This window comes from Mesorhizobium tamadayense (assembly GCF_003863365.1).
Lineage (GTDB): Bacteria > Pseudomonadota > Alphaproteobacteria > Rhizobiales > Rhizobiaceae > Mesorhizobium > Mesorhizobium tamadayense.
The window spans coordinates 1-57,671 of record NZ_RQXT01000045.1 but is presented as its reverse complement, the minus strand read 5'-3'; the positions used below and the strand labels follow the sequence as shown (position 1 = coordinate 57,671).

Sequence of the window (57,671 nt, the reverse complement as noted above, 5' to 3'; positions counted from 1 at the left end):
CGTGCCTGTCGATCCGGCTCGGCCGGACCAAGACGACACAGGCCGACAGTGACGCCTTCGTGCTGCTCGTCGGCCGGCCTGTTCTGGCCCTGAAAGGCTGGCTCGAACGCGCCGGGATCACCGAGGGCGCCGTGTTCCGCGGCATCGACCGCTGGGGCAATCTCGAAAAACGCGCGCTGACGCCGCAGGCGGTCAATCTGATCCTCAAGCGCCGCATCGCCAAGGCCGGGCTCGACCCGCAAGCCTTCTCCGCCCACGGCCTGCGCTCCGGCTATCTCACCGAAACCGCCCGCCGCGGCATTCCGCTGCCCGAGGCGATGCAGCAGTCGCAGCATCGCTCGGTGCAGCAAGCATCGAACTACTACAACGATGCCGAGCGGACGCTCGGCCGGGCGGCGCGGGTGATCATATAAATCCGGATGATGGTGCGGGTCGCTCGCGCGCGCATGCCGTTTCGCGCGGAACGCGCCGTGCAATAATCTCCCGCCCTTACGCTGCACGGAGATGTCGAGACCAAAGGCAGTGCCCGGCACAAAGTGCAAGATACCAAGGCAACTGACCGCGGGAAATCGAACCTCGGATCGCGACTCGGCAGATTGGTGATAAGCGCCTCGAGCCGTAGGATCGAATGGACCAGGACCGCCTTTGGAAACTGTCCGGACAAGCGGAGTTCCGCCAGTGCCGTTCGCGCCGCGATGCAGGTCCTTCAGCTTCATACCGACACCCTTGAGACCGTCCCCGTGCTCACCCCGCCATCCTCGCCGTGGCGCCGTTCGCCTTCAGCGCCGCCATCAGCATCGGTCCGACCGAAAACGCCCCTGCTCTGGCCTTGTCAGTCAGCACGCGCAGGTATCCGCCGGCGGAATTGATGTGCTGAGCGCGTTGCAGGATGCAGGCAATCACAATCGCGGCGGTTTCCTGGCCCATCGCATGGCAGGCCTCCTCATACGCCGACGGCGAGACGCCAAGGTAGCCCCGCACCTGGGCGGCGGTAATCATGAAATCGCGCCAATTTTCGATCCTATCGACGGCGTAGTCCGCAATTTCGGGGCAGGCCTTCAGCACAAGCCCCAGCGGATAGGTTTTCGGGGGCACTGCGGTCCTCGTGCTGGGCTCGGCCGTCGCCCCGCTTTTCTCTAAAGCAGGTTCAAATTCAAAAATAGAGTCGGTATTTGAATCAGATTGCTGCCGCTCGTTTTGAGAGTCATTGCCGCTCGGATTCGTGGATTTCATATGAGTTTCCAGCAGCTTACCCACATCATCACGCAAGGCGGCCATATCTGCAACGATAGGCTCTAGCTCGGCAATGCAGGCTCGGCGCGGAATAGCCTCCACAACCTCGCGGAAACGCTTCCACAGGCCTCCCCAGTCGCCCGGGACATCTTCGTTGACGGCCGCCTCGATCAGCTTGTGGATGTCACGGCGGTGCAAGGTGATCCGCTCGCGCATAAGCTTGAGCGCCCTGTTGTCGGAGCGAACACGCTCGGCCGCCGCCTCGAACTCGTAAGCACGGGCCAGCAGCGGCGCCAGGGAGAAGCCGAAGGCTTCCTCGATCTCCCCTCCCCTGCCCTTGCGGGCGTAACGCTTGCCGTTCGGGCTATCCCGGCGGGTGATCAGTCCGCAGTCCACAAGAGCCGCCAGGTGCCGCCTGACCGTGGGCTCGGGCATTCCGTGCGCCCTGAGCGACAGCTGTGCGTTCGAGGGAAAGACGATGAGGTCGTTGTCCTCGCTTAAGTCGCTGTCAGGATAGAAAGATAGCAACGCATTCAGCACGGCCAGGGCACGATCGCCGACGCCGGCGATGCGCTTGCCCTCGCAGAGGTTGCGGTAGATCTGCCACTTGTCGACGACCCTGCCCTTGGGGATCTCACGTGAATCGTTCTGCGCTGCCAGCATGGCAAGCGACATCGGCCGCCGCCCGAAGGGCGTCGTTGCAATACCCGTCTCCATTTCTTCCTTCACCTTCAATTAGGCAAAAGAAATCTGCTCGCCAAAACGGCGTCACGACTCTTGACAGTGATTCGGGGAAATGCGATTCTCAGCTTGCGACAGACGAGAAGGGCTTCCGCGACGGTGACGTTCGGGGGCCTTTTTCTTTTGCGGTTTCAGTCTCCTATTGATGTCTTCTCCGACTTTCTGAACGCCTCATAAAGATTGCCCAGATTATCGGAAATCCACGTCCCAAAGCGGCTGCCGTCCATCTCCTTCACGGCGATCGTGATGGCCTTGCCTGCCTTCTTGACGCTGACGCTAACTGATTTGTCCTCGGGGACCCAGGACTGTGCTTGGGACTTCACGGCTACCTTGCGAACGGGCTTACCCTTCGCATTCAAGGCTGCTAGCAATCTTTCGAAGCGTTCGTTGCTCTCCAGCTCACCGAATTCTGGTTCGGACAAGATTGCACTAACCACTTCGGATTTTTTGCCGGCGAGCAGAGACAGCTCAACCCACCGCTCGCGGCCTACAGACGTAGCTGATCCAATCTTACCGATCACAGATGCCGGAATTCTGGTGACAACCGATACCATCTTCGAGACCGCAGCGGCGTTCGAGGCCAATGCTGACGAGATCACATCTCTGTCGTATCCCAAATCCTCAAGGCGCTTTGCGAACATCGCCTTCTCGATGAAACTGAGATTTGCCCGAGCGGAATTCTCCTGACCCTGGGCAATTACATGGGTCTTGTCGTCGATCTCCTTGACGACCGCCCTCACCTTCCGTCCCAGTTCGCGGGCGACTCGGACTCTGCGATGGCCGAAGACGATCATATAGCGGCCGTCTGAGCTCGGATGCGGACGGACAAGTATGGGAGAATCCTGTCCTCTCTCCCTAATCGCTTCCAGCAGCTCTTGATATTGTTCCTCGTCGTCGCCCATGCGGTCGGAAACGAACGAGCCATCGACTGCGCTTGGGTCGAGTTCGACGACATGCTCGCCCTCAAGATACGCATCCGCTTGCTTTGCCAACTCGTTGACTGAGCGGATCATGGATTTTGACGCGCCGCGGATCGGATATGCAGCAGCAGAGGCTGATGACGCCCGGTCGTCGGTCTCCGCTTCTACCAGGCCTGCAAGAAGATTCTTACGTGCCATATTTTACCTCCAGATAGCGCGTAGTCCATTGAATACATTTGGCAAATGTCCGCTTTTGTCAGCAGACAAAGTCAACGTCCCCATGCTTCATGAATCAAAGCTACGATTTCGCCGTTTACGACGTCCAAGGCTTCCATCGCTCGCTCGTATGTGGAACGGGTCATCGCATTCTTTTCGACTTCGTAGAGGGTCTGCTTGGTAATCCCCGCATCGGAAATCGCCGTTGATTTCAGCATCTGGTTCTTGAGAATGAATTCGCCGAACAGCGTATGCAGGAACGCCACCATCTGCGCTTGCGGCTGATCCGTGGGTTCGAATCGAGTAACAAGATAGCGATACCACTCCAGATTCACCTCCGCACCGGCTGCCCTGATCGGCTCCAGGATGTTCCCGAGCATCAGCAGAAACTGGCCCATGCTCATAACATCGAGCATTTGCGGATGGATCGTGATCAACACTGAGGTCGCCGCGGTTAATGCGGTGATCGTCAGATAGCCAAGCTGCGGCGGACAATCGATAACTATGACATCGTAGCGATCGTCGACCTCCATCAATGCCTTCGAGATGCGCGTGAAAAACGCCCTGCCCACATTCGAAGACTTGTCCGTCATTGCCAGAGGGGTGTCGTATTCGAATTCCTGCAGCTCTAGGTTCGCTGGGACGATGTCCAAGCCCGGGAAATTCGTTGGCTTGATGATTTCCGAGAGAGGCACCCTCTCGTCGTCATAACGAATCGCGTCGTAAAGCGACTTCGTCTGGTCTAGTTCAGGTTGGAACCCATGCAACGAAGAAAGCGACGCCTGCGGATCGAGATCGACAGCTAGGACACGGTGCCCGGTAAGCGCAAGGTATTGGGCGAGGTGGGCAGCGGTAGTGGTCTTCCCGCTGCCCCCCTTGAAATTAACCACAGCCAAAATCTGAAGCTTCTCGCTCGGTCGCCGATGGGGAACATACATGCGGGCGTCGGATCGACCGTACTGGTCGAGATACTGGCGCAGCTCAAGCATCTGTTCAGCAGTGTACGAGCGTCTGCCCGACGTCGAGGTTTCAGGCACCGGTCCCTTTCCTTCCAGATGCAGTTTCTTCAGATGGCTCTGGGAAACCCCCAGATGCGTGGCAACCTCCGCCAGCGAGAACGAACGAAGATTTTTCTTTGCGTGGGGAGGGAAGCGCTGCATCGAAAGCAGGTGCAACTTCTTCGATATCTGGTCGCCCTGATCGAGGATACTTTTCTCGAACAGCAGTGGGATTTTCGTAGGAACGGGCGAACTCACGTTCATTCGATCGAGACTCTCTAAAAACGATTTTTGACGTAAAAGCGCCAAGCAACCGTCATTATGTCCGATTCGTTCGCCCGGGCAAGAAATTTAAAGTTAACAAAAGCTTAATGGTCTCAGGATAGGATCGTATCATGTGATTCATGCAACTGTGTTTGCTACACAATTCGGCGATTTTGTCTGCGGACAAAGCCTGCTTATCCCAAGCACAAATCCTGCTTGCCCAAGTGTCCCGCGCAAATTCTTATCGGCTTCCTTAGGCGACCCGCCCCGGTGCCTGGCAAGTGATCGCGACATTGACCTTCTGACGAATATCCGCAGATCAAACTCGACCGCGCGCTGACCCGACATTGCAAAGCGGCATGTCATCTTTCGTCTCTCTTGCAGAAGTTAAGCCAAGCGTTTCCAACCGATAGCTGGCCGGAGAAGAGGGCGCAGCGCTCATCAGCCCGTCGCCTACGATAATCGCCAAGTGTGAGGACGGAACAACGGTGCCGAGTTCGCTCACCAGACGAAAATGTGACAGCGCTCGTCGCCCAGACCCCTCGAAGATCGTTCCCGACAGATGCCAAATCGCGTCTCGGTGAGACCACTTCGACGAAAGGTCCACTCTAGCGAAGCCGGTGTCGCTTTTACTTCCCGATTCCAATCGAAACGCTAAGCTGCCGTCGCGCAGCCGCCTCAAACGGGGGAATGGCGCAGTGTCTTGACATCGTCGTCGGACAAGATGCAGACCAAAAACGCGCGACGATCGGAGGGGCAGCACCGAATCCCGCATGTTAAGCGCCTCGGCGCGCCACAGTTTTGCGTCTGATGCAGGTTCGGGAGCCGCAGTCCATGGTGCTCGCTCCAAATAGACACGGTTTAATCCGCCCAGGCGAGCAGAATGGCGGCGTCCTGATCGGGTTGCCGCACCCGGCCCGTGCGCAGGCCTTCGGCGATCGCGTGACCGACATTCGGATCGACCCAGTGGCCTTGGTGATCAGAAAGAACCAGGCGAAGGGCAGGGCGATTTCGGTGTCGATCGCCTCGATCCGCTCCATCAGGCGGTGCGCGGAGACGCCTTCGTCGGCGAGCAGCCGCTCAGCCGGCATTTTGAGGGGCCGCGGAATAAATCTGATCTCGCGCCGGCCGCGATCCTCGAGGTCGTGGATGTCGAAGGCCCGGTGCGCAAAGATGCAGTCGGCGGCGGCACTCGATCGCTCCCAGGCAACAAGAAAGCGGCACGAAATCGAACCAGTCGGGATTGGCGTCGAAAAACGCGATGTCGCGCGTGCCATCTGGCCCGACCTCACGGATGACACGGTTTTCCTGCTCGGGCCGCTGCGCCTCGCGCAGTTCGCGTTCGACTGAGGTCCGGCGGGCCAGAAAACTGTGGACGATGCCGCCGCCGGAACGGCCGCGCAGCCGGTAGACTGGGCCCTGCGAGCTGTTGTGCCTCGACCGCCGGCCCGCGCAAAATCCAGGCGATTCGAACAGATCGTCGACGTTCCGGGGGCGATAGTCGGTCGACCACCGGGCGGGCCAGAAACTCGATCTCGCGGCCGAGCGAGACCTGCACGAAGTCCGCAACGCCGGGCCCGGTCGGGGCAAAGGCGAAGGCGCTGGCGCCGCGCGATTCGGCGAATTTTTCCTCGCTCTGGCGATGCCGATACCAGAAGGCGTTGAGGTCATCGCCGACCTCGGCCAGTTCATGCTCGACCCAGGCGCGATGGTCGCCAGTCGGCAGCGACAACGTCGTGAGGGTTGCACCAGTATGGATCGTCGATGGTCGCGACGGTGAAGACGAGGCCCGGAAAGGCTTTGTTCCGGGCAGGGGAGAATTCGACGTCGGCTGACTGCGGCTCTAAACCCGCTAGCACGGTTTCGACGGAAGCGGAGGCAGGCGGACGGGTTTTTGCTCGGTCATTTTCGGGCTCTGGCCTTCCGGAAATTATCGCTAAGAAGGTATATTACCGGGGATCGGAAGCCAAACCGCGCGACATCTTCGACATCGCCGCCGCAGCCCGGTCGCAACTGGACGAGGTCGTCAACGCTCTGCGTGCGCTCCCAGAACAGGTCGCTCGCACCAGACAGCGGATGGAAACGCTCAACCCGGAATTCGTCGGCCGCGCGATCGCGCAGCTGATGATCATGCCTGAGTACGAAGCGTCGGCCGCCGACAGTCTGGACGTAGCGCTCGCTGTGCTCGACGAGGCGTTGTCATCACCTCAAAGAACCTGACCGCCTCACCAGCGATCAACCGGGGGAGGGGAGGGGGCTTTTCAGAGCACGGACGCCTTGGTGAGGTTGACCCGGAAGCGGTCACGCCGCCGCTGATACCTGCGGGTCATCTCGGCGCTGGTATGGCCGAGTTGCTTCTGCACATAGCGCTCATCGACTTCGGCCGAGGAGGCGAGGCCAGCGCGCAGCGAATGGCCAGCAAAGAGCTTTGCTCGTTCGCCTTCCGGCAGGTCGCCGCGTACGCCGGCCGCCAGCGCGGTCCGCTTGACCAGGCGGGCGACCTCCTGGTCGTTGAGCCGATCGGCGCCAACGCCTTGCCCTGGCCGGTGACGCGCCGGAACAACGGTCCGTGCGCGATGCGCGCGAGCTTGAGCCAGGTCTCCAGGGCCACGACCGGGCAGGTGGCATCGGACGAGCTGCGCCCGACTTCGACCTCCCGCCAGCCGGTCTTGCCGCGGAGGGAAACGAGCATGCCCTTGTCGAGGATCTCGACCCAGCCGCGGCCGTCCTCGGTCTGGTCGCGACTGACATCCAGCCCCACGATCTCGGAGCGGCGCAAGCCGCCGGCGAAGCCGAGCAGCAGCATGGCGCGGTCGCGCAGGCCGTGCAAGCTTGCGCGTTCAAGTGTTTCCAGCATGGCGATCAGATCCTCGGGAAGGATCGCTTCCTTCTGCCGCGGCGGGGCGGCGTGCTTGTTGCGGATGCCGGCCATCAGGGTGGCGATGTGCCGATCCTTGCGGTCCAGCGGCTGGCCGCGCTGAGCGTAGTTACAGGTCAGCGACGAGAGCCGGCGTTCGACCGTCGACACGGAGTTTGGCGTCTTGTCGCCGGTGGTCGTGCCGGATGCGCAAGCGGTGATGTACAGCCCGACGACTTGCGGATCGGGCGGAAACACCTCGACGCTTTGGCATCAGCGCCACGTCGTGGATGGTCTGGAACAAAAAACGCCGCGCCAACAGCTGTAGACCGTCTGCCAGGCCCGAAATGGATCGGCAGCATCCGCCAACCGCAACGAGAGCGGACCAGGTAGCGCACGGCGTTGACCACCTCCTGGAATTCCACCTCGCGCGGACGGCCACGACGCCCAGGTTTGGGCATCAGCGGTGCGAACTGCTCCCACTCCTCGTCCGTCAAATCAGACGGGTAGCGCTTGGTCTCTTTGGCAATCTGGGCCATCCGGCCACGGCTCTGCTCTGTCCACATCCACAGCTTGAATCATAACCCAGCCTCAGACAGAACCCATAGCAAGCCGATTTTCAAAACAGTCTCTAAGAGGACGAAAATTTCGGGAATGGTGTGATCGACCAACCGATTAAGCCGATGGCACGCTGAAGTATCGCCTCTGTCCGAGCGTGGCTGGCTGAAGCGGCGACGACATATCCGATGGAGTCTCGGTAGTCGCCTTTCCTGACGATCAGCGCCTTGGGTTTAAGATAGAGTTTGACCTCGGCGATACCTGGTATGGCAGCTGCCTGACTGTCGCCATCGACCCAATCGAAGATGCCATCGCGATCAGGAATCAGGAACCGCGCGGTCGCAACATCCGAATGCCTTTTGCGCACATCCCATTCGCTGCCGATCACGAGCTTGATGTGCTCGGTGACGAGATCGACACCGTAAGCCAGTTCGACGAGCTGAGGTGCGGGCGCGCCACCAAGACGCGGATTGACTTCGATGACGACTGGGCCACGTTTCGTCCACGAGAGGTCAATGTTCGTTGGCCCCCAGCCAAGGCCGAGAGCTTGCAAACAGCTCAGCGAAACATCGGCGATACGCCCATACTCGTCGTCAGTCAGCAGGGCCGGATAGGTCCACTCACGAGAGACAAAGTGCGGCGGGGAAGCGAAATCACAGGCCGAAATACCAATGACCTCATTTCCCATTATTGCAGCGCAATACTGGGGGCCTTGTGCGCATTCTTCGACCAGTATCCTCGGCGAAGACTGCCATTTGCGTTGCTTTAACGAAGACGGAGGCACGTGCTTTCCGCCCAACAGATAGGTCGTATGTTCGGCTAACTCATCGACGTTGCGACACAATCGGACACCGCTGCTGCCGCTGCCTACGGTTGGCTTAAGAACCACTGGCAAGCCGATCTCCGCAGCACAGCTTTCTATGTCCCTCGCATTCGCTGCCACGCGATAAGCAGGAATTGGAACGCCGGCCTGCGCGAGGAGTTGACGTTGAGCGAATTTATCGCAGCATCGTTCGATGGATGCGGGGTTCGGCCCAGGTAGATCGAAATGCCGGCAGAGCTTGCCGACTGTCGCATAGAAGTCCTCCAAGGCGCCCGTAATGCCGGCAATGTCATAGGTCGCACCCAGCCGGGAACATTCGCGGATCAGCGCATCGAGATTGTCTGTATCGACACGGATTGCCTCGTAGCTTTCCGCCGCAAGATAGTCGTACTGAGCTGGATCAGCCGACAGGATAATTGGATGAAGGCTAAGACGCTGAGCCGCTTGCAGGTATCGCAGCATATTGCTTGCACCTTCAACCAGGATGAGCGCTTGTCTTGCCATGCTGATACCCCGACTTTTCTGCCGCGCGGCGGTCCGAGCGTAAATCTGCATTACTGTTTCAGCCGTCCCTGAACTCAGACTTGCGGTGGCGCCGCCATTAAAGTTGCTGGAGAACGTACCATCGTTGGCGATCTTGCAATCGCAACGATTGTGTAAATTTATTGTAACCGGGACCTATCAATTTGCGGCACCGTCTCGGCTCGAATCGGAAAAACTGAGCCCGCAACAGTACAACCTGCCGCTTGAAGACGCGGGCCCCAGGGCGTGCTCGACGCCGCTCAGGAAAAGGCCGAGGCGATCATCAAGGGCCGGTCGGGCGGCCAGACGCGCCAACGCAACAGCAACCACAGCCACTTGCCCGCCCATCTGCCGCGCGTGGAGCGGGTCGTCGAGCCGGAGAGCACGCTGTGCCCGTGCGGCTCCGGTGAAATGGCGAAGATCGGCGAGGACGTCGCCGAGCGGCTCGACGTCATTCCGGCACAGTTCCGCGTGCTGGTCACCCGGCGTCCGAAATACGCCTGCCGGCGCTGCTCCCGTATCTCGGAAGCGGTTCAGCAAGCCCACGGGCATCGACAGCCAGAGAATGGTCGGTTCAAGCCGGCGGCATAGCAAGTGGTCAGGAGGGCGTGGTGTTTGACGTCGAGGACGCAACCGAGGAACCGCTGAACTTCTTCGAGACTGAGGACGATCGGCAGCCTCTGCGGCTTCTTGGGAAGCGGGAGGACCTCTTCAGGCGGCCAGTACCGCTCGAGCGTCACAGTGTAGAGAAAGTGCAGCGCCGCAATGGCGGTGTGAATCGAGCCGGGCGACAGCTTCTTCTCGTTGGCCAGATAGACCTGATAGGTCCGAATGTCCTCTCGCCCGAGCAAGTCCGGCGACTTGCCGAAGTGGCGGGCAAACAGCGAGACCTGTTGCAGATACGACAGCTGGGTGTTGAGCGCGAAGTTGCGCACCTGCATGTCCTCGCTCATGCGCTGGCGAAGGTGAGTCATGACAAGCTCCTTTGTCCGATGGAATGGGCTGCAAGCAGCCACTCCATGCTGACGCAGTCGGAGCTTGTTGTGGACACATGACCAGCGCGACAGACGACGACGCGATCAACACTACGCCGGCGGCACACACCCTCCTTGCCGCTCCGCAATCGCGGAGCGGGTTAGTCCTAACGGTAAGATGTTGCGCACGGAATTATGCTGCGGAGGCTCCGGTTCTCCCTGAGTTTCAGGCGATTCCAAGCAATCCCCGCAACATAACTTTCTGAGGCACATCCGATGTCATGATCCAAGCGCCAACAACAAGGAGACCTAGATTATGTTTGAGGTTCTTTTTAGCCGACCGCATGCGATCGCACGGTATCGTTCCGCTCCATTGCTCAGGAAGCGGCTCCTCTATCTTGCCCATTGCAAGCAATCGGCATCAAGCTTGAGACGCTGTGCAAGATCGCCGCCTGCCAGTTGGACCTGGTGCGCATTCTCGATTTGCACGACAACGACAGCTCTATTTGCGAAGTATGATGAGACGCTACGCGGCAAATCAGGGAATGTGTGCGGACCGCATAGCAGCGCCGATTCGCCGATTTGCAGTCCCCGGCTTTATCGACAGGAGTCGCGCTGCCGTATGCCCCAGATTGGCCCGACGTACAGCGCACGTTGGCCGATGTGGAGACAGACGAGCCTGGGATGCGCAGCAGCGAAGTGGTGGCATTTCGCTCGTTCGTCCCAGAATCCTGCAACGAGGCGTGCCTCAGGTCATCCTGAAGCGTGTCGGCAGCCGCAGATTTGCCCGTTAGTTTCCTCTGTGGCTGAGGCGGTTGCTCGCTACATCGATACCGTGCGGCCGCCGTCATTTATTCTTTATGCAAGCTGAAGGCAGGGAGCATCTATGATGTCGCCAATCGGAGATTTGCTGCGTTCGGAATCGACGCTTACACCGCGGCGGCCATGCGCGACGCCACGCCTGTGCGCCGTCCCAAGATCTCCTAGGGAGAAGCGCACTCGCTCAATTTCTGGATGCGCTCGCCATCGCTGTCTGCCGAATCCCCGTCAAGCGGCCATGCGACGCCTCTTGAAATCTCTAATGATCTCCCGTGCGGCGTTGTGGCCGGGCATGCCAGAAACGCCGCCTCCAGGATGAGTCCCGGAACCGCACATATAGAGGTTGGGTATGGGACCGCGATATTGAGCATAGCCCCCCACCGGTCGCATAGAATAAAGCTGATCCAGGTGCAGGGCGCCGTGGAAGATGTCGCCTCCGACTAGGCCGAACTCACGTTCCAAGTCCAACGGTGTCAGTACCTGCCGGCCGAGGATGCTCGATTTGAGATTTGGAGCGTATTTACCAATGGTCGCGATGATCAGGTCAGCCACTTCTGTCTTTACGTCGTCCCAGGTCTTACCGCCAGAAAGCTGAGGATGGAAGTGCTGGCAAAAGACGCTCATAACGTGACGCCCCTGAGGTGCGAGGCTTCCGTCGTAAAGGCTCGGAATGTTCATTGAGACTACCGGCTCCTTTGACCAGGAGCCGCGCTTGGCATCGTCATAGGCACGCTCGAGGTAGTCGAGCGACCATGCTATGTGAATTCCGCCGCTGAGGGCCGTTTTAGGATCGGTTGCTAGGTCTAATCCGTTAAAGCGCGGCATCTCCGATAGAGCGAGATTCATCCGAAAAGACCCGGAGCGGCAACGCCATCCCTGGATTTGGCGAAGGAACTCTGAGTCGAGTGCTGATTGGTCGATCAGTTTGAGATATAGCAATTTTGGGCCTACGTTGGCGGCGATAGCACGTGCTCGAATGACACTGCCATCTTCCAACACAACGCCTCGTGCAGCCCCTCTTTCCACGATTACTTCGCGTACCCCAGCACTTACGCGGACTTCAGCGCCCTTCGACTCCGCCGACCGTGCCATTGCTTGAGTGATTGAGCCCATGCCGCCAATGGCATGTCCCCACGCACCCTTTTTGCCGTTGAGTTCCCCCAGCGCGTGATGGATAAGGACATAGGCACTCCCCGGGTGATAGGGGCTGACCATGTTTCCGACGATCGATTCATACCCGAGATTTCCCTTGAGTGGATCGAATTCGAACCATTCGTTCAGGTAGTCGCCGATGCTCATCGTCATCAAGTCTATGAACTCTCGCTGCATGGCAGGTTTCAGCTTACGGAAACGATTGCCTGAGGTCAGGAGTGTGAGCAAGTCCCCGACTCCACCGCCGATGTTTGGAGGTGTTTCAAGCAATGTGCCTCGAATTACGTCAGCAATAATTTGCAATTGATCATCGAAGACGCGAAATCGTTCGGCATCGAGCCGTGAAAACTTGGCGATTTCTCGCACTGCTGCGTCAACGTCGCCAGGTACGACCATGGCGCCGCCATCGGGCAAAGGTAGGTAGCTCGAGCTAGGCCGTTCCACGATTTTCAAGCCGTGGGCTCCGAGCTCCAAATCGCGGATAACTTTCGGATGAAGTAGGCTCACAACATATGAGCAGACTGAGTTGCGGAAGCCCGGGTGGAACTCTTCAGTGACCGCCGCGCCTCCAATAACGCCGCGTCTTTCCAGTACAATCGTCTTGATGCCGGCGCGTGCGAGGTAACCGGCTGTTGTCAACCCGTTGTGCCCACCGCCAACGATTATAACGTCGTAATCTGGTTTGAGCGCCACTCTGGTTTCCTCGCCGGCCAATCTATAACGGTGTTCTTAGTGGAACACCATCCTTTCATGCTTGTCAACCGCGGCGTCGCAGGTTACTTTGCGAACGGCGTCACATGGCTGCGTCCCCGGCAGCTTGATCGCGTCGCGGCCTGGAGGTTATGATGACGGTGTTACGCACAGCACGCTTGGTGATGCGAGAATGGAAGGACGAAGATATCGAACCAATCGCCAGAATGGTCGAAGACCCGAGGGTTGGAAAATATCTCTCAAAGTTCCGCGACCGTGCTGAGGTCGAGGCCTGGATAGACGCCGAGCGCGAGCATTTCAGACGCAAAGGATACGGCCTTTTTACAATTGAGCGGCCGGATCCGGCCGAATTTGTCGGGTTTTGCGGCCTTACCGACGTTGACTATGAAGCACATTTCACACCGGCCGTTGAAATCGGTTGGAGGTTACAGCCAGACTGCTGGGGAAAAGGATATGCCAGCGAAGCTGCAGCGGCCGTTCTCGATTTCGGCTTCGAAACTTTGAAGCTTAATGAAATCGTCGCGAACTCGTCCGTGGATAACTTCGCGTCACGAACTGTCATGGAACGCATTGGGATGTCGCATGATCCCAAGGACGACTTCGATCATCCGCTGAAGGCTCCCGATGACGTTTTGCACCGTCAGGTTCTTTACAGAATTAAAATTCAAGATTGGCATCGAATACATCAGGCGCAGCTCGCGCCATATAGCCCGTAGCTTGGAAAACGCAGGAGGGCAAATTTTCGGGTAGTGATGTCGCCAAATTGCATCGATCGCATGCCGAGCAAAAAAGTCAGGGGAAGCTTGTGTCTGATGGTTCCGGCACGAATCCTCGATTACTCCTCAATAGATCCTAGAAATGCTGCAAGATTATCGCCTAGCTCAGAGCAAGGGTATCCACCCTCCTGCAGCAAGGCGATCGGTTTGTCGAATGCTTTCATGGCTTCGGCCGCGTAACGAAAACCGTCGGTCGTGACGCCAAACACGCTGAGGGGGTCGCCGCGATATGCGTCAAGACCGAGCGAAACGAGGAGGACATCGGGCCCGTAACCCTCTATTCTCCGCATTCCCGCCTCGATCGCGCTTACAAACGCCGCATTGTCGCTGCCATGATCAAGGGGAAGATTAAGGTTGAATCCCTCACCGGCTCCAGAGCCAATCTCATCTGCATAGCCGCTGAAGAAAACCGGGAACCCGTCGGGATCGGCGTGAACAGAGACGGTCAGAACGTCAGACCGGTCATAAAAGATCTGCTGGGTGCCGTTGCCATGGTGGATATCAATGTCGAGAATTGCGACACGGTCCACGCCTTTCATCCGTAGCGACTCGGCGAGCGTTGCTACATTGTTGAGATAACAAAATCCCCAAGCCATCTCGGTGCAAGCGTGATGGCCAGGTGGGCGACAAAGTCCATAAGAACGGCGCTCACCACGCGCAATTAAATCACTGACGTTAAGAGCGACATCGATACTAGATCGTGCTGCTGGCCAAGTTCCGCGTCCAATGGGACAGGCTGTGTCGGCCTGGTGGAATCCGGCTCGTGCAACGATATGGCTAGCGTAGTGTGACGCGAAGCGGTTCGGATGCGTATTAGGTACCATTTCTGACCCGGCATGCGGCAGGGCCAGCCATTCGTCGATGCCATTTTCCAAAAAGTCGAGGTACCGCGCCGTATGCACGCGCGACAGGATGGAGGCGTCGCTTGGGCTGGCCTCGAGGGCTTCGTGCCCGGCACCAATTGCCGACGAGAGAAGCATGTCGGCACGCTCGGGCCGCTCGGGGCTTTGCACGACCCTTCCGCGATGAATGAACGTTTGCGGGTCGTGGCTGCGGTGACCTTCCGAGTAAACGACTTTCATGGATATACCTTCTTGAGAACTATACCGTGGCCCCAAGGACCCATGGCGCGAACTCGGCTGCGCCAAAGTCGAACTCCTCGCTTTTGGTGCGCTCCCCGGAGGCGATGCGCAGGATCAGATCGAATATCCGTTTGCCGCATTCTTCAACGGTCTCACTCCCAGTAAGGACCTCGCCGCAATTCACGTCCATGTCGTCCTGCATGCGCTGGTACATGGCTGTATTTGATGCAAGTTTGATGGAGGGTGCAGGCTTGCAGCCGAACACGCTGCCGCGTCCCGTCGTGAAGCAGATAAGATTCGCGCCGCCTGCAACCTGGCCGGTTGCCGACACCGGGTCGTACCCGGGCGTGTCCATGAAAACCAAGCCAGGGCCTTTAACCGTCTCGCCGTATTTGACGACCTCGACGAGACTGGTCGTGCCGCCCTTAGCCATCGCCCCCAGCGATTTTTCGACGATGGTGCTTATCCCGCCAGCCATATTACCCGGCGAACGGTTGTCGTTCATTACGGCCCCTTCTCGCTTGAAGTAAGCATCCCACCAGTCCATAAGACTGATCAGCTTTTCGCCGACTTCGCGCGATACGGCGCGTCGCGTCAGCAGATGCTCGGCACCGTATGTTTCCGGAGTTTCTGACAGGATCACTGTGCCGCGCTGACGCACGAGCATATCGCTTGCAGCCCCAAGAGCTGGATTTGCCGTGACTCCTGAGAGGCCGTCAGAACCTCCGCACTGAAGCCCGACGATCAGTTCGCTTGCAGGGATCGGCTGTCGGGTGACCTCGTTCGAATCGCGAAGTACCTCCCGCACGAATTCAACCGCGGCTGCCACTGTTTTTCTGGCGCCTCCCATGGTCTGGATGTCCATACTGCGCACCCGGCCCACCAGACGTTGCTCTTCGAGCAGACCACCGATCTGGTTGACCTCACAGCCTAATCCCAAAACTATGACATGACTGAAATTGACATGGCGAGCATAGCCTCCCAACGTACGGCGCAGGAGATTCAGCGGCTCGCCGCCTGTCATGCCGCAACCAGTTTTATGTGTTAATGCGACGACGCCATCCACATTGGGAAACTCAGCCAGAGGATCGGTGCCGGTAAAAGGATTTTTCTTGAATACGTCGGCCACTACGTTGGCAACGTGACTGCTACAGTTCACACTGCTGAGGATCCCGACATAATTTCGCGTTGCAGCTCTGCCGTCTGGGCGGCGAATCCCCAAAAATGTCGCCGGGGCGTCGACATAGTCAGTCTGTCGAGCGTCGGCGCCGAAAGCATAATCCTTGTCGAAGTCACCTAGCGCCATGTTTTGAAGATGAACATGGGCGCCCGGTTCTATCTGTTTAGTAGCAAACCCGATGATCTGCCCGTAGCGAAGAACTGGGTCCCCCAACTTGATGGGCCTGATGGCGACTTTGTGGCCGGCCGGGATTGAACCTTTGGCAACCGCCAATGAGCCTAATAGCTCACCTTGCGCTATTAAACGCCGTGTGATCGCTACATTGTCGCGATCGTTTAGCACGAGCACCGGAGTCACCTCTTGGCGTTGCGAGGAATCGCTTTGCATCACTACTCCCATTGGAGGCTGGCGCCTGCACAGTGACCGCTATTGACCTCGTTTATGCGGCTTTCGAACTACGGCTCCTCAAGGAGGCGATGGTGTCGTTGATCACAGCGACGACCTTTTCGCGCTCCTCGCCGACCAAGGGCAAGCGGGGCGCACGCGTCCACTCGGGGGCCCCGTAGACGAGGTGCTCCGCGAGCTTGATGTATTGGACAAGCTTTACGCTGGTATCCAAATGAAATGCAGGCGTCATGACGCGGTACAAGGCCAAGGCCTCGGCGAACTTTCCAGCTCGCCCTAAATCAAAGATGCGGACGCATTCTTCAGGCCATGCATTCGTCATGCCGGAAACCCACCCGGTCACGCCCAGGGTGAGGCTCTCCAGGATCAAATCGTCGACGCCACAGAACACTGCAAAACGATCGCCGAATTCGTTGTAAAGATCAGTCACGCGCCGAATGTCACCAGACTCCTCCTTGATGCAGACGATCTGATCGACATCTTCCAGAGTCCGCAGGATCGCCGGCGTCACGTCGACCCCATAAGCGATGGGATTGTTATAAATCATGATCGGGAGGTCGCATTCAGCCGCAAGCGTGCGATACCATTCAGAAGTTTCGCGGGCGTCGGATTTGTACGCGATACTTGGAAAAGCCATCAGTCCTTCCGCCCCGAAGGTTTGGAACTTGCGCGCTGTGTCCGCCGCAGACTCCGTTGAAACTTCGGCAAGGCCCGAAAGAAGCGGAACTCGCCCGGCGACGACTTCCTTCGCGGCTCGAATGACCTTTTCTTTTTCGGCCAGCTTCAACGATGCGTTCTCACCCAACATTGGAAGAACGATGATTCCGGAAACACCGTTTTTGATAAGTCGCTCGATGCTGCTTTGCGTCGACAGGATATCAACCGCGCCATTCTCCTGCAGCTTGGTCGTCACCGCCGGGAAAACACCTGTCCATTTAGCTGTCATAATAAATCCCTCTGTTAGCGCCAACACGCCACACTCAAACGACGTTCTTCGTGGAATATCGTTCTAGTATGGCGCTGTGGTCCTGTCAATTCATAGGGGCCGGGGGTCGGTGATATCTTCGCACGCAATCGGGTATGTTTCTGAGGCGCCGAGCGTTCATCAGACGCCAACCGTACGTGGCTGTCGGAGGACCACATTTTGCCTCTGCCGGCCCAGCCCGTCGGCGCCCAACTCGACTACGTCACCCGGTTTCAGAAATACTGGTGGCTTCATCCCAAGCCCCACACCGTGAGGCGTGCCGGTCGTGATGACGTCTCCGGGTTCAAGCGCCATGAATTTGGAAATGTACGAGATCAGGTGGGTAAACGGGAAGATCATCTTGGCTGTGGATCCCGACTGCCTGACGACGCCATTTACCGTAAGCCACAAATTCAGGGTCTGCGGATCGAGGATTTCATCCGCCGTCACCAGCCAAGGCCCGAGCGGTCCAAAGCTTGGCGAAGATTTGCCCTTAATCCACTGCCCGCCACGATGTATCTGGGAATCCCGATCGGATACGTCGTGACAGATCATATAGCCTGCCACCGCTGAAAGCGCCTCTTCTTCCGCGAGCTCAAAGGCGTGCTCGCCAATGACGACGGCGACCTCCGCCTCCCAGTCAAGCGTTGTGCAGGCAGGTGGCATCTGGACGTCGTCATGAGGTCCAACGATGCATGACGGCGCCTTGGAAAAGATCACCGGCTGGTCTGGGATGGGAGTATCGGTTTCGATGGCGTGATCTGTGTAATTCAGGCCCACGGCGATAAAGTGACGGACGTCAGCCACCGGGGGGCCAAGGCGAACACTGTCGTCCGCCCGCGGCAATGACGAAGGAACAACCGAGCGCAACATATCCAAGCCAGCACGGGATAGCGTGCTGGCCTGAATATCTGACACCACGCTGCCAAGGTCTCGAATAAATCCATCATCGTCCAGCAACCCCGGTCGCTCGAAGCCAGCTGGTCCAAATCGCAGAAGTTTCATATCAATGCCCTTAAGGTCAGCCGGCTGCAGCGTCGGTCTTTAAGCGCGTATATTCCAGCACGTAGCGGCCCACCTGCGCATCTCGGACCAAAGGGTGCTGCATAACAGCCTGTATCGGTTCTTCTAAAGACTCTACGGTGCATGCCTCCAAGAGAATAAACCAATTGGGCGGCGCATCATAATCTGTACGCCCTTCACTCTCCGCACTGCGCGCCTGAGTGGCCTCCTCATCCGCTTTGCAGAGATGCGCTCCAGTCAGGAGCGGGAGTGGCGTGATGCTGTGCACGAGCTCCGATAGCTCATCGACTGCTTGCTGGTCATCGGCTGCGGCTGACTGGAAGCGCACTGTGGCAAGGGCGCCACCAGGCCCAGGACCATTGGACGACAAAACCCGCGCCAGTCCGCGAGAGGTATTGATAAAATGCGATGTCGCGCGCCTCGTCCACGGCGTCGGTGCATTCAGACGCCTAGCATATTCATCGCCCGTGATAACGTCGAATTGCTCGACTTCGTAGAGGGTAAAGAACTCAGGATGGGTTTCTGAGTCTGCGGCTCGAAAGCGTCGCCCCCGCAAAAACCCGGGAATGCCGGTTCTTTCGGGCATGTGCTCGTGTATGTGCCATTGATAGAAATCCAGGCGGCCCGCTTCGGATATCCCGTTCCAGATGGCCACCATGCCTTTACCGCAAAGCATAGATTTCTCCGCTGTTCTCAAATTTATTCAATGTCACCGAAACGGGCGCGAAACCGTCAAACTCGGCGACAATTTGGTCGCCGGGATTTGCGGTATGAAAACCGGTGTAGCTTCCTGTCGTGACAATCTCGCCGGGCCGAAGCGCAATCCCCCTTGTTCGAAGATCGTTGGCCAACAGGACGAGGAGTCCAACGAGGTCTCCGCGAGGGTGGCCTCCGATTGTCTGGCACACGGTTTCTCCGTTGATGCCAAGGCGAGCATGAAGGGCATCGAGAGGGTTATCTCGCCAGTTCTTATTTAGCTGTCCGCAGATAAGAGCACCGTTCGCCAGCAGGTCCGCGACCATCGCATTGCGGGGAATTGAGAACTTGCTCGCCCACCGGCTATCTGCGATCTCAACTGCTGCACAAGCACCGTCGATAGCCTCAATGATGTGCTGGCTGGCGAAGCCATCCCTGCCCGGGACTGGCTCTCTCGCAAAATGGAAGGCGATCTCACACTCAACGCCGCCGAGACCGTAGATCGTCGGAGAAATCGACGCCGGGCTATGAAAGAGACGGCTCTTTAGGAGGGGCGCTGATACCAGGTCGCCGTCCGGCAAAGCTGCGACTTTCCAGCCGCCGGTGGGTGACAGCGCGGCAACAATGTCATGCTGAATGCTCAAAGCCTGAGGGCGGGTCAGCGCTGCCAGATCTGAGATATCGGCAGGAACGCGATAATCGCTCCCATGTGCTGCAACGAGCTTTTGGGCCACGCCTTTTGAAAATTCGCTTGCTATGTCTGACATGTCATACTATCTGGAATAATGTTCTAACAGCGAATATCCGCTTTCTCGGCCTTGGTCAACCGGCTTGCCAAAAAAGGACGACAAATCTGTCAAAGGCAGTCAGCACCAACATTGCTATGAGCCGGGATCCTGTTGGCGACATTGGAAGCTCGGTTGAAGGGAGGGAATTCGTGCCAGATAGCGCTGTGACTGCCGCAGACGTTATTGTTGTAGGAGCCGGAGGCTCTGGCCTGTTCGCTGCGGTCGAGGCAGCTGAACTCGGGCGACGGGTACTGGTCCTCGAGAAGAATCCGAAACCAGGCGGCACGACAAATTGGGCGATCGGTTCCCTGTCGTCGAGTGCATCGCCGATGCAGGCTGCTATTGGCATCCACGACACGCCGGCAGCTCATTTTGAGGACATGGCCCTGTTTCACGGAGGGCTGTTGGCTCGAGACAATCCCGAACTTCGTAAGGCCTTTGTAGAAAATGTTCCTGATACTCTCAGGAAACTGCTCGACATGGGGGTCGTCTTTTTCGGCCCGATGCCCGAGCCTCCTCACCGCGCTCCTCGCATGCACAACGTTTTGCCGAATTCGCGTGCGTACGCACACGCATTATATCGGCGCGCCCGTGAGCTCGGGGTGGATATCCGCCTTAATCATCGCGCCCATCGTCTTCTTATCGAAAACGGAAGGGTTGTCGGTGTCGAGGCGGAAGCTGATGGCGCACTCCGCCGTTTTTTTGCGCGCCGAGGTGTTGTCCTAGCTGGCGGTGACTTCAGCGCCAACGCAGAAATGAAACGAATTTATGCCGGTGAGGCCATCTCGCGAGCGGGTGCTTTGGTTGAAGCGAGCACCGGTGACGCTCATCAGCTCGCACTGGACGTTGGCGCAGAAATTGTGAACGGCGACGTGGTCAGCGGCCCGCAGCTTCGGTTCGTACCTCCGAAGATCAATCTCATGACAATGTTACCGCCGAGCCGGCTCCTCGCCTTGCTGATGAAATGGTCGATGGCTACCCTGCCTCAGCCGGTCATTCGACCCTTTATTATGATGTTTCTTACGACAGTCCTGGAACCCCAGCGGAAATTATATGAAAGCGGAGCGATCCTGATAAACGCTGATGGCAAAAGGTTCGCTGACGAGTGTGACAAGCCGCAGTTCGCCGTGCTGGAGCAGCCAAAAAAAGAAGCATACATCATCCTCGACAACGTCCTCGCCAAGAAATTCAGCGGTTGGCCCAACTATATATCGACTGCTCCCGGCGTAGCCTATGCCTACCTTCCAGATTACAGGCGAAATCGCAGAGATATCTATAATGTGGCGAGTTCATTGGGTGATCTCGCCACAAAGATCGGCGTTCCTCCAGATAGTCTTAAGAAAACCGTGGAGGACTACAATCATAGCCCCCGTGAGGGAACGCCAGGTCTGTTACAGCCCCCATTCATCGCACTCGGACCGGTTCGAAGCTGGGTTTTGACTGAAGGGGGTTTAAAAATCTCGCCCTCTATGGAGGTTCTCTCGAAAAGTGGTGGGACCATCCCGGGTCTTTATGCGGCTGGGGCAACCGGTCAGGGGGGAATTATCCTGGAAGGCCATGGCCACCATTTGGGATGGGCATTTACATCCGGGAGATTGGCGGGCCGAGCTGCTGCCCTACAGGAACGACTTCAGCGTGCTTCAGGCAGGTAGCAGCATCACAATACGCACATCATCCAGTTGGAGAATGCTTCCCTATGGAAAGTAATTTGACCCCCGTTTTTCCCTCAGACCCGGCAAGGCCAAGCTTTTCTCAAGGTATGATCCTCAAGGGGAGTGGGATGTTCGTGTCTAGTGGACATATCGGGGTAGATGACGATGGAAAATTGGTCGTGTCCTCCTTAGAGGATCAAGTCGTGGCAGTGTTCGAGGGTATTGGTCGTACGTTGATCGCCGCGGGCCTGGGTTTTGAGCACGTTGCGCGAGTTACGTATTACATTACAGACCTAGAGCCGCGGATAATGGAAGCCGTTCGAAAGGTTCGTAACCGCTATCTCCGTGCCGACGCCCCACCCGCGTCGGTGTTAATCGGTATCTCAGCTCTTCCAGATCCCGGCGCGCGTATCGAGGTCGAGGTCGTGGCCGTGGTGCCGTGAAAATGTTGGCAGCAGATATCGTGTTATTCATTGTTGGTGACGACCGGTTTGGCCGGCCTTCCATAGTGCTCGAGCGGATCTGGTCGCTTCTTGGCGACTGTCGCGGCAATCCGCGCGACGGTGCCTCGTGCTGCCAAATTTGTCTGAACATGTAATCAACCATCATTCCAAGGATCAACCATGGATGTCCGTGCAGCCGTCGCTGTTCAAGCCGGCAAACCTCTTGAAGTGATGACGGTTAAGCTGGAAGGCCCTCGCGAGGGCGAGGTGCTGGTCGAGATCAAGGCAACCGGCATCTGCCACACCGACGAGTTCACTTTGTCTGGCGCCGACCCCGAAGGCCTGTTTCCGGCCATCCTCGGCCATGAGGGCGCCGGTGTCGTCGTCGATGTCGGCAAGGGCGTTACCTCGGTCAGGAAGGGCGACCACGTCATCCCGCTCTATACGCCGGAATGCCGGCAGTGCCCGTCCTGCCTGTCGCGCAAGACCAATCTGTGCACCGCCATCCGCGCCACGCAGGGACAGGGCTTGATGCCCGACGGCACCTCGCGCTTCTCGATCGGCAAGGACAGGCTGTTCCACTATATGGGCTGCTCGACCTTTTCCAACTTCACCGTGCTGCCCGAGATCGCGGTGGCCAAGGTCAATGCCGACGCACCGTTCGACAAGATTTGCTACATCGGCTGCGGCGTCACCACCGGCATCGGTGCTGTCATCAACACCGCCAAGGTCGAGCAAGGCGCGACGGCGGTCGTCTTCGGTCTCGGCGGCATCGGCCTCAACGTCATCCAGGGCCTGCGCCTGGCCGGCGCCGACATGATCATCGGCGTCGACCTGAACAACGACAAGAAGCAATGGGGCGAGAAATTCGGCATGACGCATTTCGTCAATCCGAAGGAGATCGACGGCGACATCGTGGCTCATCTCGTCAACATGACCAAGCGCGGCGCCGACCAGATCGGCGGCGCCGACTACACGTTCGACTGCACCGGCAGCACCAAGGTGATGCGGCAGGCGCTTGAAGCCTCGCATCGCGGCTGGGGCAAGTCGGTGGTTATCGGCGTTGCCGGCGCCGGCCAGGAGATTGCGACGCGGCCGTTCCAGCTCGTCACCGGCCGCACCTGGATGGGCACCGCCTTCGGCGGCGCGCGCGGCCGCACCGACGTGCCGAAGATCGTCGACTGGTACATGGCCGGCAAGATCGAGATCGATCCGATGATCACCCACACGCTGAAGCTCGAGGACATCAACAAGGGCTTTGACCTGATGCATGAAGGCAAGTCGATCAGGAGCGTGGTGGTTTACTGAGGAGGAGAAAGCCGCCGGCTAACCAGCCAGCGGCCGAAAATGCAGATGTTCAACACGGGAGGAGACAAAAATGCCGGAAAAACTGCATCCTAAAATCGACAATGGACTGCCCCGGGAAAAGGCCGACTTTGCCGGCGGCACGCTGGTCTGCGCCTGCACCAGCAACCCGGTCAAGGTCAAGGTCAAGGGCCAGATCGCCCACAACCATGCCTGCGGCTGCACCAAATGCTGGAAGCCGGAAAGCGCACTGTTCTCGGTCGTGGCGGTTGCCGGTACAAGCGACGTGACGGTGACCGAAAACGGCGACAAGCTGAAGGTGGTCGACCCGAGCGCGCTGATCCAGCGCCATGCCTGCACCGGCTGCGGCGTCCACATGCACGGCCCGGTCGAGCGCGACCACCCGTTCAAGGGGCTGAGCTTCATCCATCCCGAGCGCTTCGAAGAGGATGGCTGGTCGCCGCCGGACTTCACCGCCTTCGTCTCGTCGATCATCGAATCCGGTGTCGATCCGAGCCGCATGGACGGCATCCGCGGCCAGCTGAAGTCGATCGGCCTCGAACCCTATGACTGCCTCAACCCCGGCCTGATGGACTATATCGCCACCTGGACGGTGAAGAAGAACAACGTTCCGCCGGCATGAAGTCAGGAGCGCAGCCTTGCCGAAGTGGTGCTGCCTCTACACCACGGCTTACCTGTCGATCAGAGAGTCGCTCCAGAGGCTTTTGAGCAGTAGGGGAGAAAAGAGCCAGCAGGTTCGTGGAGAGTTCACCTCGGGACGAACGGCTCGCGCGCCGACAAAACGCGCATCCGACTACAATGACCGCAAAACAAATAGGAGAGACAAGAATGGCATCTATCACTTGCCAAGGAAATCTAAACATTGACGGAGAACGGCTCTGGCAATCGCTAATGTCCATGGCGGAGATTGGAGCGCTGCCTGGCGGAGGGTGCCGACGGCTTGGGTTGACGCCTGAGGATAGTGAGGCGCGGGCATTATTGGTAGAGTGGGCGATGGAAATAGGCTGCTCTGTGGGTCGCGATCTTGTCGGCAATCTCTTCATTCGACGTCTCGGAACACAGCCAGATCTCCCTCCAGTCATGGTGGGCAGTCATCTTGACACAGTTGCAACAGGCGGCCGGTTCGACGGTGCCCTTGGTGTCCTTGGAGGCCTTGAGGTCATGCGAACCCTCCAGGATGCCAGCATTGCCAACGAGCGCACGATCGAGCTTGTCGTTTGGATTAACGAAGAAGGTGTGCGCTTCGTGCCTGGCAATACCGGAGCTTTCGCATTTGCAGGAGAGAATACTGTTGAACAGGTGTTGGCGGATACGGATCTACACGGGATATCGATCGGTGAAGCGCTGGCTGCTCTCAATGAGGCAGGGCAAGAGGCGGTCGGCGGAAGACCTGTGGAGGCATATTTCGAGCTTCATGTTGAGCAAGGTCCTTATCTGGAGAGAGCTGGTGTTCCCGTCGGGATCGTCACAGGAACATACACAATAAAGTACTTCGATCTCACTATCACGGGGCGTGCCGCACATCTGGCTCAACCGTTGCCAGATCGACAGGATGCCTTGGTTGGCGCTGCAGAAGCAATTATTGCGATCAGAAAAGTCGGTGCCACTTACGGCAACGATGGGCGATCTAATGCATCGTGGATCAATGTGTTTCCGAATGTCCGGGGGACAGTGGCTGAGTCTGTTCACATGTCTTGCGACGTCCGTCATGCTGACCCTGAGCGGGCGCGCGCCATGGCAGAAGATCTTGAAAAGGCCATTGAGGAGGCATCCCAACGCTCTGGTATGCCAATGACCCTGGAATCCACTCTTCAGTTCGGTCCGATCGAGTTCGATCCGGAACTCGTTGACTTGTTGCGCGCGACAGCACGGGCGCGTGGCCACAAGGCACAGGATATTCTTACTGTTGCCGGCCATGACGCCATCGCGCTCGCTTCGGTTTTACCCGCTGCTATGATCTTCGTGCCGAGTGCCGGTGGCCTGAGTCACAATGAGCGTGAATACACCGATCCAGAATCCTGCGCCATCGGAGCTGACATACTATTGCATGCCGTTCTCGCCAAAGCCGGGATCTCAGAACAGCCCTTGAAATTAGCCGAAGTAAATGTTGGGGTGATGGTCTGCTCAAACGGATGTTCAGGTAGCGGCTCAGGCTTTGCCGAACCCTGATCGGCACCTTCTGATTGGCAAATGGAGATGGTGAAGAAACCGCTCAGTCTGCTCATCGAGAGATGTCGGTCCTTCGTAAGCGCCTCACCGATCGCCTTCGGATGTGAGCTTGACGTTTTCCGGAATCGCCAGTGCATGAGATCCTCGATCTCGCTCTGGGGGTGGCCGTTGATGACGGCGTGGTTTCGGCGAGGTAGGCGCCGGGATTGACGTCGTTGAGCCGTGCGCATACGACGAAGGCCGCATGATTGGCACGCGCGCGTGCGCGCGGCGGGCTGTATGATGACTTTCGGTGAGGCCAGGCGGCCTGCTGATCGGCGGGCTTGGCGGCTTCGCGCACGCGCTTCCGTCCGAGGGCAGTATTTCGTGCGTCGAGCACACCCTGCGCGATCTCCACGTCTTCGAGCGGCAGATGGTATTGATCCGGATGCAGCTTCTCGGATTTGGCACCGAACTTCTCGTGGTTGAGTTGGCTGACGGTGCTGCTCTCTAGCCGGCGGCGCTCCTGCCACCGGAGACAACGCTGAGTCACTGGCACACACTCTCCGGCAAGCTGCGGACGCCGTGCCCCCGCGGGGCGACCAGTCTCCAATCCAGCCCTTCGAACAAGGGCGCGAACATCGTCGGCGCCATCCGCATCGCACCAGCCGCTTATGCACCAGCACCAGTCCAGTGCGATCCCACACCAAAGTCTTGATCCTGTCAGCCCTTTTGGCCCGGAAGACGAAGGCCGCCCCGCAGAATGGGCCAGGCCGAGCAGCTCCTGCACCTGCCAGCCCGTTTAGGCCGCGCCGGAAGTCGACGGGACGGGTCGCCATGTAGATCTTCAGATCGGCACCCGGCACAATCATCGCGAGGCCCGCACCGCACGGATCACCTGCGCCAACTGCTCGACGTTAACCGCCGTTCGGATCACCACGTCGCGGATCACAATCTCCACCTTCGCCGGCGCCACTCTCGGCTGGTTGCCCGGCCGCTGGGCCGGCGGCGAAGTCTCCTCCACCATCAGGGGCGCGAACAGCGGCGCCATGTTCTCCGGCAGTGCCAGTTGTCCTTCTCGAAGGCGTCGCCGCCAATCTTAGACCTAACAGCGCGTCGCGCCATGCTTGCGGGCGACCGCCGAAACCTGCACCCCCGGCATCAGCCTTTCGGTCGCAATCCGGGCTTTCTCACTCTGCGTGCGAGCCCGACGTTCCGTCGGACCTTCCAGAACCTCCAGCCTGCCTGCGTCGCCACTGGTCGAGACGTCCAATTGGACGTCCCATTTTGTCGTCTGCTCCCACGCGTGCGGATCCTCCTCTCCATCGCAGGATGTTCGCACATTCAACATGCGCCGCACGAGGGGACAGTGTGGCGCTTACGGTTCTTCGCTCAGTAGCCAGGGACAATTCCGGCGCCATGGCGACCGCATCGCAAATTTGGCGGAGCGGTCGATACCGCTCCTTAGCGCGCCGGTACACCTGTAGACGGTCGCCCTGCTTCCTTCAAAGCCAGGGGCCTAATTCGGTCCCACAGCTGCAGCCCGTCGTGCGGGCCTTCCCCAGCGCTTTTCGAGATAGTCTTGAAAAGGTTCCATGAGGACGGAGCGCGAGGGCGGCCGCCGGTGTTCGGGGTCACCGCTCGCTGCAGCGCCTCTCATGCCACTTACTCGATACGACTTTCTTGCAGCGCCGAACGATGCCGCACCCTCGCCGCTTGCCCAGGGTTCGCAGCCCTGGGGCCTATAGAGGTATATTCGATCGATTTCATTATTGCATCTATGATAAGGTAATGGAGAATTTGCAAACAATAGAAATACGAGCGACATATATTAAAAGAAGTTTTCAACTGTATAAAACAATATTAGCACAATCAGCCTTCCTAAGTCTGGTATTTTGTGCAAATATGGTTCATCGGCTTGGCAAAGCGTTTTTTGTTATCGTCCCTGCGGCTGTATAACGGCCAACTGTAAGGGCGATTAGAACTCTGCACAAAAAATTTAGGCTATAACGGCAATGCCTCAATTTGCGCTAACTCATACGACTTCCGTTAAAGGACGCGGCCCCGCCGTTCTAAATTCTATTGGACTGGATTCTGGAGGAGTCTTGAATTCCTATGTCAAGGCACCGACAGCGCGTCCCCTTCTTGAACTCGGGACGTCCTATGGCCGTTCGACGATCTACCTGGCCGAGCTAGCGCGTGTGACTGGCGGCATAGTGACGAGCTGCGACTTTGCCGCGGAAAAGCAGATCTTCACATATGACAAGGTCAGATGAGCCGGACTGAAAGCTAATATTGTTTTCGGCGAAGGAAATGCAATTAAAACTAAGAGCGGTTACAGGAAGTAATCGAGTTTTGCTTGATCGAGCCGCAGAAAATCTATTGCATAAGTGCGTTCCACGAACTCTATCCAAAGCCGTCGGCACCGGTTATGTCGTCGCCGACGACATTTCTAATCCCAGTCTCGGGCGAGAGTTACCGCCAACACATCGTCTGAAGAAGAATATCCAATCAATTCTACTGCCTATCGGGGGCCTAGAGCTATGGACGCGGCGTGCATCTTCTCTCGCGTAGCTGGAACCTCATCTTTCCCGCGTCCAACGGTTGTATCTTTATGGGCAGGAGCTTGAAACACATGAGGGTAATTTCCTTCAAACCGGGTCATGATGGCACGATTGCAGCACTAGATGCGTCAGCAGTCGAGCTCACCTATTCCTACGAGGCCGAGAAGGATAGCTTTCTCAGGTATTCGACCATCACCCCGACGTCAGTCCTCGACGCGGCTGGGCGCCTGGACGCCATTCCGGATGTGGTTGCTATCAGTGGGTGGTTGAAGAAAGGTATCGCGCCGGACAGCTCCGTAGCCGCCGGCTACTACGGCATAGCCGAGCGGTCGGAGGTTGTCGGCGAGAAGACGATCTTCGGTAGAAAGGTGCATTTCTATTCCTCGACACACGAGCGCTCCCATCTTTGGTGCTCCTACGGCATGTCACCGTTCCCCGCCGGAATGCCCTGTTATGCGCTGATCTGGGAAGGGGGCCTCGGTGATTTCTATGAAATCGATGAGCGCCTGGAGTTTGTGCATTTGGGGAAAGTGATGGCGAGTCCTGGGAACAAGTACGCTTTCCTCTATGCGCTGGCCGATCCGAAATTCACGTTGCCCGAAGGAGAGTTGCGCTACGAAGACTCCGGCAAGTTAATGGCGCTTTGCGCCTATGGGCAGACCGGATCGCCCGACCGGGACGAGCGGGCGCTGATCGACTTCTTGCTTCCATACGACACTTTCTTGCATTCGCTGAGCAAGGAGAATTTGCGTAAGTCGCCCTATTACAACGTCGGCGTAACCCACCAGAAGTTCACCAATGTCGCCAGGCGATTTTCAGACGCCATCTTCGATTCGTTCCACACTTTCGCGAAGAAGAACCTGACAAAGGGCTACCCGCTGCTGATTTCCGGCGGGTGCGGTTTGAATTGCGAGTGGAACCGCAGGTGGCTCGAAACGAACCTTTTTTCCGATGTTTTTATTCCGCCGTGCACAAACGATACAGGCTCGGCGATCGGGACTGCAGTCGACGCAATGCGGCATTTCACCGGTAATACGAAGATCACATGGAATGTCTATTCAGGCCAGCCATTCATACTCGATGAAATTGATCGCACCGGGCTTGAGGTCCATCCACTCGACTACGGTCAGGTAGCCTCGGCGTTGCTCCGTGACAAGGTGATCGGCTGGGTACAGGGAAATTGCGAAATCGGACCGCGGGCGCTCGGCAACCGCTCAATTCTAGCGGCGCCTTTTTCAAAGGCAACCCGTAAGCGCTTAAACCGCATCAAGAACCGGGAGGGTTTCCGCCCGATCGCGCCGGTTTGCCTTGAAGAGGACGTGGCGCTTCACTTCGACCTGGCACGCCCATCGCCTTACATGCTTCTTTTCCAGAAGGTCCTCGATAGCCGATTGGAGGCCGTTACGCATGTTGATGGCACAGCGCGGGCCCAAACCGTTTCCCGGGAGCAGAACCCGCACCTGTTTCAACTGCTTACCTCGTTCAAGGCGAAAAGCGGCGTCGGCGTTCTTTGCAACACATCGCTGAACTTCAACGGTGCCGGCTTCATCAATCGCGCAAGCGACTTGCTAGCTTACGCCCGGGCAACAGGCCTAGACGGATTCGTGATCAACGATGCTTTCTATCTCCTCAAAACCACACCGCCCGGTGCGCCGATACGACAGAAAGTTTAAGTACACAGAACTTCCGTTGTGGGCCGATCGACGAAGTCGTACGAGCCAGATTTCTGAAGAGTAATAGCCTTCGGCATTTCGAGGGGTCCATTCAGATTCGTATCAATTGCCCACTCGGTCTTGCTCGAGTAGCTCAGCCATTCGGCTTTCGCCATGACAGATCCCGGCGCGTGCGGCTTCGAATGATACGCGTGTCTTCGACAGCGCGGTGCTCGCAGGAGGAAGCTCACCGCTAGGGCCTCGAACCGCCTTTTTGGCTGCGCCCTCTCAGACAACGTGGCCATATCCTCTATTTCCGATGGAATAGATAGGCCCCCGTTCTGCAGTGCGTCCTGGAGTAGTCAGATCAGGCTTAAGGAATTGACCAGAGCATCGAATTTGAGCAGTCGCGCAGGAATATCTGTCGGGCGAGACGCTTCACGCGTTAGGACGTCTGACATGCTCTCGCAGACAACTGCCGCAAAGCACGTCCCCGCCTCGATTAGGAACGGGTGACGCGTCCTCGAATGAGGTCGGCAGCTCTCTCGGCAACCGCTATTGCTGTGGCGTTCATCCCGCCCGAAACTGGGCTGGGAAGGACTGAATTGTCGACTACCCTCAGTCCTGATACGCCGCGCACGCGAAGCAACGGATCCGTAACACTCGTATCGTCTGAGCCCATTTGGCACGTGCCGGTGTAGTGCGCAGCCGTCGACCCCACGCGTCGCGCAAAGTCGTATAATTCGTCATCGGTAGCCAGGCCAGGTCCCGGCCTCGTTTCACCTAAACTCCACCGTTTGAGGGCATCCATTTCGAATACCTGCCGGGCAGTCCGAAGCCCAACAAGAAGTCGCGGCCAGTCCGTTGGCGCGCTCAGATAGTTCGGGCGTATGACCGGCATCTCCAGCGGGTTCGAGGAACGAACCGACACACTTCCCTTGCTATCCGGACACGTTAGGAACACGCCGATGGTCATGCCGCCTTCTTTTTCAAGAGCGCCCGGAACCGATGGTGAGAAGCTAACTGGGGCGAACATCAGCTGCAAATCACAAAATTTTGCTAAAGGGGAACTCCTACAAAAGAGCGATGCCATACTCGCTCCCAGAGTTAGTAGTCCTCTATTTTGAGTGAGGTATTTCAAACCCTCCAGGGCGATCGTTGCGAACGTGTTCATTTCGTTGATCGTAAGTGTACCCCGCGTACGGTGAGAAATCCTGACGATATACTGGTCACGAAAATTCTGGCCGACCGCAGGCAACGCATGAACAACCGGAACCCCTATTTGGTTCAGGCGAGCTGGATCCCCGATTCCACTTAGCTGCAGCAATTGCGGAGACCGCAGAGCTCCGCACGAAATAATCAGCTCGCGCCGTATTTTCACCCGTCGAGTATTCCCGTTTTGGAAAAACTCTAGGCCGTCCACCTTCCTTCCATCGAATATAATCCGAGTGCAAAGTGCATTCGTCTCGATTCGCAGATTTTGGCCCTTTTTCAAAGCCGGACGCAGGTACGCTGAGGCAGTATTCGACCTGAAGCGACCTTTGCGGTTCTGTTGGAAAAGGCTAGCGCCCTCCCTGTCTGGCGCATTCATGTCTGCAACCTCGGCATATCCAGCCTGGGTCGCCGCACTCACAAAATCCTGTGCAAGAGGATGGACGGTGCGAAACGGAGCAACCGAGACAGGGCCGAACGTGCCGCGGTGCTGGGAAGCTTGGCCTTCAAACGTCTCGGCTTTTCGGAAGTAGGGTAGTAAATCCCGGTAATTCCACCCCGGACAGCCTAACTGTTCGGCCCACCAGTCGTATTCCGCTGCTTGTCCTCTCGCGAATAGGATTCCATTGATCGAACTGCTGCCACCCAAACCTCTGCCGGCAGGAGCAACAATGCTGCGATCGAAGCCCTCAGAATCCGGCTCCGTCTTGTACATCCAGTTAAGCCGACGATTTTTTAATAAGTAAAAGTATCCTGCGGGAATGTGTATGAACGGATTCCAATCTTTTGGACCAGCCTCTAACAATAAAACGGAGCTGTCATCTTCAGAGAGACGCGCAGCGACAACGCTTCCCGCAGATCCCGCCCCTGCGACGCAAAAGTCAATTTCGAAATCCCAATGCTTGACCATCCCCGGACCTTACTTAACCCGCAACAAAGCAGGCCTTGAAGAGGCCTGCATTTTGGCTACAGCCGATCGGCGTTCTGTATTCAGAACGAAGTCGAGGCTGAAAGGCTCGACCGTCCATCAAGTTAGAACGATATTCCATTTAGGACAACGTGTCAAATTGATTGGCGTCGTGTGAGGACACGCGCCAGCCGCCTTTGCCTCGGGGCCGGCAAGCAAAGACAGGCGCTTCTTCTCAGGAATTGACACGGCCGAGATCGCCCTAGAATAATCTTGACCCGTAAAGGGCCCTGAGATTAGAATGCTGTTCTTGTTGGAACGTCTTGGAGGCCGGTGTGCGGGTTGTCAATTCTCTCGTAGAGCGATGTTTCGCAGTCATTGAGCTGCTTGCAAAAGAGGCTTCGTCGATGCGACTCGGCGAAGTCGCCGAAAAGCTCGACCTCCAGAAAAGCGCTGCCCACCGAATGCTCAATTTATTGTGCGAAATTGGCTGGGTAGAGCAGGAGCCCGTTACGGGTTTTTACAAGCTAACGCTCAGGCTTGCCATTCTGGGACAGCGGTTCCTTAGCGCAACCCACCTTACTGACGTCTGCCAGCCTGTGTTGGAGGAACTGTCGACTGAGAGCGCGGAGCTCGTTCGGATGGCGGTCGTACAGGGTGAGACGTTGACATGGATTGCCCAAGTGCAAGGCGCGCGAAATGGATTAAAGTATCAGCCTGAAATGGTAGCAAGCGTCCGCTTGAGTACTACCGCCAACGGCAGAGCTTACTTGGCAACGCTCAGTCAGCCAGAAGCAATCCGTATTGCCATCAATGACGGCGCGGATGGCATAGCCAAGCAATCGATGGCCTCTTTGGAAGAGTTCATCAAGGAACTCGAACTGACTAAAAAGCGAGGCTGGGCAATTTCGGACGAGGCGGCTGAACCTGGGGTCGTTGCGATTGCCGCTCCTATCACTCTGTCGGGTGGTCAGACGGTCGGCACGGTCAGCGTCGCTGGACCTAGCTCGCGCCTAACTGCGGACCGGCACGAGAAAGTAGCATCGTCAGTGTTGGCAACGGCCGCCAAGCTGGGCGAGCTTTGGCCTCTCAGGCGATACAATAGCTTGGAGCAGTCCGCCTAGCCCGAAAATTCACGGTGGTTGGCGGTTGTGATGCAAGCCGTTGAAATGACCTAGGATTTGGTTGCTTAAGCCGATCCAGCCATTTCCCGGAGACCACACCCGCCATGAATGATCTTACGCTGCCGCCGAGCGGCTTGTCATAAGTCGGCGGCAAGTCCGTCGTCGCCCCCCTTGACGGCGGCATGCTATCCTCGAACAGCGGTGTTCTGGCTCTGTTGCGCCCTCGCTGATCCAAGCGCCAGCAGCTTCTGTCGTTCCTGCTGCGCCATGGCCGGGTCTTTACCGGTCGCAAGAACTGGACCCGGCCCCATGCCCGCTGGCTGGCGGCGCAAAGGTTCGACCATCTGGCCCAGCAGATCGTGTTCCAGGACCAGGTCGACGTGATCACCGATGCGCAGGACCGGCTGGAGCGGCTGGATGGTATCCATACGGCCAAGGCCGTATTGGCTATGGTCTCGGGAGATTTCCTGCGGCGGGTTTGGGCGGAGCGTCACCGGTAGCCCTGCGCTCGTGAAGGATTTGCCGAAGGTTGTCGATGCCATCTTGGGTGAAGACGATGATAGTTTCGCTTAATTCGGTTGCGGGATAGCCGTCGTAGGCGCTCAGGCAACCGTCTTCTGAGAACATCTCGATCGAGCAATCGCGCAAAACGTCTGCCTCGCCGAGCATCTCGGCGACATATCTGAGGGTGCAGAAGTCGGCTCGCCATGCTGTGGCGGAGAATGTGGACACCGGTCCGCGTCCATCCACATCTTCGGTAGCCGGCCAGCACTGCGCGTTTGACGCTCTTCGTCGTGATCGGCTCGTCGTAGGGGGCAACATGGCGAACAAATATGGCCCGGTTCGACGTCGCGGGCCGCTCCTCGTGCAGATAGGCTGCGATCGCCGCTCCCGTCTCGAACGGTAGCGGCAGAGCATCCGCGCGTCGGCTCTTGGTGCCGACAAGCTTGATCGTGCCATCGGCCCAGTTGATGTCGTCAAGCTGCAGCTTGACGACTTCGCTGGATCGAGGACCGAGATCGATCAGACACCGCACCATCGCATAAGCCCGCAGGCGCGACGGGAACGCCTGATCAAAGGAACTCAGCAGTTCGTCGATCTCGGCGCCGGTCAGCACCTCAGGCAAAGATGCCAACCGCCAGTGGGCGACCCGGGGAATCGCGGCCTTCAGTTCGCTCACCCGGTCGCCGGACATGCTGCGGAAGCGGAGATAGCAGCCAATGATGACGCCGATCGCGGCGACGGTGGTGGGTCTTCGCCCCTGTTTGCCAAGGACGAAGCGGCGGATGGATGCGGCGTTGACTGTCGCCAGGGAAATCGGCTGCTCGCCGAAATGCTCGACGAGAAATCCTCCAATCACTCGGCAACGCTTCCGACGGGTGTTGTCCGCCAATCCCCAGACGTCGCGCATGTGGGTATCGAAGCGCGTCAGCTCCTGTTCGATGGCGGAATTGCGGGCAGGATACTGCAGCACCACGCCGCCGGCTTCGAGCACCTCCAAAAGATGGCCCGGTGCAGCCTGCAGCTCATGGCGCAAACGACGGACCGGGTCGGAGCAGGCGCACGCCGGCAGGTGCTCCGAGAGAAAGCGCATAACGGCGCCCTGGCCGATCGCTTCCAGGTCATACCCCTCCTGAGTCAGCCAATAGGCGAAATGCGCGATGCAGCACAAATAGGCGCGCTGCGTGTTCGGCGCATATCGCCTGCGCTGCAAGTGCTCACTGCGCGGCGACAATCAAGGTGAGATTCAGCGTCAATCGGGATGAGACTCGGCGGCGGGGGTGTGACGAAGGGAGGGCGTAGCCCGACCGGAGTTACATCCCCGCCGCGGCGCAATTTTTCGGCGTCTCATGATCGCGGTCGGGCCGGTAGCGTTGGTGTTTTCTGGAATGGAGAATCACCTTTGTGCCGGGTCGCCACGTAACCGATCATCAGACGAGGCTTTTTATGAAGTACCGACAAACGCATTCTGTTGAGATCGCCGCCGCAAAGGCGTCGATCAGCCGGGCGACGGCTTATCGCATCGAGAAGGAAGCCAGCCTTCCATCGCAAAACAGGCCGCCGCGCGGCCGGCGTCGCCCCGATCCGCTTGAGCATATCTTCGACGCGGAGGTCGTTCCTCTTCTGAAGGCCGCTCCCGGCATCCGTGCCGTCGCCGTTTACGACGAGATGCTGCGGCGCCATCCGGAACTGTCCGAAGGCATTCGCCGTACGCTTGAGCGACGGATCCGGTCATGGCGGGCTGTTCACGGTGAGGCACAGGAGGTGATCTTCCGCCAGAGGCACGAGCCCGGCCGACTGGGGCTGTCAGACTTTACCGACATGAGCGGCCTCGGCGTAACGATCGCCGGTCAGCCGCTCGACCACCTCCTTTACCACTTTCGGCTCGCCTGGTCGGGCTTTGAGCACGCCCATGTCATCCTCGGCGGCGAAAGCTTCGTCGCCCTGGCCGAAGGGCTTCAAAACGCGTTGTGGTCTGTTGGCGGCACGCCGCTCTATCACCGCAGCGACAGCCTGTCGGCCGCCTTCCGCAACCTCGATGCCGACGCAAAGGCCGATCTCACGCGCCGCTATGAGGAACTGTGCGCCCACTACCGCATGACGCCAACCCGCAACAACAAAGGCATCGCCCACGAGAACGGCTCGATCGAAAGCTCCCACGGCTATCTCAAGAACGCCGTTCGCGACGCCCTGCTGATGCGCGGAACAAGGGACTTCGACGATCTCGGCTCCTACCGCATCTTCATCGATGAGATTGTCAGCCGCCGCAATGCGGCACACGGCAAGCGCATCGACGCCGAGCGTTCGCATTTGCAGGGGCTTCCCGATCGTCGCACCACCGACTTCGAAGAGGTGGTCGTCACGGTATCGCGCACCGGCGGCTTCACCTTGCGCAAGGTCTTCTACACCGTGCCCTCCCGCCTGATCGGACATCGGCTTCGTGTGCGCCTCTTCGACGATCGCCTCGAGGTCTTCATCGGCGGCACGCATCTGATGACCTTGCCCCGCGGGCGTGGCCATGCCGACGGCCGGCATGACCAGGTCGTCAATTACCACCACGTCATCCATTCCTTGCGCAAGAAGCCGATGGCGCTTCGCGGGCTCGTCTATCGCGACAAGCTCTTCCCGCGTCAGGAATACCGCAGGGCTTTTGAGGCTCTCATCGAGCATCTTCCCGACAAGCAAGCCTGCAAGATCACCGTCGAGTTGCTGACACTGGCCCATGATCGCGGCTGCGAGCGTGAACTGGCCGAGGAGCTTGCCAGAACGCTCGACGCCGGCGACCTGCCCGACATTGCCGCCCTGCGAACCCTCTTCGCTCCGGACCCGGCCCGGTTGCCGACCGTTCATGTGCAACTGGCGTCGCTCAATGGCTATGAAGCCCTGATCGGCACGACGTATGCGGGAGAAGCCGCATGAAGGGCGCCCACACTATCGACGAAGCTCGTCTCGGCATCATGCTCAACGAACTGAGGCTGCCGACGATCAAGACGCTCTGGCCGCAATTTGCCGAACAGGCGGATCGGGAGGGGTGGCCGGCCGCGCGCTTCCTCTCGGCCATCGCCGAGCATGAACTGGCCGAACGTGCCCATCGCAGGATCGAAAGGCATCTCGCCGAGGCGCACCTGCCGCCCGGAAAGACGCTCGACAGCTTCGCCTTCGATGCCGTGCCCATGGTCTCCAAGGCCCAGGTCATGGCGATCACCGCCGGCGACAGTTGGCTCGCAAAAGGCGCCAACGTCCTCATGTTCGGGCCGCCCGGCGGCGGCAAGAGTCATCTCGCCGCAGCCATCGGCCTTGCGCTGATCGAGAACGGCTGGCGCGTGATGTTCACCCGCACCACCGATCTCGTCCAGAAGCTTCAGGTTGCGCGGCGTGAACTCCAGCTCGAATCCGCCATCGACAAGCTCGACAAGTTCGATCTGCTCATCCTCGACGATCTGGCCTACGTCACCAAGGACCAGGCCGAAACCAGCGTGCTCTTCGAGCTCATCTCCGCCCGTTACGAGCGGCGTTCCATCATGATCACCGCCAATCAGCCCTTTGGGGAATGGAACAGGGTCTTCCCGGACCCCGCTATGACGCTCGCCGCGGTCGACCGCCTCGTCCACCACGCAACGATCTTCGAGATGAATGTCGAAAGCTATCGGCGCAGATCCGCAATGGAAGCCAAACGCCAGCGCGGCAGACCAGCCTCATACGCGACAATCAAAAACACCCAGGAACTTGTCGCGGAGCGGCAATCAGAAACCAGCGAAGTTCTTGCCAGCGACGATCAGCGTGATAACTTCCAATCGACCGCGACATAAGAGTCTCATCTAGATTGTCGCCGCCGTCTCATCCTGATCGCCGCGCCATAGCTCACCGTACTGCGAAACGTAGGGCCGAAGAATACTGCCCTCCAGCCAAGCGCGGGGCTGTGGCTGAAGGATGATCGCTTTTTGCATGTTGTCTCCTTCCGAGTTGATTGGACTCGGAAGGATTATGCGCAGCGCCTAGTTTGAATGCCGGCCACCATCTCAATGATCTGCCGAAGAAAACTGGATAAATGTCACGGTGAGCTGCGCATAATCATCGGGTGCGCATAATCCCTGACATAGGTCCAGATACGACCGGTATCGGTCTTGCCTTTCGCCAGGATCGGTACGGTGGTGTCATCGCCATGCAGCCGCTCGGCGGCAAGCACATGCGTCTCGATCAGTCCATGCACCGGCTTCAGCGCCGCGGCACAGGCTCCGACCTGGTCCGCAAGCGTCGACAGGCTGAGGTCGATGCCTTCGCGGGCGTAGCGCTCGCTCTGCCTGTTCAGCGGCTGGTGCTGGGCGAACTTCTCGAACAGGATCATCGCCAAAAGGTTCGGCCCAGAAAAGCCGCGCGGCGTCACATGGAAGGGCGCCGGCGGCTGTGCGATCTTCTCGCATTGGCGGCAAGAGAACTTCTCGCGCACGGTCTGGATCACCTTCCACTGGCGCGGGATCACCTCCAGCGTCTCGGTAACATCCTCGCCAAGCTTGGCCAGCTTGCCCGAACCGCAACACGGGCAGTTCGCCGGCGCGGCGATGACCACGCGCTCACGCGGCAGATGGTCGGGGAAAGGCTTGCGCGACGGGCGCTTGCGCTCGAACGCCCTGACCGTCGAGGGGCGTGCCGTCAGTTCCGCCGCCAATTCGTCATGGCTGGCGTCGGCTTCCAACTCCTCAAGCTGCAGCTCCATCTGTTCGAGAAGCCGCGCCTTGCGTTCGGACCGGCTGCCATGGATCTCGCGCTTCAGCTTCTCGATCTCCAGCCTGAGCCGAGCGATCAGCGCATCCGAGTGCGAGTTCACGGCTTGCGCGCGGGCGGCGAGCGCTTGCGCCTCACGGCGGGCGGCACGCTCGGCGAGGATCATCGCGTGCGCACTGGCAAGGTCACCGGGAAGCTGATCGGCCGCATCGGTCATGGCGCGATGGAATCATATTCGCTCCTCCATGCCAATGATTTTGCTCATCCCGCCGAGCTCGGACGCCAGGCTTTTTGCGGCATCCGCCAGTCGATGCCTTCGAGCAGATAGCCGAGCTGAGCGGGCGTGATCACCACCGTGCCGTCGGCCGCCGAGGGCCAAATAAAACGCCCGCGCTCGAGCTTCTTCGTAAACAGGCAGGCACCCTGGCCGTCATGCCAGATCACCTTGATCAAGCCACCCTGCCGCCCGCGGAAGCAGAACAGGTGACCGGTGTGCGGATCGCGCTTCAAGGTCTCCTGCACCATCAATGCAAGGCCGGGGAAGCCCTTGCGCATGTCCGTGTAGCCTGTGGCGAGCCACACCTTTACGCCGCTCGGAACCGGGATCATCGCCGCTCCAGAACATCCAGGATCCGGCCGAGCGCCTCGCTATCGATATCACTCTCGACCCGCAGGCGGCGGGCGCCGCCAAGCTCGATCGTCACCATGCTGCTCTTCTTGCGCGGTCGGGAGATCGGCGGTGGCTGCGCAGGCGGTTGCGGCGCTGGCAGCGCCTCGACTACTTCCACGGGAACGAGTTGCGGCATGGACGGCGCGGAGAACTGGCAGAGCTCCTTGCGCCACCGGAAAAGCTGGCTTCCATGAATGCCGGCCGATCGTGCGATCTCGGAAACACTGGCCCCAGCCTCAAACGTCGCCGTGACCAACCGCTCCTTCTCCTCCCGAGACCAGCGCCGGCGCCGCTCAACCGACGTGATCACTTCGATCTGATGCTTCGTCACAGGGGCTACCCCTAGTGCTTGCACTAGGACTCGCAGCCTTCAGCCTACCTCAGCAAGGCGGCCGTCACCGGAGGGGTACGCTGGATGCGCAACTGGCCGAGCTGGTGCCGAGCTGGTCGATGGCGCCGGTGGTGGCGGCCTATCAGGCGCTGCGTGCTGTGCCTTCATCGTTGCCGTCACCTTCGTCAGCGAAGTCGGCGATGTCCGCCGGTTCGACACTCCGCGCCAGTTGATGGCCTTTCTCGGCCTGCTGCTGCCGATCCTGATCTACTGCGTCGACAAAAACGCAAAAACGGGAGGCCCATCCTCGGCAAGCCCAGGCCGGGGCCCGAGACGGCGTACTTCATCGAGCACGTGGTGTACAAAGACATCGCCCTGGTTTTCCCCGCCCTGCGCGAACTCCACTACGTCACCCGTTATGACCCGGAGTGATCGGCGCCGGCGCGCCGACCAACAAGCGACCTAACCATCAAGACGATTTCGGGAAAGGTGCCTTGGCGCATCGCTTACGGTGCAAGCCATCCAGAGCATCCCAATCCAACCCTTCCAGGCGCGCCTTTCTTCATGCAGCGTTAGCCAAAGCAAGCCCAGAACGACATCGTCGATCTTGTCGGTGTCGATCTCCATGCAAGCAGCTTAACACGCGAAAACGGCGTCTGCCGCGGCCCACGCCGGATGGTTACTCCAAGGCTTCCGATCACCAGGAGCACTGCAACGCTTCGTGTCGATCTTCTCGGCTCTGCGCAATCTCTTCGTCCCGCCCCCACGCGTTTTATGTGCACAACGTGACAGCGCCCCGCGCACTAGGTTGAAACGACAGCAAGGGTTACCAAGGCTACCGCAATCAACTTGCCGTCTTTACGGGACATTTTCGCCTCGGAGACCATGATCCTGGAGCCTGAATGCAAGGCTGTAGCGACTACGTCAACGTCTCCATCGGTGACCGCGAGCGGCCGAAGAAAATTCACTTTCAAGTCGATGGTGGTGCAAATGTTCCCTTCGGAACAAAGAAGATCACAGCTCCAGGCGGCGGCTGTATCCAATGCGGTTGCGATGATGCCTCCGGCAAGGCTTCCCCGCGGATTGGCATGTGTCTGCGCCGGCGTCAGCGACATCGACACCCTGCCAGGGCCGAAATCGTTGACCCGAAGACCTATCAGCTCGTAGAGCGGAACTTTGGCCTCGCGACGGCGGATCGCATCCAATCTGTCGCCAATAGTCACGATCCGGCCCTTATTCCCAGACGCTGCCGGGCCTCAGCAGCAGATGCTATCGGCTGGTGCAATTCAGCCAAGATACTAGCGATCTTTCGGACCTGTTGGGCGTTTGTCTGCGCAAGTTCGCCGGGACCAAGCCAAAGGTTGTCCTCAAGCCCGACGCGAATGTTGCCTCCCATAACTGCCGCCATGGTGCAAAGAGGCATCTGAGCCCGACCGCCGGGCAGGGCTGACCATTCGATATCGTTGCCGAAGAGTCGGGTCGCCGTATCCTTCATCAGCATCAAGCTGTCGGCATCGGCGCCGATCCCGCCTAGAATACCCATCACAAACTGGACGAAAGGCTTAGAGGTAACGATACCGCGGTCGACCAAGTGCGCAAGGCTATATAGATGGCCCACGTCATAAGCCTCGAACTCAAATCTCGTGCCGAAGCGAGCATCGAGGTCCTTGATGATCCGCTCCATGTCGTTGAAAGTGTTCTTGAAGAAGCCGTCCTTGGTGGAGGTCAGAAACGGCTTTTCCCAGTCGTGCTTCCATTCCCGCGGCTTCTCCGCCATGGAGTGAAGAGCAAAGTTCATCGTTCCGAGGTTAAGTGAGCACAATTCGGGCCCGATCAAAGTCGGCGCCTCTAGCCGTTCCTCGACTGACATTTTAGCGCTTCCGCCCGTCGTGATACTGAGCACCGCGTCAGTTTGGGCTTCTATCTTCTTCACAACCCGCAAAAACAGCTCGGGATCCGCTGAAGGTTTGCCCGTATTCGGGTCGCGCACGTGAAGGTGGAGGACTGCCGCGCCGGCCTGGGCCGCACCGACTGCCTGCTTGACGGTCTCCTCCTCCGACACTGGGAGATAGGGTGACATAGATGGCGTGTGAATCGATCCAGTGATCGCGCACGTGATGATGGTTGAGCGAGTTTGCTTCATCTCAAGGGCTCCACGTCTGAAAGTGCTTGGCGAACAGATATACCAAGCTTGTCAGCGATCTCTTCAAGTTCACTGTCCGGCGAATTGTAGCGAGGTGCGAGGATGATGGTATCGCCAGAGAAACCGTCTACGTTTCCGCCCGAGGGGTAGCAGATCAATCCATTCTCGAGGGCGCGCTCGCGAACCTTCAAGAACAGCTTCTTCTCGGCAGGAAAGGGCACCTTGGTTGCTCGGTCCGCCACAAGCTCCACACCGAGGAAATAGCCTCTGCCACGGATATCTCCGACTGCTTCCACGCCGTCCAAGGAGTCCCGCACAAGTTGAAAAAACCGCGGACTGTTCGACCTGATGCGCTCCAAGAGACGGTCGCGCTTGATGATCCTCTGCACCGCAACGCCGGCCGCACAGGCAGCCGTATGGCCAGTAAACGTATGACCTGTCATCGGTCCACCATATATTGCTGTTATGGCATCTCTCACCCGGTGGCCATAAACCGCAGCGCCGAGCGGTATGTATCCACCGCCCAGGCTCTTGGATATCGGCATGATGTCAGGGGCAACCTGATCATGTTCAAGCGCGCGAAAGGTGCCGCACCTCCCGCTTCCACACATCACCTCGTCGGCAATCATCAAAACGCCGTAGTGATCACATATTTCCCGGATGCGTGCGGAATAACCCGGAGGCGCTGGAACGACGCCACCCGCAGCGCCGACGACCGGCTCGAAGATGAAGGCAGCAACCTGTTCGGGTCCCAGCCGTTCGATCTCGGTAGCTAGCTCCAGAGCGCAGATTTCCGCCACCGCGTCAGGGGAAACACCGGACGGCGGGCGATAGGCATTGACGGGCGATAGAAACGATATGGGTGGTAACGCATGTTCGTAAGGGGCCCTACGTTCTGCAAAGCCAGAGACTGCGAGCGCGCCAAGCGAGTTGCCGTGCCAGGACCGATGGCGGGAGATAAATTTGTAACGGGACCTCTCGCCGCGCGCTGCATGATATTGCAATGCCAATTTCAAACAGGATTCGACCGCTTCCGACCCTCCAGACACGAAAACCATCGAATCAAGATCCGCGCCGCAGGCTTCACTGATCAGCGCCGTAAGCTCTTCCATGGGGTCGCTGGTAAAAGTATAGCGGTAGCCATGCATAACACGCTTCATCTGATCGTGGATGGCGTCCACGACCTCGATGTTGCTATAGCCGAGGCTGTACACCGCCGGTCCGCCGGAGCCGTCGATATAGGTCTTGCCGGATGTATCTGTAACGTACCCCCCTGTGCCCCAGGCCACCCTCGGCAGCCCCGCTGCCGCGATCGTCGTCGATGTCTTCGTATCCAAGGCAGATGTCACCGGTCAGTCCCTTCTCAACGGCATTGTCAGGGGCTATGACTCGAACCGCCCACAAGCACGAATTGCTCAATGTCCGGATCAACCACCTCGAAACCCCAGACTCAACCAATGTTTACTGGAGCGTTCCAATCAAGCGCGAGAGAATATGACACCGGTGCACCATCATTGTTCTGACCATATACTCCCCGGGATTGTGGAGCGCTGCTCCACCGACCCCCAAAGGTCGGTTGGACAACTATAAATTTGGGCAAATCGCACAATTAGTACATCTGCTTTGTGCGCACGTACAGAATGCGGAGACAGCCATCGGCATCCTAAAGACTGGTGAACCGATCCAGCACATTACGTGTAATGCGGCAGGTCGCCGGATCGCCTTGCTGAAGGCCCGCAACCCACTCGCAGGTGCCAGCATGAAATACAGAGCCGCGCCCCTTCTGGAAAGCGACAACCATCCCACACCCACGAGCGGCGGCATCCCGGGCGGCGTCAGTTGCAACACCATAGCGCTTAAGCGCAAATGCCGTCGTTTCGTCACCCCAGTAGAGGCTCTCGCCCTTGCGGCCATGGGCAAGCTCTAAGTTAGAGGCGAGTCCCATCGCCAAAATCTGCAGACCTTCAGGGGTCTTCATGCGGGCGCTCGGGCGTGGAATGCCGTCTATCAGCTCGTAGTCCAATCCGTCGACTTCATAGCCAAAGATTTGGGCCTCCGAGCCAATGACATCCCCGTACCCCAGGTAAAGTCCCTCAAACGCCCAGTGGTTAGGATCATAGACGGTGAAGCCGCCGAGTCCACGGGCTGCCATCCCTCCTACTCCCGCAAAGAGCCCGAAATGCGTATTTAGACCGAAGGTCTGTTCCCCAGGCCAGCCAACCCGCGGATCCCACCAATCGGTCGCCAAGCGGCGCTCGTCCTTGGTGCCCGCGAGCGGATCTTTCTCGAACGCCCTATCCTTGTAGCACACCTGAGTGATACCGTTGTCTTCTAGCCGAATCTGCCACCCGAAGTTCCCGGCGAAGCGCGCCACGTTGCCTCCGCTATCCATATACTGCTCGATTGCTTCACGCATCTCCCAGGTCCAGTATTCATCGTGACCGACGAATACGACACATTTGTATGCAGCTAAGAGATCCGGATCGTCGACCATGTCGCCCTGAGAAACGACATCGACTGCAAGCCCCTGAGCCTCTGCCCAGCAAAGGAATGGCCGCTCGTAGCTCGCCCAGCCGGCACTGGCGTAAAACTTGCTGAAGCCTCGTGAGTAAGCGAACTCATCGTAAAAGTAGCGAGGCGGCGACTCCATCGGTGTCTGCTGTCTTGTCGCCTTGCGCGGGGCACCCGGCGGCAGCCACATGAAACCACGCGCCCAGGGGCGATGCAACGTGACCTTTGGGGCAAGATGCCAACCATCCGTCAGATGGTGGCCAACGTAATGGCTGTAGCCGCCCCAATCGTTGTAGGCCCTCCAAGTCCCTGTAGCCGCGACTAGAAGGATCGCCTTCGCTTTATTCTTGTGCGGAAGAACAAAAAATCCGTGCTCTTGCTCCTGACTCTTGCCGCCTAGGCTTGCCTGACTTGTCGCTATATAAAATCCTGCTGGTGCATCGAGAGGTATCTGCCACGATTGGGATTCAGGCCAATCGCAACCTCGTTCGAAAAAGTCCTCACGAAGGCCAACTGATTCCCCGCTGATGCCTTTTAGATGAGCAATTTTCAGCGGGCTTAGGCCATCGCGAACGATGCTTATGTCGAAACGCTCTGCGGTCGTGCTGGTGTGGAATCGCACGGTATCCCCAGGGCGGTATGACATTCGGTCGGTATATGTAAATACCTCGAGGTGAGTTGGATCCTGAAAGACGGTCTCATAGTAGAGCGTCTTCACTCCGTCGAACCCTTGTCTCCGTGGAACAAATTCGAACAGGTCCTCGCCCGGAGATCCCGCGTTCATGTCTTCGCTCATCGATTTCTCCTGGTGTTCTCGCATTGAAGCGAGACCCTCGCGGACGCGATAGGTCCGCGGATTGCGCGCAGCCGCCACTGCGCCTCTATAACAACTAGCTGATCCCAAAGGGCTTTAGCGCTGCGGAATTATTTGAACTGGTAAACACCCAACTTCTCGAATGTCTTGTAGATCTGCTGCGCGTATTTAGCGAATTCGGGATACTGGCCAAGATACGCCGGCCGCGGCCGGGGCAGGTCGATGCGAATTTCCTCGACTACTCTCCCGGGGGAGTTCGACATGACCAGGACGCGGTCCGACAACCCGATCGCTTCCTCGATAGAATGGGTGATAAATAAGACACTTTTCCGCGTCTCCATCCACAGCGCCTCGAGATCATGCCTTATTTGAGTGCGAGAGATCGCATCAAGAGCCCCGAATGGCTCGTCCATAAGCAAAACCGAGGGCTCATGAACCAGGGCACGGGCTATCGAGACTCGCTGCTGCATTCCGCCTGACAGCTGTCGCGGATAACGTGACTCTGCCCCGGAAAGTCCAAGCTTCCCAAACAATTCCTGAGCCCGCTTCCGGATCTGATTGCGATCAAGACCACGAATTTCCTGCTGCAGAAGCACGTTTTCGAAAGCGGTTCGGAACTCAAGCAGCAAATGATCCTGGAAGACAATGCCCACATCGGTCATCGAACGCTTCAGAACCCTCCCGTTGATCTCAATATGGCCCTTGGTCGGCTGCAGCAGGCCCGCAACGACCAACATCAGCGTGCTCTTGCCGCATCCTGATGGCCCCAGAATGCTTACAAACTCCCCCTCCTCAATATGGATGTTAACAGGCCCAAGAGCCTGAAACCCGCCAAACGATTTAGACAGTTCCGAGGCGGCGATAAATCTGCGCCTTCCGTCCTCCACCAGTGAGGGCGTTGTGCCCTTCACCGTCGAAGCTGTCGTGTGAATTTGAGGCACATTGCCGCTTAAACGAGTAATACTCACAGATCTCTTCTCCAAGGCATCAGCCATCTTTCAACCCCAAGTAAAATACCTGTCAACAGCATGCCGAGCATAGCTGTCGCGAATATTGCCGCAAACATCAGCTGGACATCCATGTAGTCCGCCGCCTGAAGTATCAATGCCGCGAGCCCCTCGTTGGCTCCAACGAATTCCGCCGTAACGCAGCCCGTAACAGCGTAGACCATACCCATTTTCATGCCAGCAAAAATGATAGGCATTGCTGATGGAAATCTAACAAAGCGGAATGATTGCCACGGGGTCGCGCCCATCGATCTCGTTATATAATTCAAACGTGGATTTATCGCCGAAAATCCGGCGATGCTGTTCAGCAAGATAGGAAAGAACGTCATGACAGCTGTCAACGCAATGCGCGGTGAAAGCCCAAACCCAAGCCAGACAACGAAAAGGGGAGCGGTAATCGTTTTAGGTATGGTTTCAAAGAATACAATCAGGGGAAACAAGTTATGGTTTAGGGATGGGTATGAAGCGATAGCTAGTCCCAAGGGGATTGCAATCGCTGTCGCAATCGCGAAGCCGAGTATCACGACGTACGCAGTCGCCGAAAAATTGTAAGCGAGAACGCCCCTATCCGTAACGAACCGATTCATAAACTCCGACGGCGCCGGAAGAAGATACTTAGGAAGTTCGAACCATTCGCTGCCGAATTCCCATAAAATCAGCGAGCCAATCACCACCAATACCGGAGGCATGAATCTCGCAAGCGGAGATGACAAATGGAATTGGGGCGACATCGTCGGGCTTTTTACATCGGTAGCTAACATTTTATTGCTCTCATCGTTCTAAGCGAGAACATGGTGACGGCGCCGAACGGCGCCGTCACCATTGCCGACATCAAGGACAGGCTGGCAATTGAGCCGGGAGATAGCTTTCTGTATGCTTGGCCGCGATCCCGCCGTCCCCCAGCGATCCGAAGGTTGCGGTCAGAATCTCTCCTGTTGTCGTCCACGTAGCAGCTGGGACAGCTCCGATCCCCGGGGCGCCCGCAGTGCAGAAGAGCGGTATATCGAATTTGGTCAGCTCCTCCATCAACTCCTCTTTCGGTGCAGCATCGGGGTAGCGCTCACGGAGCGCGTCGACGGCGGCGCTAGGGTGCTTTGCAACTTCTGAGTAGCCCTTCAAAGTTGCATCAACAAACTTCTTGTAGAGTTCTGGGTTCTGCTCGAGCTTGTCAGCTCGGGCTATGAGACTTATACCCACAAGCGGAGCACCCCAGTCTTTGTAAAACATCTGCTTCGCCTCAATGCCCTTGGTGGCCAAGGGGATCATAACGTCGCCGGGCGCCGCCGAGATGCCGTCGATTTGTTTCTCGGCTAAGAGCGGCACTCCACCCGCGCCGGAAACCATTTGGATATTGACTTTAGATTTATCGACACCATTCAGCTTCAGCATTGTGTCAAAGAGAGGAATGTCTGCGGCGCCAGGCGCTAGAGCGATTGTTTTTCCTTCCAGATCTTTTGGTTTCGTGATCGGTGTATCCTTGAGAGACGTGATGCCCCAGTCCACCACTTGATATATGGGCGCGATGACTTTAAGCGGCGCGCCCTTTGATGCAATTCCAATCGCGCTTGATGCGCTGGCGAGCCCCACATCAGTGCTACCACCCGCAACGAGCTGCGAGGTCGCCCCTGATCCTTTGCCCGGCTCGATATCCAGATCAATCCCCGCGTCCTTATAGTATCCAAGCGCATCAGCATAAATTATTCCAATGCTCCCATTGTCCGGCAACCAGTTCAGGGTCACCTTCATCTTTTCTGCCGCTCCGGCAGGCATGCTTCCCAGAGCCGCCAGCAGAGCTGTCACCATTGTAGTCATCGCATATGATTGTAGAAGTTTTCGCATTATTATCTCCCATTGATGGTTGATGCGTTGTGTATGTCACTCTCTGTATTTTTTTAATATCATCTGTTCTATATATTGAGCAGCGGAATTGATGATGACGCCAAGCGCGGCAGCTATCAGCACTGCGGCGACTATCTGGACGGTATCTCTATTTCGAACTCCACGCAGCGCGACGTAACCAAGACCGTCATTGGATGCGATGAATTCGCTTACAACTGCGACGACTATGGCGACCGCCAAAGATATCCGAAAACCACTCATCAAATACGGGAGCGCCATCGGCCAGTCGATGTATTGGAAGGTTTGAATGGGACCCGCTCCCATGGTGCGCGTGACGAAAAAGAGATTGTGAGGAATACTTCGCACCCCTAAAATTGTATTCACCGACACAGGGAAGAACACGCTGAAAGCGACCAAGATTGAGGTGGTAGTTAGCCCATATCCGAGCCAGATAACCAAAACAGGAACTATGGTGATCAGGGGCATAGTCTGCAGGAATACGATCAAAGGATATAGCGCGCGTTCAAGCCACCTTATTTTGGCAAGTGCAAAGCCCACCGGGATGGCGACGGCGATGCCGACGCCGAACCCGACAAGGGTAAGTCTTAAGGTGGAGAGAGTTGCAGTTAGGAAATAGCCTGGCCTGGTTGCGATCCACTCCAGCACCGAGCCGGGGCTCGGGAGAATGAACTCCGAGATTTTCAGGACGCGAACTGCAACCGCCCAAACTGCAACGAGGACTAAAAGCCACAGTCCTGTGACAAGCGATCTCGGGGCCCTTAATCTCAACCCTCTCGGACTTGCTAATTCATCCATTGTTCACCTGGAACATCTGATCATTTGGAATGCCATTCCATGTTAGCGTCATTGCAGAGAGTGTCAATCGCGAAAACGGGCCGCACATAAAAATGATGCGCTGGCTGCATAATATCGACCCTCCGATTATCGGTAGACCGGGAAACTGGAGGAGCTTGGGCTTGTGAAACGGGCTTCTATAACGGCCTCGATAAGTCGATCCCTTTTCGTGTGGTCCAATCGCCGGTGTCTTGCTTCTGTACGGGAGTCCTTCACGCCGATCCCGAAAGGGTGCCGTCGGGACATCACTTTAGTAATCCTGGCCTAGCCACTCCAGAACAAGCCTACGGAAGGTCAGGGGTGTGCGGACTGTGCCCCCCGATGGGCTGTCCACTGCCTTCGACGTCTACGAAAGTTAACTCCAAGACAAGACTAGGCGGTGATCCAGCCGGCGCCGCGCAACGCGAGCGCAATTGATCGCGAACAACGATGCGTAGGAGCGCGAGTATGGCAACGCCCCGAAAAGCGTTCCGCGGGCTAGTCAAGGTTGAAGGCGAGAGGGAACAACTGCTTGGCGCGAGTGTGCAAAGCAGTCGGATTGGCTGGAACTGCACAGGGTCGGGGGTGGAGCTCAGAGACGACGGTTGATCAAACTCTCATCCGCGGGTTGGATACCGCCCTCCGTGTCTTCGTCTCGGGGCTTTCCTCGGTCTAGAGGGCGGGCGTCGGGCGGATTGGCTCGGCCACATAACTCTTATGACCATGGTCAAGAATGATGGATGGCCTTTTTCGCCCTATGCCTTTTGCCACAGGTTTGTTTGCCATTGATGAGGGCAGCACGGAGACGGGATGGGCCATGAGACGACGGTTGATCCAGCTCTTATCCGCGGGTTGGTTACCGCACTACCGTAATCCGTCCTGGGCTATCCCTGTCTAGTATCGGGCGTTGGGCTGATGCCCGGCCACATAGTTAGGACGGGAGTTCCCCACCGTGGCCACATCCCGTCACCGTGCTGCCCGGTTTTTCCGCCGGGAGATCCGGCGCGGGCGGAGCCTTCAATCCGGCGGCGCCCGCGCCGGGGGCGCGCTTTTCGGGATCCTGATCTCCGATGAAGAAGGGCGCTGCATCTCAACGCACCGGTTCGACCTGGTGGCCGATGGCCCACACGAACGCCGCCATCTCGCGCGCGATCGCCGCAACGACGATGGGTTGCTTCTTGCCAGCAGCCGTCAGGCGCCGATCGCGGGCGCAAAGCCTTCCAGGCGATCTCCCGCACGGCCTTCGGCAGACCCTCGAGCCTGACGCGAATGGGCTCCGTCACCCTAGCGGGATAGCGGTAGGCCCAGGCGCCTTCGATCAGGACGCGGCGGGCGCGGCGATTCCCGGCCAACGTCAGGCCGCCGCGCTTTACCGTGTCGCCGGTCGAGCGCTCCGAGGGCACCAGGCCGTGGTTGGGGTTGTTGAGGTCAAGTAGCCGTTTCCATTATTTGATGTGAGAAGCTGAGGCGAGCTCTCCGTTGCACAGGGTATTCATCACGATCAGCCACGGATCGGCCCGTCGAGCCGGGCTGTAAACAGAGTTGAGCTTCCCGAGCAGCCTTTCGGCCACGCCACCCTGATGGACGCGACCACGGCCCCGGTAGCGGATGCGAATGCCGCAATCCTCGCAGCCACGCTGGAAGGCATGGCCTTTGAACTCCTTGGCGGAGTCGGTCACAAGCGACCGCGGTCGACCGAACATCGGCCACCTATGCTCGACGTCCCGGGCGGTAAGCCAGGCCTCCTTCGGGCTCATGGCCTGGGCGAGGCAAAGCGCGAGCGACAGCGCCGACGGCGTCTCAAGGGTAAGGCAGAAACCAAAAATATAGCGCGTCGCCACGTCGGTGACGATCGTCAGGTACGCTCGACCAACGGAGATTCCTCCGCTCATGACGGAAATTGATGTCGGTGGGCGTATGATCGATCTGGCAGACGTCGAGCGGGCGCGCTGCATGGATATATCCTGGCCGCGGTTTGAGCCGACGGAGAGCTTCGGGTCGGCGGATCGCTTCCTCGCGATTTCCTCGGGGCTGAACAGCCCGGGTATCCGGCGAGCGGGAGATAGGACGGAGCGGCCAAGCCGGCCTCCTCGCAGCGAGCGCGGATCTCGGCCACGACGGGAGCGAGCGGCGGAGCCTCCAGCATCAGCCACTGCTCTCGCAACGTCTTTGCAATGATCAATGATCGCCTCGATGCCTTGGTCCTTGATCAACCCGCTTCTTGCGGCTGCCATCCAGCTGAGGCCGCAGCGATGTCACGGTCCGATCGATGCGGTAGCGCACCAGCAGATTGTAGACCGGGCGGGTCGAGAGGCACAGCTCGGCCGCGGCCCGATTGATTGCCGGGGCGTCGTGCCCCCGACTGTCAAGGACCCTGTCGAGCTCGCGAGCGAGACGACGTGCCGCCGACCATTTTTCGTCGGGGCGCGACGTGTCCGGCGCGGCTTTTCGGTAATGGTTTCGGCGAATCGAGCGATCAGTGAAATCGTTAGCGAAAATTTCCGCCTCTACTAGCGTGCAAACCTAACCGGCATGCAGCGCCGTAGTAGCCGATGGTACCCCGATTGCGCTTTGGATAAAGGTGGGACATCGAGGTCTACTTTTGAAGTTTTTGGCGCCAATCTTGATACAAGAGCCTATAAAGGACTTGGCGTCGCAAGGGATCATCAACAGCCTTGAATGGATGATCGAAGTCGCCCTTTGGGTCATGGGACATGCCAATGCGTTCCATAAGCCGTCGCGAGGCGACGTTGTCCCCTGCGGCATTTGCGACGATTTGGTTCAACTTTAGATTCTGGAACCCAAAGGCAAGAGCGGCAACGGCGGCTTCGGTTGCATATCCACGTCCCCACCAATCCGGATGCAACCTCCAAGCGATTTCAACCGCCGGTGTGAAATGCGCTTGATAGGGAACGTTGACAAGACCACAGAAGCCGATCGACCCGGCAATATCCAAACGCTCGAGTGCCCAGAGGCCATATCCGTGTTTTTTGAAATGCTCTCGTTGGGCATTTATCCATACCTCAATCGCGTTCCGATCGGCCAGTCTTGCGAGGTATCTTACAACTCTGGGATCGTCATTCATTCGAGCCAATGGTTCGATGTCTTCGTCCTTCCATTCGCGCAGCAGCAGGCGTTTTGTCCGCGACTCCATCAATAGCTCTCCGTCCGCTAAAAAGTGGAGCGCCCCTCCAATTGAGGAGCCGCCCTCCTTCGAGGCTCGCTGCACGACCTTGCCCAAGACCCCACGTCCGTCGTTCTCGACGGTCGATTGCCTCTCGAGCTCCGAGATATGCCAAGGTTGCCGAGTTGCGGACTCGGGTATTCGCTCCTCCTGCAGCATGGTTTATAGACGCGTCGAGGCCGGCCAGCTTCTCTGTTTCCGATATACTTGCCAAGGAGGTACACCGTTGAAGAGCTCTGTGTCCATGCTAGCAACGGTCGCGCCATATTGGGTAAACTCAATGCGTCAGCTCCGCTAGAGTTGCGTTACCTGGGTTAGATCTCTACGTGTTGCGAAGTCTGATCAGAGCCGCGGGCGCTTGTCCGCCCATGGCTGCAGCTGTTCGAATGCCGCTGCAGCCTGCAGTACGCCCAGATCGTCAAAGCGTTTGCCGACGATCTGCAGTCCGACCGGCAGCCCCGCCGGAGTAAAGCCGCACGGTACGCTTGCGGCCGGGTTCCAGGACATGTTGAATGGGTAAGAGAACTCCGCCCACATGATCCAGTCCCAAGGATGCGTCGGCCAATGATCGGGCATCAGCTTCTCTGCCGGGAAAGCAGCCACTGAAGCGGATGGTGTCAAGAGGAAGTTCCAATCTTGGAACCAGCGATGGATATTCGCTACGTATACCATCTTACGCTTGCGCATCTGTTGGTAGCGCGCAACCGAAACGTTCTCTGAATGCTTGATGCAGGCGACTAGCCCAGGATCCATCTCCGCCTCCCATTTCGGAAGGTACTGTGCCAAGCCGGTCAAATGCGCGGACCAGAAGAAACGGATCAATTCCGGTCCATCCTTCGCCCACGGGGTGGGTACTTCCTCAACGATTGCACCAAGTTCCATAAAGCGCGCCACAGCGGCCTTCACTAGCTCCGCGACTTCCGGATCCACGCGGGCGAAACCTAGATTCGGACTATAGGCGATGCGCCTGCCTTTCACGCCGTCGCGCAGCCGATCGATGTAGTTGGCGGGCTCCGCCTCGAGCGACGTATGGTCGAGGCAATGTGGACCGGCCATGACCTCGAGCATCAGCGCGCTGTCGGTGACGGTACGTGTGATCGGTCCGTAATGGGCCGTCATGTCACCTTCGGGGACGGGATAGTTCGGCACACGCCCGAAGCTAGGCTTGAGTCCAAATACACCGCTAAAATGCGCGGGCATGCGGATCGATCCTGCTCCGTCACTACCCTGGTGCAGCGGCCCATAGCCTGCCGCTGCCGCGGCGCCCGCGCCGGCCGAGGATGCGCCGGCATTATAACCAAGCATCCATGGGTTGCTGGTTATGCCCGTAAGTGGGCTGTGCGAGACGCCCGTCCAGCCTAACTCCGGTACGGTAGTCTTGCCGACGATAATCGCGCCCTCGTCCCGTAGACGTTGCACGAGCGGCGCATCCGAGGTCGGCTGATCGCCGGCGAAGATCTTGCTGCCGTGCTGTGTCGGCATGTCCTTGGTGATCGAAAGGTCTTTGATCGTGACCGGCACGCCGTGCAAACGCCCAATTCGCCCACCGCTCATCAACATAGTTTCCGCCTTTTTCGCATCATTCATTGCGCGATCTGCGGCGAGGTATGCGAAGGCGTTTACCTTGGGCTCCAGCTCGGCAATGCGCGCCAGGAGGGCGCGCATGTACTCGACTGGCGAAATCTTCTTGGTGCGAATCAGCTCGGCCAGCTCGACAGCCGGCGTAAAGCCGATAGTCTGAGAGTTCATGCGATAATTCCAATGTCAATGGATCATGTTGATATCTGCCGCTCGACTCGAGATAAGCTGGGCAGTTTCGTATAGATCACTACATATGCTGCCCTAGCTGCGCCTAACGTTCAACGTAAGTAACGCTATGAAACACGCTCCCCCAAACATTCGGCGTGCCGTAACTGGAATTGCCGAAAGTCCACGGCGTTTAAGTACCTTAATCAATGGTGTAGGTTCTTATCACCTCACGATCTTCCATGCACGCAACGCAACGGTTCTGATTTCATGCGCCTAGGCCCCTTTTGTGAATGGAGAACAATCTGTAGATCGGGCTTACGTGAGGGTAGGTGCCGGACCCGAGAAGTACGGAATCGAGATCGTTTGCGAGGAGGATTTCCGAGAGGAGATCGTCCCGCTGACCACTGGGGAAGCCTAAGAGTATGCTGCCCGACTCCGTAAGGAATTCTGGGCCTTCCGATAGAAAGCGGCTGAGCAATTTATAACCCGGATCGATGGCTCCTCGTTCGAGGTCGTCACTATAGATATAGTCGTCCGGCGCAAAGTCCGACGGACAGTTCCAAAATACAAAATCAAATTTTCGGCGAGGCGGAATTTTGCTAAAGATGTCACTTTCGATTACCTCGACATTGTCGATGCCATTTCTTGCAGCATTTTCTAACGTGTTCGCGACTGCCCTAGGGTCGATATCGCAAGCAACCAAGGACAACGCGCCGAGTTTCGCGAGGTACAGTCCAGGCAGACCGAAGCCGCAGCCGATCTCCAGGATACGCTTCCCGACAAAAGGAGGAAAATTCTCTGTATACCAACGCCAAGACTGGAATTCATGTGGTGAAAGCACACCCTCGTTTACAGTCAAATCCAGTCCGAACTCATGTAAGTACAGTGGGAACGTGTGCTGTTGGCTGCGCTTGAGTTTCATCCTGATCTGTTCAAGATCCGTCACATTCCTGCCCTCCGAACTAAGTATAATAAAGGCTGCGAACGGTTCACAGCCATTCTTTGAGAACTGGTATCATAGGTAAAAAGAGACGACGGATGATTGCGTTGCCACGTCGCTCGAATGGTTTCACCAACCTACCTCCCATGGCCGGGGCTTGCCGTGGAAATACACCACGCGGATGCCGGCCGGAACATGGCCGAGGCGCTGAACGTCTATCTTGTAGGAACACAGTTGACCGGGGCAGATGTCCTGCCACAGGCGCCAATCGACTCCCCGGCAACTCCCAAGAAACGCCTGATCGCCGCCGACAGCGTCGCCGCCGATAGCGAACCGCTGCATGTGGTCCGCGGGTGCGGCTGTAAAGGCCTCCCATACCGCCGCCTTGATCGATTGCGGGATCGCCATGATGCCGCTTGCAACGCCCCCCGGCCAGTAGCATTCGTTCAGTATCACCGGGCCCTCGACCGCCGCCATATCCGCGAGACTGCCGACAATCGAAGTGTCCAGATCGAAAAACAGCCAATCGTCGGGAAGTTCTGGCCGGAACAGCTCCATCTTGGCCCAGAAACCCGGCCACTCATGCTGAAGCGGTATTACCTCGACGCCCTGCACGTCCACGTCGGAGAAGCAACGGAACTTGGCGCGGGGCAAATGCTCGTTCACCTGGTCCAATAGGCGAACAACATGGCGCGGCTCGAATTCGCCCCCCGAGCGGAGGACACAAGCAACCGTCTTCATGCTGCCAGGCCTACTCGAGCGTCGTCTTGGCTCGTTCTGCAACCGGGAAACCCGCGACGGCGGTATTTTTCGCTGTGCGTGATCATGGGACGAATTCTCCTCAGTCCGCGACGCATTTGCGAATGACAGTGCATCTCCCATGCCAGACAAGAAAACAGTTTAAATCAGGGGGGTAGATCTGGCTTTGCGACGTCGCGCATCCGACATGGTCGGACATCGGACAAGGGGGAAGGTGGTCTAATAGCGCGTGAATTCCTGAATTCCGCATCCCCGGAGGATTCTTGTCGCCAAAGGAAGCGGAGATAGGGCCACGCGGTATGGGCAATGACCGCCCCCGGGAAAGCGCCGCGGAGGTGATGACCCGCAAAAGAACAAGCGATCCATGATTGCGGTGGAAGGCACCAGGCCCCTTGTGGGAATGCCTCACGCAACAAATTCGAAAGTCTTCATTCACGCAATTTCACATATGAAGCCTCAGGAGGCTTTTTGCGTTAGTTTGTAAGCAAAACTTCATTGTATAATCAAGAATTCTGCTGTCACCCCTTGTTAAGATCACCACAGGCATAAGCTTTAGCTGTCGCCTCGCCGCGCGGCAAACCGGCCGTTTGAGCGGGCCAAGCAGCGTTCAGCCACGAATTGGAGGCTGCTTATGAGCATCGTGAGCGAAATCGATCAGCTGACACAGTGTCTTGCTAACGGCCACAAACGGACTTTCCCGTGCGAGACGCGTGAATTTGGGTTGGATTTCGTCATCTGTGAGGGCGCCTGTCTCACACGTGGGCCGAGCCATTCGCAGATACTCCGGGCGTCATCGCTGATCGACACCACAAGGCCAGCAACGCCTGCCCGGCCCAGAATGATAGCGCCAGTTGAGGGGCGTGCGAGCGACTTTGAGATTCACGACCGAAAATCGTCTTTATATCTTCACGCTTTCACGCCCAGGCATAGTTCGATGCATTCCGATTGGCTCGGTACGTGAACTGCGCATTTCGGCTGCCATGGAGGTTTTCTCGAAAGTGTAGAAACTGTCCTACGGCGCTACGCGTCTGGAGAACAGGCCAAGGGCGAGAGTCATCCTGCAAGAGCCCTCCACCATTTAGAATGGCGTTTAGGTCTGGGAGGTTGCGCAGGCCGAGCTCCTGCCCTGCGCGCGGTGGAATTACTTGAGGCAGCAATTTCGACCAGAGACAGGACAGGAAATTAACGATGCAAACGGACAAGCGATTGCGATCAAAGAAGGATGTGGATACATCCTATCACATTGAATGTGACTTCTGCATTGTTGGGGCAGGGTCGGCCGGCAGCGTTGTTGCTGACCGATTGTCTCAAGATGGACGCTTCAAAGTTTTGCTGCTTGAAGCAGGTCCAGTTGATAAGAACCCATTGATTCACGTGCCAGCGGGATTTCTAAAGCTTCAAAACGACAGAACGATTAATTGGAGATTTTTTAGTGAACCGTCTCTGGAGCTTAATGGTCGGAGCCTTGCTCTACCTCAGGGAAAGGTCTTGGGCGGTAGCAGTTCGATAAACGGAACGCTGTTTGTTCGCGGGCATCCGCAGGAGTACGATCATTGGGCTCAGCTTGGATGCACAGGTTGGAGCTACGATGGGTTGTTGCCCCACTTCCGGTCTATTGAGCACTACGATGGTGGGGAATCTGCTGGCCGGGGAAGTGATGGCCCTTTGCCGGTGACAGCTTTAGCAGTCCATCATCCGCTATCTTCGGCGTTCATCGAGAGCGCCAAGTCCCTCGGTTTTCCAGTGCTGGCGGATATCAATGGCCGCCGAGATGTCGGTGTCGGATGGTTTCAGCAGAACCGCCGAGGTCGCTTTAGGGCAAGCGCTGCCCGCACATTCCTGAAGCGAGCGCGAGCACGTTCAAACTTTCAACTGATCACAAATGCGCTGTGCACGCGCGTCCTCTTTGAAGATCGTCGAGCGATAGGGGTTGAATTCCTGCGAGCTGGAGAGCTATTCCATGTCAAGGCAAGACGGGAGGTTATCCTCACCGCGGGAGCTCTCAAGTCACCACAAATATTGCAGTTGTCCGGCGTGGGGCCTTCCAACCTCTTAGCATATTACGGTATCCCGTTGGTGCATCATGCGCCTGGTGTTGGCGAATACTTAAAGGACCACTTCCTTATCCGGATCGCCCACCGCGTTAAAGGCTCCGTAACCCTCAATGAGCGGGCACGTGGGTGGCGTTTCCTACACGAGTCGTTGGTATATGCCTTGTTTGGACGAGGACTCATGTCCTTAGGCGCGAGCAATGCAGTTCTCTTCGCTCGAAGCCGGGACAGCGTGGCCGCTGCTGACCTCCAATTGAGCTTCACTCCAGGCAGTTACGCTGGCTTAGGCAAACTTGAGCCGGCGCCGGGCATGACCGTCGGGTTATGGCAATCATTTCCTGAAAGCAGTGGTACCGTGAGAATCGTTTCCGCTGACCCGAATGTCCCTCCTGCAATATCTCTCGGCTATCTTTCCGCGCATTCGGACAGCGAAGTACTCCTCTCTGGCATAAGATTAGCTCGCGAACTGTTCGAGAGGCCGGAGCTCGCTCGATTTAGCGTCCGCGAGACACTGCCAGGCCCTCTCAGAACAAGCAGCGCGGAGCTTCTAGATTATGCACGAGAATATGGCTCATCTGCTCTTCACTTCTCAAGCACCTGTCGAATGGGGGTGGATGAAGGAGCTGTTGTCGATCTTGAACTCCAGGTTTACGGAGTGGGCGCACTGCGAGTTGTCGATGCATCCGTCATGCCAACAGCATCGTCTGTCAACACGTATGCCGTAACAATGGCAATAGCTGAGAAAGCGTCGTCGATCATTCGCTCATCAGTCACTTGAGGGGAACAAACTGCACGCCAGAGCGCTGTGCAGGTTCACAACGGGATTCCGCACTGTGATTTTTCATGGAATGAGGACCCTGTTTGAGGGGTGATTTTCGTCCAAACG

Annotated in this window: 47 protein-coding genes and 9 pseudogenes (1 of these 56 running past the window's edge); 18 read left to right on the top strand and 38 right to left on the bottom strand. The window is 57.9% G+C overall.

From position 1 onward, the window contains the following. Window positions 1-413, top strand: partial view of a site-specific integrase gene (locus tag EH240_RS28045; protein WP_125004665.1) — the end only. It extends 745 nt beyond the left edge of the window; only the last 413 of its 1,158 coding nucleotides appear in the window; its start codon lies beyond the left edge, outside the window; it ends in the stop codon at window positions 411-413. 331 nt (window positions 414-744) lie between these two features. Here EH240_RS28045 and repC read toward each other — a convergent pair whose 3' ends face one another. The 3 genes from repC to repA form a co-directional block, all read right to left on the bottom strand. After that, window positions 745-1,950 (bottom strand): plasmid replication protein RepC, encoded by a 1,206-nt coding sequence (gene repC / locus EH240_RS28040; protein ID WP_125004677.1) that lies wholly within the window; start codon window positions 1,948-1,950, stop codon window positions 745-747. A 155-nt stretch (window positions 1,951-2,105) separates the two neighbouring features. Beyond that, window positions 2,106-3,092 (bottom strand): plasmid partitioning protein RepB, encoded by a 987-nt coding sequence (gene repB / locus EH240_RS28035; protein WP_125004663.1) that lies wholly within the window; start codon window positions 3,090-3,092, stop codon window positions 2,106-2,108. Window positions 3,093-3,163: 71 nt separating this feature from the next. Continuing rightward, entirely contained in the window at window positions 3,164-4,372 is a 1,209-nt protein-coding gene (gene repA, locus EH240_RS28030; protein WP_125004675.1) for a plasmid partitioning protein RepA, read from the bottom strand. An 834-nt stretch (window positions 4,373-5,206) separates the two neighbouring features. Here repA and EH240_RS38190 point away from each other — a divergent pair. Together EH240_RS38190 and EH240_RS38185 are read left to right on the top strand one after the other, a co-directional pair. Beyond that, complete coding sequence (locus tag EH240_RS38190; protein ID WP_167484191.1) at window positions 5,207-5,722, top strand: hypothetical protein; 516 nt, start codon at window positions 5,207-5,209, stop codon at window positions 5,720-5,722. 414 nt (window positions 5,723-6,136) lie between these two features. Beyond that, the gene (locus EH240_RS38185; protein WP_167484190.1) at window positions 6,137-6,592 is read left to right on the top strand and encodes a nucleotidyl transferase AbiEii/AbiGii toxin family protein; all 456 of its coding nucleotides are present in this window, start codon (window positions 6,137-6,139) and stop codon (window positions 6,590-6,592) included. A 41-nt stretch (window positions 6,593-6,633) separates the two neighbouring features. Here the strand turns inward: EH240_RS38185 and EH240_RS28020 are convergent. The 3 genes and pseudogenes from EH240_RS28020 to EH240_RS28010 form a co-directional block, all read right to left on the bottom strand. Further along, window positions 6,634-7,499: pseudogene (locus EH240_RS28020) on the bottom strand (site-specific integrase); the annotation flags it as partial. After that, window positions 7,491-7,795, bottom strand: a pseudogene (locus EH240_RS28015) (transposase); the annotation flags it as partial. The pseudogenes EH240_RS28020 and EH240_RS28015, both read right to left, overlap by 9 nt. Window positions 7,796-7,860: 65 nt before the next feature. Next, entirely contained in the window at window positions 7,861-9,114 is a 1,254-nt protein-coding gene (locus EH240_RS28010) for an ATP-grasp domain-containing protein (RefSeq protein WP_125004673.1), read from the bottom strand. Between the two features lie 282 nt (window positions 9,115-9,396). On the opposite strand from EH240_RS28010, the pseudogene EH240_RS39265 reads away from it, so the two are divergent. Continuing rightward, a pseudogene (locus EH240_RS39265) lies at window positions 9,397-9,654 on the top strand (IS66 family transposase zinc-finger binding domain-containing protein); the annotation flags it as partial. A 53-nt stretch (window positions 9,655-9,707) separates the two neighbouring features. Here EH240_RS39265 and EH240_RS28000 read toward each other — a convergent pair. Together EH240_RS28000 and EH240_RS27995 are read right to left on the bottom strand one after the other, a co-directional pair. Then, window positions 9,708-10,106, bottom strand: a pseudogene (locus tag EH240_RS28000) (site-specific integrase); the annotation flags it as partial. A gap of 1,047 nt (window positions 10,107-11,153) precedes the next feature. Then, window positions 11,154-12,770 carry a phytoene desaturase family protein gene (locus EH240_RS27995; RefSeq protein WP_125004661.1) on the bottom strand — a complete coding sequence of 539 codons (1,617 nt, stop codon included), beginning with the start codon at window positions 12,768-12,770 and terminating at the stop codon, window positions 11,154-11,156. Window positions 12,771-12,922: 152 nt separating this feature from the next. On the opposite strand from EH240_RS27995, the gene EH240_RS27990 reads away from it, so the two are divergent. Further along, window positions 12,923-13,504, top strand: a complete 582-nt coding sequence (locus EH240_RS27990) for a GNAT family N-acetyltransferase (protein WP_125004659.1) — start codon at window positions 12,923-12,925, stop codon at window positions 13,502-13,504. Between the two features lie 119 nt (window positions 13,505-13,623). Here EH240_RS27990 and EH240_RS27985 read toward each other — a convergent pair whose 3' ends face one another. The 6 genes from EH240_RS27985 to EH240_RS27960 all read right to left on the bottom strand — a co-directional run bounded on the left by EH240_RS27985 (window position 13,624) and on the right by EH240_RS27960 (window position 19,681). Continuing rightward, a complete protein-coding gene (locus EH240_RS27985; RefSeq protein WP_125004657.1) occupies window positions 13,624-14,646 on the bottom strand; it encodes a histone deacetylase family protein in 1,023 nt (340 codons plus the stop codon). A gap of 19 nt (window positions 14,647-14,665) precedes the next feature. Beyond that, window positions 14,666-16,213, bottom strand: a complete 1,548-nt coding sequence (locus EH240_RS27980) for a UxaA family hydrolase (RefSeq protein ID WP_125004655.1) — start codon at window positions 16,211-16,213, stop codon at window positions 14,666-14,668. Window positions 16,214-16,265: 52 nt separating this feature from the next. After that, on the bottom strand, window positions 16,266-17,177 hold the full coding sequence (locus tag EH240_RS27975) for a dihydrodipicolinate synthase family protein (protein WP_125004654.1): 912 nt from the start codon (window positions 17,175-17,177) through the stop codon (window positions 16,266-16,268). Window positions 17,178-17,336: 159 nt separating this feature from the next. After that, window positions 17,337-18,200, bottom strand: coding sequence for a fumarylacetoacetate hydrolase family protein (locus EH240_RS27970; RefSeq protein WP_125004652.1), 864 nt, complete (start codon window positions 18,198-18,200; stop codon window positions 17,337-17,339). A 16-nt stretch (window positions 18,201-18,216) separates the two neighbouring features. Next, a complete protein-coding gene (locus tag EH240_RS27965) occupies window positions 18,217-18,894 on the bottom strand; it encodes a hypothetical protein (protein WP_206075336.1) in 678 nt (225 codons plus the stop codon). Next, window positions 18,881-19,681 carry a fumarylacetoacetate hydrolase family protein gene (locus EH240_RS27960; protein WP_125004648.1) on the bottom strand — a complete coding sequence of 267 codons (801 nt, stop codon included), beginning with the start codon at window positions 19,679-19,681 and terminating at the stop codon, window positions 18,881-18,883. The genes EH240_RS27965 and EH240_RS27960 overlap by 14 nt, the downstream gene beginning before the upstream one ends. 170 nt (window positions 19,682-19,851) lie before the next feature. Here EH240_RS27960 and EH240_RS27955 point away from each other — a divergent pair, with 170 nt between their 5' ends. From EH240_RS27955 to EH240_RS27935, 5 genes are all read left to right on the top strand, one after another. After that, complete coding sequence (locus tag EH240_RS27955; protein WP_245436428.1) at window positions 19,852-21,354, top strand: FAD-dependent oxidoreductase; 1,503 nt, start codon at window positions 19,852-19,854, stop codon at window positions 21,352-21,354. Window positions 21,355-21,398: 44 nt separating this feature from the next. After that, complete coding sequence (locus EH240_RS27950; RefSeq protein ID WP_125004646.1) at window positions 21,399-21,797, top strand: RidA family protein; 399 nt, start codon at window positions 21,399-21,401, stop codon at window positions 21,795-21,797. 180 nt (window positions 21,798-21,977) lie between these two features. Further along, window positions 21,978-23,105 (top strand): S-(hydroxymethyl)glutathione dehydrogenase/class III alcohol dehydrogenase, encoded by a 1,128-nt coding sequence (locus EH240_RS27945; RefSeq protein WP_125004644.1) that lies wholly within the window; start codon window positions 21,978-21,980, stop codon window positions 23,103-23,105. 70 nt (window positions 23,106-23,175) lie between these two features. Further along, window positions 23,176-23,745, top strand: a complete 570-nt coding sequence (gene gfa, locus EH240_RS27940) for an S-(hydroxymethyl)glutathione synthase (RefSeq protein WP_125004642.1) — start codon at window positions 23,176-23,178, stop codon at window positions 23,743-23,745. A 176-nt stretch (window positions 23,746-23,921) separates the two neighbouring features. Further along, window positions 23,922-25,292 carry a Zn-dependent hydrolase gene (locus EH240_RS27935; protein ID WP_125004640.1) on the top strand — a complete coding sequence of 457 codons (1,371 nt, stop codon included), beginning with the start codon at window positions 23,922-23,924 and terminating at the stop codon, window positions 25,290-25,292. Between the two features lie 52 nt (window positions 25,293-25,344). Here the strand turns inward: EH240_RS27935 and EH240_RS39260 are convergent, their stop codons facing one another. The 3 genes and pseudogenes from EH240_RS39260 to EH240_RS39255 form a co-directional block, all read right to left on the bottom strand. Next, a complete protein-coding gene (locus EH240_RS39260) occupies window positions 25,345-25,824 on the bottom strand; it encodes a transposase (RefSeq protein ID WP_245436426.1) in 480 nt (159 codons plus the stop codon). After that, a pseudogene (gene tnpB, locus EH240_RS27920) lies at window positions 25,821-26,143 on the bottom strand (IS66 family insertion sequence element accessory protein TnpB). The gene EH240_RS39260 and the pseudogene tnpB (EH240_RS27920) overlap by 4 nt, the downstream one beginning before the upstream one ends. Next, window positions 26,140-26,322: a hypothetical protein gene (locus tag EH240_RS39255; RefSeq protein ID WP_245436424.1), complete on the bottom strand. Its 183-nt coding sequence runs from the start codon at window positions 26,320-26,322 to the stop codon at window positions 26,140-26,142. The pseudogene tnpB (EH240_RS27920) and the gene EH240_RS39255 overlap by 4 nt, the downstream one beginning before the upstream one ends. 1,584 nt (window positions 26,323-27,906) lie before the next feature. Here EH240_RS39255 and EH240_RS27910 point away from each other — a divergent pair. Then, the gene (locus EH240_RS27910; RefSeq protein WP_125004638.1) at window positions 27,907-29,508 is read left to right on the top strand and encodes a carbamoyltransferase C-terminal domain-containing protein; all 1,602 of its coding nucleotides are present in this window, start codon (window positions 27,907-27,909) and stop codon (window positions 29,506-29,508) included. Window positions 29,509-29,989: 481 nt separating this feature from the next. Here the strand turns inward: EH240_RS27910 and EH240_RS27905 are convergent, their stop codons facing one another. Continuing rightward, window positions 29,990-31,609 (bottom strand): GMC family oxidoreductase, encoded by a 1,620-nt coding sequence (locus EH240_RS27905; RefSeq protein WP_125004636.1) that lies wholly within the window; start codon window positions 31,607-31,609, stop codon window positions 29,990-29,992. 332 nt (window positions 31,610-31,941) lie between these two features. On the opposite strand from EH240_RS27905, the gene EH240_RS27900 reads away from it, so the two are divergent. Beyond that, window positions 31,942-32,730 carry an IclR family transcriptional regulator gene (locus EH240_RS27900; RefSeq protein ID WP_125004634.1) on the top strand — a complete coding sequence of 263 codons (789 nt, stop codon included), beginning with the start codon at window positions 31,942-31,944 and terminating at the stop codon, window positions 32,728-32,730. 185 nt (window positions 32,731-32,915) lie between these two features. On the opposite strand, the gene EH240_RS38180 is transcribed toward EH240_RS27900, so the two are convergent. Continuing rightward, a complete protein-coding gene (locus EH240_RS38180; protein WP_167484188.1) occupies window positions 32,916-33,158 on the bottom strand; it encodes a hypothetical protein in 243 nt (80 codons plus the stop codon). Here EH240_RS38180 and EH240_RS40185 point away from each other — a divergent pair. Then, entirely contained in the window at window positions 33,090-33,230 is a 141-nt protein-coding gene (locus EH240_RS40185; RefSeq protein ID WP_425374840.1) for a hypothetical protein, read from the top strand. The two genes, EH240_RS38180 and EH240_RS40185, sit on opposite strands and share 69 nt — an antisense overlap. Here EH240_RS40185 and EH240_RS27890 read toward each other — a convergent pair. Continuing rightward, window positions 33,221-34,444 carry a tyrosine-type recombinase/integrase gene (locus tag EH240_RS27890; RefSeq protein ID WP_125004632.1) on the bottom strand — a complete coding sequence of 408 codons (1,224 nt, stop codon included), beginning with the start codon at window positions 34,442-34,444 and terminating at the stop codon, window positions 33,221-33,223. The two genes, EH240_RS40185 and EH240_RS27890, sit on opposite strands and share 10 nt — an antisense overlap. 191 nt (window positions 34,445-34,635) lie before the next feature. On the opposite strand from EH240_RS27890, the gene istA reads away from it, so the two are divergent. Then, window positions 34,636-36,150 carry an IS21 family transposase gene (gene istA / locus EH240_RS27885; protein WP_125004630.1) on the top strand — a complete coding sequence of 505 codons (1,515 nt, stop codon included), beginning with the start codon at window positions 34,636-34,638 and terminating at the stop codon, window positions 36,148-36,150. Further along, on the top strand, window positions 36,147-37,040 hold the full coding sequence (gene istB / locus EH240_RS27880) for an IS21-like element helper ATPase IstB (RefSeq protein ID WP_125004628.1): 894 nt from the start codon (window positions 36,147-36,149) through the stop codon (window positions 37,038-37,040). Before istA ends, istB begins: the two co-directional genes overlap by 4 nt. A gap of 242 nt (window positions 37,041-37,282) precedes the next feature. Here istB and tnpC read toward each other — a convergent pair whose 3' ends face one another. Genes tnpC through tnpA form a run of 3 tightly spaced genes read right to left on the bottom strand, consistent with a single transcriptional unit; the run spans window position 37,283 to window position 38,954 of the window. Then, window positions 37,283-38,170: an IS66 family transposase gene (tnpC, locus tag EH240_RS27875; protein WP_425374839.1), complete on the bottom strand. Its 888-nt coding sequence runs from the start codon at window positions 38,168-38,170 to the stop codon at window positions 37,283-37,285. Window positions 38,171-38,214: 44 nt separating this feature from the next. Further along, window positions 38,215-38,562 (bottom strand): IS66 family insertion sequence element accessory protein TnpB, encoded by a 348-nt coding sequence (gene tnpB / locus EH240_RS27870; RefSeq protein WP_125004626.1) that lies wholly within the window; start codon window positions 38,560-38,562, stop codon window positions 38,215-38,217. Continuing rightward, complete coding sequence (gene tnpA, locus EH240_RS27865; protein ID WP_167484187.1) at window positions 38,559-38,954, bottom strand: IS66-like element accessory protein TnpA; 396 nt, start codon at window positions 38,952-38,954, stop codon at window positions 38,559-38,561. The genes tnpB (EH240_RS27870) and tnpA overlap by 4 nt, the downstream gene beginning before the upstream one ends. Before the next feature lie 101 nt (window positions 38,955-39,055). On the opposite strand from tnpA, the pseudogene EH240_RS38565 reads away from it, so the two are divergent. Then, window positions 39,056-39,207 (top strand): annotated as a pseudogene (locus tag EH240_RS38565) (transposase); the annotation flags it as partial. A 222-nt stretch (window positions 39,208-39,429) separates the two neighbouring features. Here EH240_RS38565 and EH240_RS38560 read toward each other — a convergent pair. Beyond that, window positions 39,430-39,581 (bottom strand): annotated as a pseudogene (locus EH240_RS38560) (DUF6429 family protein); the annotation flags it as partial. A 52-nt stretch (window positions 39,582-39,633) separates the two neighbouring features. Here EH240_RS38560 and EH240_RS40180 point away from each other — a divergent pair. Further along, window positions 39,634-39,843: pseudogene (locus tag EH240_RS40180) on the top strand (hypothetical protein); the annotation flags it as partial. On the opposite strand, the gene EH240_RS27850 reads toward EH240_RS40180, so the two are convergent. From EH240_RS27850 to EH240_RS27785, 14 genes and pseudogenes are all read right to left on the bottom strand, one after another. Continuing rightward, window positions 39,758-40,177, bottom strand: coding sequence for a PaaI family thioesterase (locus EH240_RS27850; protein WP_167484186.1), 420 nt, complete (start codon window positions 40,175-40,177; stop codon window positions 39,758-39,760). The pseudogene EH240_RS40180 and the gene EH240_RS27850 overlap by 86 nt on opposite strands. Next, complete coding sequence (gene kce, locus EH240_RS27845; RefSeq protein WP_125004620.1) at window positions 40,174-41,097, bottom strand: 3,5-dioxohexanoate:acetyl-CoA acetone transferase; 924 nt, start codon at window positions 41,095-41,097, stop codon at window positions 40,174-40,176. The genes EH240_RS27850 and kce overlap by 4 nt, the downstream gene beginning before the upstream one ends. Continuing rightward, window positions 41,094-42,434: an aminotransferase class III-fold pyridoxal phosphate-dependent enzyme gene (locus EH240_RS27840; protein WP_206075334.1), complete on the bottom strand. Its 1,341-nt coding sequence runs from the start codon at window positions 42,432-42,434 to the stop codon at window positions 41,094-41,096. The genes kce and EH240_RS27840 overlap by 4 nt, the downstream gene beginning before the upstream one ends. Before the next feature lie 326 nt (window positions 42,435-42,760). Further along, on the bottom strand, window positions 42,761-44,404 hold the full coding sequence (locus EH240_RS27835; protein WP_125004616.1) for a N,N-dimethylformamidase beta subunit family domain-containing protein: 1,644 nt from the start codon (window positions 44,402-44,404) through the stop codon (window positions 42,761-42,763). 128 nt (window positions 44,405-44,532) lie between these two features. Then, window positions 44,533-45,417: an ABC transporter ATP-binding protein gene (locus tag EH240_RS27830; protein ID WP_125004614.1), complete on the bottom strand. Its 885-nt coding sequence runs from the start codon at window positions 45,415-45,417 to the stop codon at window positions 44,533-44,535. After that, window positions 45,387-46,190 carry an ABC transporter permease gene (locus EH240_RS27825; RefSeq protein WP_125004612.1) on the bottom strand — a complete coding sequence of 268 codons (804 nt, stop codon included), beginning with the start codon at window positions 46,188-46,190 and terminating at the stop codon, window positions 45,387-45,389. The genes EH240_RS27830 and EH240_RS27825 overlap by 31 nt, the downstream gene beginning before the upstream one ends. 70 nt (window positions 46,191-46,260) lie before the next feature. Beyond that, window positions 46,261-47,268, bottom strand: a complete 1,008-nt coding sequence (locus tag EH240_RS27820) for an ABC transporter substrate-binding protein (protein ID WP_125004610.1) — start codon at window positions 47,266-47,268, stop codon at window positions 46,261-46,263. A 36-nt stretch (window positions 47,269-47,304) separates the two neighbouring features. Further along, window positions 47,305-47,934, bottom strand: a complete 630-nt coding sequence (locus tag EH240_RS27815) for an ABC transporter permease (RefSeq protein ID WP_167484185.1) — start codon at window positions 47,932-47,934, stop codon at window positions 47,305-47,307. 1,258 nt (window positions 47,935-49,192) lie between these two features. Further along, window positions 49,193-49,511: pseudogene (locus tag EH240_RS27810) on the bottom strand (transposase); the annotation flags it as partial. 36 nt (window positions 49,512-49,547) lie between these two features. Beyond that, complete coding sequence (locus EH240_RS40175; RefSeq protein ID WP_425374838.1) at window positions 49,548-50,057, bottom strand: integrase catalytic domain-containing protein; 510 nt, start codon at window positions 50,055-50,057, stop codon at window positions 49,548-49,550. A gap of 641 nt (window positions 50,058-50,698) precedes the next feature. After that, window positions 50,699-51,343, bottom strand: a complete 645-nt coding sequence (locus EH240_RS27800; protein ID WP_245436422.1) for a GNAT family N-acetyltransferase — start codon at window positions 51,341-51,343, stop codon at window positions 50,699-50,701. 285 nt (window positions 51,344-51,628) lie between these two features. After that, window positions 51,629-53,035, bottom strand: coding sequence for an amidase family protein (locus EH240_RS27795; RefSeq protein ID WP_125004606.1), 1,407 nt, complete (start codon window positions 53,033-53,035; stop codon window positions 51,629-51,631). A 265-nt stretch (window positions 53,036-53,300) separates the two neighbouring features. Continuing rightward, complete coding sequence (locus tag EH240_RS27790; protein WP_125004605.1) at window positions 53,301-53,981, bottom strand: methyltransferase; 681 nt, start codon at window positions 53,979-53,981, stop codon at window positions 53,301-53,303. A gap of 123 nt (window positions 53,982-54,104) precedes the next feature. After that, window positions 54,105-54,716 (bottom strand): hypothetical protein, encoded by a 612-nt coding sequence (locus tag EH240_RS27785; protein WP_125004603.1) that lies wholly within the window; start codon window positions 54,714-54,716, stop codon window positions 54,105-54,107. 1,206 nt (window positions 54,717-55,922) lie between these two features. On the opposite strand from EH240_RS27785, the gene EH240_RS27780 reads away from it, so the two are divergent. Next, a complete protein-coding gene (locus EH240_RS27780) occupies window positions 55,923-57,563 on the top strand; it encodes a GMC family oxidoreductase (RefSeq protein WP_125004601.1) in 1,641 nt (546 codons plus the stop codon). Window positions 57,564-57,671 lie beyond the last annotated feature (108 nt).

Coding starts and splice junctions, on each gene's coding strand:
- EH240_RS39255 (WP_245436424.1), bottom strand. CDS start 26,322: ATGGCGCCGCTGTTCGCGCCCCTGATGGTGGAGGAGACTTCGCCGCCG.
- EH240_RS28010 (WP_125004673.1), bottom strand. CDS start 9,114: ATGGCAAGACAAGCGCTCATCCTGGTTGAAGGTGCAAGCAATATGCTG.
- EH240_RS27950 (WP_125004646.1), top strand. CDS start 21,399: ATGGAAAGTAATTTGACCCCCGTTTTTCCCTCAGACCCGGCAAGGCCA.
- kce (WP_125004620.1), bottom strand. CDS start 41,097: ATGAAGCAAACTCGCTCAACCATCATCACGTGCGCGATCACTGGATCG.
- EH240_RS27935 (WP_125004640.1), top strand. CDS start 23,922: ATGACCGCAAAACAAATAGGAGAGACAAGAATGGCATCTATCACTTGC.
- EH240_RS27795 (WP_125004606.1), bottom strand. CDS start 53,035: ATGAACTCTCAGACTATCGGCTTTACGCCGGCTGTCGAGCTGGCCGAG.
- tnpC (WP_425374839.1), bottom strand. CDS start 38,170: ATGACCGATGCGGCCGATCAGCTTCCCGGTGACCTTGCCAGTGCGCAC.
- repA (WP_125004675.1), bottom strand. CDS start 4,372: ATGAACGTGAGTTCGCCCGTTCCTACGAAAATCCCACTGCTGTTCGAG.
- EH240_RS27960 (WP_125004648.1), bottom strand. CDS start 19,681: ATGTCAGACATAGCAAGCGAATTTTCAAAAGGCGTGGCCCAAAAGCTC.
- EH240_RS27980 (WP_125004655.1), bottom strand. CDS start 16,213: ATGCAAAGCGATTCCTCGCAACGCCAAGAGGTGACTCCGGTGCTCGTG.
- EH240_RS38180 (WP_167484188.1), bottom strand. CDS start 33,158: ATGGATACCATCCAGCCGCTCCAGCCGGTCCTGCGCATCGGTGATCAC.
- EH240_RS27830 (WP_125004614.1), bottom strand. CDS start 45,417: ATGGCTGATGCCTTGGAGAAGAGATCTGTGAGTATTACTCGTTTAAGC.
- EH240_RS27975 (WP_125004654.1), bottom strand. CDS start 17,177: ATGACAGCTAAATGGACAGGTGTTTTCCCGGCGGTGACGACCAAGCTG.
- EH240_RS27945 (WP_125004644.1), top strand. CDS start 21,978: ATGGATGTCCGTGCAGCCGTCGCTGTTCAAGCCGGCAAACCTCTTGAA.
- EH240_RS27835 (WP_125004616.1), bottom strand. CDS start 44,404: ATGAGCGAAGACATGAACGCGGGATCTCCGGGCGAGGACCTGTTCGAA.
- EH240_RS27985 (WP_125004657.1), bottom strand. CDS start 14,646: ATGAAAGTCGTTTACTCGGAAGGTCACCGCAGCCACGACCCGCAAACG.
- EH240_RS27820 (WP_125004610.1), bottom strand. CDS start 47,268: ATGCGAAAACTTCTACAATCATATGCGATGACTACAATGGTGACAGCT.
- EH240_RS27910 (WP_125004638.1), top strand. CDS start 27,907: ATGAGGGTAATTTCCTTCAAACCGGGTCATGATGGCACGATTGCAGCA.
- repB (WP_125004663.1), bottom strand. CDS start 3,092: ATGGCACGTAAGAATCTTCTTGCAGGCCTGGTAGAAGCGGAGACCGAC.
- EH240_RS38185 (WP_167484190.1), top strand. CDS start 6,137: ATGGTCGCGACGGTGAAGACGAGGCCCGGAAAGGCTTTGTTCCGGGCA.
- EH240_RS27970 (WP_125004652.1), bottom strand. CDS start 18,200: ATGAAACTTCTGCGATTTGGACCAGCTGGCTTCGAGCGACCGGGGTTG.
- repC (WP_125004677.1), bottom strand. CDS start 1,950: ATGGAGACGGGTATTGCAACGACGCCCTTCGGGCGGCGGCCGATGTCG.
- tnpB (WP_125004626.1), bottom strand. CDS start 38,562: ATGATCCCGGTTCCGAGCGGCGTAAAGGTGTGGCTCGCCACAGGCTAC.
- EH240_RS27965 (WP_206075336.1), bottom strand. CDS start 18,894: ATGCTTTGCGGTAAAGGCATGGTGGCCATCTGGAACGGGATATCCGAA.
- EH240_RS27905 (WP_125004636.1), bottom strand. CDS start 31,609: ATGGTCAAGCATTGGGATTTCGAAATTGACTTTTGCGTCGCAGGGGCG.
- istB (WP_125004628.1), top strand. CDS start 36,147: ATGAAGGGCGCCCACACTATCGACGAAGCTCGTCTCGGCATCATGCTC.
- EH240_RS27780 (WP_125004601.1), top strand. CDS start 55,923: ATGCAAACGGACAAGCGATTGCGATCAAAGAAGGATGTGGATACATCC.
- EH240_RS27785 (WP_125004603.1), bottom strand. CDS start 54,716: ATGAAGACGGTTGCTTGTGTCCTCCGCTCGGGGGGCGAATTCGAGCCG.
- gfa (WP_125004642.1), top strand. CDS start 23,176: ATGCCGGAAAAACTGCATCCTAAAATCGACAATGGACTGCCCCGGGAA.
- EH240_RS40175 (WP_425374838.1), bottom strand. CDS start 50,057: ATGCAGCGCGCCCGCTCGACGTCTGCCAGATCGATCATACGCCCACCG.
- EH240_RS38190 (WP_167484191.1), top strand. CDS start 5,207: ATGGTGCTCGCTCCAAATAGACACGGTTTAATCCGCCCAGGCGAGCAG.
- EH240_RS27990 (WP_125004659.1), top strand. CDS start 12,923: ATGACGGTGTTACGCACAGCACGCTTGGTGATGCGAGAATGGAAGGAC.
- EH240_RS27825 (WP_125004612.1), bottom strand. CDS start 46,190: ATGTTAGCTACCGATGTAAAAAGCCCGACGATGTCGCCCCAATTCCAT.